Genomic DNA, 57,671 nt, shown 5'->3' on the forward strand with positions numbered 1-57,671 from the left:
TCCTCGCCGAGGTCAAAGGTGGGTTCGCCCTTCTCGGGGGTGACACAGGACGTGAGTGCGGTGCCCATCGTCCCGACGTTGTCGATAACCTTCTCGGCGATTCGCTGGACCTCCTCGAGGTCGTCACCGCGGTGGGCGGCCGCGCCGGCGGCCTTGTGGACGAGGATCGTCCCACAGACCCCGCGCCGGCCCGAGGTGTACAGCGAGTCCTCGACGGCGACGTCGTCGTTGACGACGACCTGCGCGACCTCGGAGACCCCTTCCATCTCGGCCATCTCCGCGGCCGTCTCGAAGTTCATCACGTCTCCCTCGTAGTTCTTCACGACGCAGAGGACGCCCTCGCCCGCGTCTGTGGCCTGGATCATCTCACTCAGCTCGTCGGCCGTCGGCGAGGTGAACACCTCGCCCGCGGCCGCGCCGTCGAGCATCCCCTCGCCGACGTAGCCCGCGTGTGTCGGCTCGTGGCCCGACCCCCCGCCGCTGACGATCGCGACCTCCCCATCTACCGGCGCGTCGGCCCGTACGATCACGTTCGTCCCGTCGAGCCGGCGTAACTCCTCGGGATAGGCCGCTGTCATCCCATCGAGCATCTCGTCGACGACGTCTCCCGGTTCGTTGATCAACTTCTTCATGGTTCATTATGATAGTCGTCACGTATCGGCAAATACGTTTTTCTTTACTGGCACTCCGTCCAGCGAAGGAACGCCTGTCAGCGGTCTGTTCTCGGGGGGACGTAGAGATTGACAGTTTCCAGAGACGAGCCGTCGTCAGCGCCGATTTCGTGGCGCTCGCCGGCTTCGATACAGAGGAGATCGCCAGTCTCCAGGCTGTACTCGTCGCCGTCGACGACGGCCCAGCCCGAACCCGAATGGACGAACAGCCACTGATCGCTGTCTGCGTGGAAATTGTCGGGCCCGCCGGTCGACTGTCCGGGATCGAGGGTCATCTGGGCTGCCTGTGCGTCGTCGGTCTCGCTCACGACTTCGAAGAAGCGGTCGAACGCCAGGTGTGTGCGTCGCACAGGTGACTCGTCGAGCGCGGAGACAAGATGTGTTCCGACTGGGGCTGCTCAAAGAGCCGTTTGAGGTTCCGATATCCCTTCTTAAGTGGGGTTTGTACGAGCGGATGCAATGCGAACGAGAGTAGCCCTCCTCGTGGGCGCGGTCCTGCTCGCCGGTCTGGCGATGGCAGGCGCGGCCACGGCGACGCAGCCAGACGCACAGCTCGGAGACGAACAGATAAACGGGACAGACGGAGACAACGGGACCGACGTCGGGATCTGTATGATCGGCGTCGACAGTCCCTGCAACGGCGAGCAATGGGACGGTGACAACGAGACGACCGACAGCGACGCGAAACGGATCGGCGACGACGAGAACCAGTCCGACGACAGCGCCGCTGGCATCTGCATGGTCGGTGCCGGCGGCCCCTGTAACAGCGACAATTCCTCGAGCGACAGCTCCAATCTGACGCCCGCCAACGACACCGACGACGAGCGCCGGATCGGCTCCGGACAGAAAGACGACAGTGACGAGGCCGGAATCTGTCTGGTCGGTGCCGGTGGTCCCTGCAACGACGGGAATGACTCGGACGCTGGCGGCCAGCTGACGCCGGTCACTGACGAGAACCGAACTGGTGAGAATCGCACTACTGAGCCGGACAAAGACGACGGCGGCGAGGCCGGAATCTGCCTGGTCGGTGCCGACAGCGCCTGCAACGGCGAGCAGTTCGACGGTGACACCGAAAACGACGACGGCCGTATCGGCCAGGGCAACGATAGCGACAGCGGCGAGGCCGGGATCTGCCTGGTCGGTGCCGACAGCGCCTGTAACGGCGACTCGGGGCCGAGCGCCTCAATCGAATCGATCACGACGCAGCGACGGTCCACGGTCGACTTCCTCACGGGTCTGTTCGGCGCGCTGTTCTGATCCCCGGTCACGCGCTCTCTTCCCCTTCCCTTTTCGCCGGCACTGCAGTCGATCAGTCGTCTCCACCGGTAGTCGTCGTATCGAGGCCGGTCCGGGGCGACTGCTCGAAGTCAACGTCGCCCGGTCCGAAGACCCTGGTCCAGACGACCAGCAGGCTCGGGAGCACCAGTACCGTGCTCAGGAAGGCGTACACCAGCGCGAGCGCGACCAGCAGGCCGAACTGCGCGAGCTGTGGCATCGTCGCGAGCCCCAGCGTCGCGAACGCCGCGACCGTGGTGACGAATCCACCGAACAGCGCGCCGCCGGTCCCGGCCATCGTGGCGAACAGCGCCGGCCAGACGCCGGACTGGCGGTCCAACTCCTGTTTGTAGCGCTCGCTGAAGTGGATGCTGTAGTCGACGCCGAGCCCGACCGTCAGCGAGGCGATCACACTGGTCAACAGGGTCAGCTCTTCGCCGAGCACCCAGAGCGTGCCGAAGAACCACGCGACGCCGAACGTCACCGGGAGCAGCGTCACGAATCCCAGACTCGCACTGCCCTCGGTGAGACGGTAGCCGACGATCAGGAGGACGTTGACGGCCACGAGCGTCACCAGCAGCGTGACGATGACGTTCTCGATCAGCGACCCGAGCGTCATCGAGAGGATGACGGCGTCGCCGGTCGGAACGGCCGTAATAGCTCCGTCGCCGGTTTCGAGGTCGGCCGCGAGCCCGCGGAGTGCGGCCGAGACGGCGTCGTCGCCAGCGGTCGGGACTGGATCGGCGATCACCAGCGCCGAGACGTACTCCCCATCGACTGTGCGTTCGAGGACGGTTCCTGCCAGTTCGGGCGCGGCGGCGAACAGCGCGTCGTACAGCGCGCCGACGTCACGGTCGGGGACGCCGTTGCCGTCGGTGTCGGCCGCGGCGAGGGCGGTGGCGAAGTCGGGATCGGCCCCGGCGACCCGTTGCATGGCCGACAGCGGCGAGACGAGCGTCGAACCCTCGGCCGTGGCGATGAACACGTCGCGGTCCGCGCCGGCGTCGGCCGCAGCCATCCGTTCGAGCGCGCGGTCGTCGGTGATCGACCCGCGCAGGAGCACGTATCCGGCGGTCGCGTCGCTCTGGCGGAAGTTCGTCTCGACGTAGGTCAGCTTCTCCTTGGCCGTGTAGTCGCCGGGTTTGAACGGCTCCGGGAGCGCGTCCATCCAGCCCGGCGGGTCGTCGGCCAGGAACTCCTGGTCGGCGCTGGCATCGAGCTGGACGGCCCCGTAGGCCGCACCAGCCGAGACCACGAGCGCGAGCGCGAGGACGACCACGGGCGCGCGCCGGGCGGCGGTCGCGCCGGTCCCGAGCACGCCGCTGAACCGGCCGCCGCCGGCCCCGAACGCCTGCCTGGGTCTGTCGCGGCCAAGCCGGGCGAGTAGCCCGTCGATCTCGATCTTCAGCGCGGGAACGAGCGTCGTGAACACGAGCAACGCGGCCGCGAGCCCGAGCGTGGTCGCGACACCGAACGCCCGGATCTCCGCGAGGTCGCTGGTGAGATTCGAGAGAAAGCCCAGCCCGGCGGTCAAGGTGACCCACAGCAGGGCGGCCCCGACCCCGACCAGCGAGCGCCGCATCGCGAGCCGGCTGGCCTCCCCGCGGCTGCGCTCCTCGCGGTGGCGCATGAAGGTGTGGATGGCGTAGTCGACGGAGATCCCGATCAGCAGCACGGGAACGCCGAGCGTGATGATGTCGTAGCCCGGAATCCCGAACCAGCCCATCAGGCCGAACAGCCAGACCAGCACCAGTACGGTTCCAAGCAGCGCCAGCGCGATGTCGGCCAGTTTGCGGTAGGCGACGACCAGCGCGACGACGATCAATCCCAGCGCCAGGGGAATGACCAGCGTCAGGCTGTCGGACATGGCGACGGCGTCCTCCTCGAGCAACGTCGTGAAGGTCGCGAGGAAGTACTCCGTGCTGGCCTGCTCGGCGGCGAGGTCGGCGATTGCTCGCTCACTGTCGAAGACTGCGGGCGAGAAGTCCTCGCCGAGTTCCGTCCCGCTGACGTCACGCGAGACGAGCGTCGCCCGCGCCTCGGCCGTCGCGTCGCCGGGCTCGAAGTCGACGGGGAGGAGCCGGAGCGTCGCTCCGGCGGCCGGCGCGTCGGGAGCGCCGGTCAGCACGCTCGCGACGACCGAGGCGACTTCGGCGTCGGTCATTCCCGCTAACTGCGCGATCTGTTCGTCCAGCGTGACGCCGGCGACCTGGGCGTGCAGCGTCGGCTCCGTCCTGCCCATGGCGGCAGTTGCGACGACGTTCTCGACGCCGACGATGGGCGTCCGGTCGGTCACCAGCGGGGCCGTCACGGTCGCGTCTGCGTACAGCGCCTGCTGGAAGTACAGCCCGTCCAGCAACGCGGCCTTGCTCAGCGCCGAGCCCGACTCGTGATCGCGGGCGAACAGCTGGATGGTCGAGACGCCCTCGTCGCTACTGTAGGCGTCCTGGACGTACTCGATCGCGGCCAGCTCTTCGGAGTCGTCGATAAACTCCGAAGCGTCCTGCGGTGGGGCCGCTGGAATAGCCGACGCGCCGCTGGCGACGACGACGGTCAGGACGAGCATCGCGACGATCACCAGCCGCGAGTGACCGGTGACCAGCTCCGAGAACCGTTCGAGGGGGTTCACGACCACCCTCCGATCGAGAACGTCGAGCGGGCGATACCGTCACCGGTGACCTCACCAGTCGTGACGTGTCGATCTGTCTCCCCACGGTACATGCGGAACGAGACGCTCGCGAAGTATTTATAGACGTATTGATACTATCTGGTCTGTGTCGGCGTCGCACGGGTCCCGGCGACCGGCGGGTCGTGTCACTACTGGTATTTCTTCCTTGCCGGCGTAGGGGGAGCATGAACGCACAGACCCGCTCAGACCGACAGCTCCCGAACACCGGTCCCTTCGATCGGCTGTACGATCGGGCTGCCGAGACGTTGCTCGGTCGCCAGGGGCTACTGGAGGGGGTGCTCGCGCGGTTGTGTACCGACCCCGTCGCCAACCTCCCGACGGTGACCGTCGAGACGATCGGGATGGCTCTACGGACGAGCGACCTGAAGGCCGACTTTCCCGGCTCGGACAGCGCCGACTCGCTCGCGGCGTTCGAGGTCCGGTCCTCGTCGTCAGTGCGGGACTCGACCCGTTGTTCCCGACCGAGGCGATCAGCGAACGGGTGGACGTCCGGCTTCCGAGGCTCGAACGCCACGTGAGTCTATCCGAGGAACGGCACTTCCTGTCGAGGGCCGGCCAGCAACGGGTCCGCGAGGAGGTGCGGCCCTTCCTCGCCGCACACATCAAATAGTGCCGCGGCTCAGCCCAGTTTCCCGCCGAGCACTTTCGCGGCCGTCAACACGGGGTCCCACGTCGGACTGAACGGTGGCGCGTAGGCCAGATCCAGGTACTCGACCTCTTCGACGGTCAGTCCGGCGTGCAGAGCGGTCGCGACGGTGTCGATCCGTTTGGCGACGCCTTCCTCGCCGACGATCGTCGCGCCGAGCAAGCGGCCGGTCTCGCGGTCGCCGACCATCGTGATCTCCAGGTCGGTCCCCCCTGGGTAGTAGTGCGCACGCGAGGGTGCGGTGATCGACACCGAGACGGGATCGAAGCCGGCCTCGCTGGCTTCGCCTTCGTCGGTGAGCCCGGTCCGGGCGGCCGCCAGATCGAACGCCTTCAGGACGGCCGTCCCTGCGACGTCGCCGACCCGGGTTCGATCGCCGGCGACGGTCTGGCCGATCGCCCGGCCCGCACGGTTTGCGGTCAGTGCCAGCGGGACGTGCGTCGGCTCGCCCGTCACGACGTGGTCCATCTCGGCGACGTCACCCGCGGCGTAGACGTCCGGGGCGCTGGTCCGGCCGTACTCGTCGGTCGCGACCGCGCCCGTCGCCCCCAGTTCGATCCCGGCGGCCTCGGCGAGTTCGACGTTCGGGACGACACCGGCCCCGACGAGGACGGCGTCGACGGGAACTGACTCTTCGGCGGTCTCGACGGCCTGGACCCGTTCGTCGCCGGCCAGCCGCTGTACCTGCGTGTCGAGGTGGAGGTCGACGCCCTGCTCGCGGAGTTCCTCGGCGACGGCCTCGCCGACGGCTCCGCCGAACGTCGGAAGCACCTGCGGGAGCATCTCGAACAGCGACACGTCGAGATCGTGGGCCCGGAAGGCCTCGGCCATCTCGATGCCGACGTACCCGCCGCCGATCACCGCGACGCGTTCGAGGTCCGGTTCGGACTCGACGAACGCTCTGATCTCCCGGCCGGCCGCCATGCTGTGCAGGGTGAACACGCCGCCGCGGTCGAGACCGTCGATCGGCGGTTCGAGCGCCCGCGCGCCGGTCGCGATCAGGAGGTGGTCGTAGGACTGCTCGTAGGTCTCGGTCTCGGTCTCGACGGTTACCTGTCGGGTCTCGGTGTCGATCGCCGTCGCCTCGTGGCCCGTCCGGAGGTCGATGTCCCGCTCCTGGACGAACGACTCCGGCGGCACTGCGACGAGATCCTCGAGATCGGACACCTCTCCCTTGACGTAGTAGGGGAGACCACATGCGCCGTAGGAGACCCACTCTCCCCGTTCGAGGACGACGACGTCCAGGTCGGGATCGTCGCGCTTTGCTTTGCTCGCCGCGCTCATCCCCGCCGCGTCACCGCCCACGATCAGGAACGTCTCCGTCATACCTCGTACTTGCGTAGCGAGACGGTAAAGAATTGCGAAAATTGTACAATTCTAATATAGCCACAAGATAACATAGAACGTCAATATAAGTTTGGAACAGTTTTTCGAGGATATTACGAAATCTATAATGCGTGCACAGCACACTACTATAGCATGGACAGTGTCACGGTCGTCGTGCCGGCGTACGAGGAGGCGGGCCGTATCGGCCGTGTAGTCAGCGAATTAGTCGATCAGTATCGCGTTCTGGTCGTCGACGACGGCTCGACAGACGAGACGGCGGCCGAGGCCCGCGCGGCCGGGGCGACGGTCGTCGAACAGCCGACGAACGAGGGATACATCCCGGCCCTGAAGCGTGGATTTCGAGCCGCCGAGACACCGATCGTCGTGACGTACGACGCCGACGGTGAGCACCGCCCCGGCGACGTTGCACGGCTCGCCGGGGCGATCGAGTCACACGACCTGGATCTGGTGCTCGGCGCGCGCTCGACGATCCCCCGGCCATCGGAACGGCTGCTCAATCGACTGACACAGACGGAGGTCGACGTCACTGACTCCGGGACGGGCTTTCGAGCGATCCGACGGGACCTCGCGGTCGACCTCGAACTGGACACGGTCTGTACCTGCGGGACGCTCGTGCTCGAAGCCGCTGGGAAGGGCGCCCGGATCGGAGAGGTTCCGATCGAAACTCGCGACATCGAGAAGCCTCGGGGAATCGCCTGGGGCCACGCTCGACAGCTGTGGCACGTGATGGGACACCTGTGGCGGGCTCGATGATACCGTCTACGCGATCGCGTCAGTCACAGGACTGACAGACTGCATGCCGGCGGTACACTGTCGGCTCTTCGAGTTCTCGATCGCACTTCTGGCAGTGCTGGTACGCGTTGACCTGCATACCTCGAAGATACGGCCTGGGACGTATACCTCTTGCAGAACGGGCGATTTCTGCCTGTTTTTAGGCCAACCAAAACCATGTCCCACTCTTCGCACGATCCTGAAACCATGGAAACCCTTTTTCGCTCTGCAGGCGAACTTTTAGGTCGGATCATGGATGCCGAAGACCTGCGTACACAACTCGAACAGAACGGCGAACTGATGACGGCGGTCTCGGAGTTCGACCAGCCGATCGAACTGCATCTGCACGACACCGAGATCACCGACGAGACTGTCACGCTGCAGTTGACCGACGGTGTGCTCACGTTCGACGTCGACGAGATCGTCGGCACCTGGCAACACACCCACTCACTTGCGGACCTCGGCCTGGAATAACTCCGATAAATCGGTCTCAGAGAAATCGACTGTCGGCACGAGTACGGCCGGTTCCGTCGTCACTGTCGGCGATCCAGCCACTCTCTGTGTTTTGGGGGATATCGAACTCGGGAACGAACGGTTTGACGTCGAGTAGGGGCGTCCCGTCGACGACGTCGATCCCGCTGACGGTGAGTTCGGTTCCGTCGATCGATTCGATCGCCACTACCGAGAGGCCGATGTTGTTCGGTCGTTTCGGGGCTCGCGTCGCGAACAGTCCTCGCTCGCTCTCGTCGAGAAACGGCGTGACCGTCGGCGAGTGATCGCCGTCACTGCCGTGGAAGTGATAGAGCAGAATACAGTGGGAGAACCCGTCGAGATCGGACAGTGCAAGTTCGAACTCGGCGTCGAATGCGACGACTCCGGTCGCGTCCCCGGCGACTGTCGGCTGGATCGGCATTCCCTCGGCGGTTTCGAAGTCGGTGTGTATCGTCCCGATCGGCGTGTACTCCACTGGCGTGTCGCTCATGAGCGACCTTGTTCGCCGGTGGGTATGAAGGGCCCGCTTCCACAGAGCATGCCGGGGCGTGTTGTGTGTCGCGACGGGGCGTCGAGCGAAAGTAGTATTGTATAGAAGGCCCAATATAGTAATGGATGCATGCCGCAATCGAACGAGTGACCGAGCACAGACACCGGACGGCGACGGCCGCGAGTCTCGTCGCTCTCGTGGCGTTCGTGGGCGTCGTGGCACTCGGCGTCGCCACCGGGCGAACGAAACTCACGGGGATCGTGGTGTTCGGCTTCGCGGCGATGCTGGGTGGTGTCGCGATCAGCCACTGGGGCGACTTTCACACCCCGCGACAGCAGGTGTGGGCGTACGGACTCGCCAGCGGAGCCATGCTCGCGAGCGCGGCCGCGCTACTGGCGCCGAAAGCGATCACCCAACACCCCGAATACGGCGGGTTCGCGATCGCACTCGGCTATCTGCTGGGGTACGCTGGCCACGAACTGGGCCACCTTCTGACCCACTACGACCTGCCGTTGAACGCCCCGGCGTCCGAGTTGACGCTGCACGCCCTCGCCGCGGGGTCGATCATGGGCGTCGTCTACGGCTCGTTGCCGTCGCTGACGCCCCTGTTCGGGTACGGCATCGTCGCCCACAAGTTCCCGGCCGGTTTCACCGGTAGCGAGACCGTCGAGCAGTCCGGACTCCCGACGATCGTGATGGTGATCCCGGCGGTCGCGGTCGCGCTCACGGCGATCCCCCTCTCGATACTGGCGCCCGACTTCTCGACCGTGGGCAAGGCGGCGTTCTTCGGGATCTCGACGGGCGTGTTCGCCCACGTCGCGATCGACATGCTTCCGGAGTGTACCCACGGGGATGCCGGATCCGGCCACGGTGCCGTCCGGTGTTCCCGCGACGCCGACCGCCTCCGTCAGTACGCCGTCCTCAGCACGGTCCTCGGCGCGGGCGCTATCTTCGCGCTCTGGCAACTGCTCGCTGTCGCGTGATCGCGCCGGCTTCCGCGATGACAGCCTGACTCGTAGTGGTCGCACTCGACTGTTTCACTGTCGACGTCTTCCTCGACCGTCCGGTTTCTCTCCCACCGGCAAATCCGAAATCTGAAAAGATTTGTTTGTATATCGGTAATCTAGATTTCTACTTAATCAAAATACTTTAGTAACTCCCCACAATATTACGAATTGCAATGGACGCCACAGACTTGCGAGCGGAACTCGAACAGAACGGCGAACTGATGGCGGCGGTCTCGGAGTTCGAGCAGCCGATCGAGCTGCACCTGCACGACACCGAGATCACCGACGAGACCGTGACGCTGCAGTTGACCGACGGTGTGCTCACGTTCGACGTCGACGAGATCGTCGGCACCTGGCAGCACACCCACTCGCTGGCCGATCTCGGTCTGGAGTAACGCCCGCGACCCGGCCGCCACGGTAGCGTTCACATATCGACGGCGCAGGCCGGAATCGCGGTGATTTCTGTCGATCTTCACGAACGTACAGCCGGCAGTATCAGCCCGCGAGCGCGTCGCAGTCCGCGGCGGTCGTCGCCTCACACCGGCCTCGACAGGGCTGATCGACCCGTTCCGACAGCGCGTGCACTTCCGCCTCCGAGAGCGTGAACCCGATTCGATACGCGCGGTCGTCGTCCAGCGTGACGCCCGCCGCCGTCTCGAAGAACTCCCGCACTGCACACCGCCGCCAGAGGATCTCGCGGGCGACGGCCTCACCGCGCTCGGTCAGGGCCGCCCCGCCGTAGCGCTCGTACTCGACCAGTCCGTCGTCGTCGAACGTTTCGATCATCTCGGTGACGCTGGCACCGCTGACGTTCAGGTACGTCGCGAGGTCGCCGTTACTGATCGGCTCGCAGTCGAGCAGTGACAGGTACAGCAGGCCACAGAGATATCGGCCCTCGCCCGGGCTGACCGGCACGTCTGCCGCTTTCGCGCCATCACTCTCGACCATCGTCTCACTCGCTCCCGACGCGCCAGTAGACGACGGTTCGGCCGGTCTTGCGCCGCCTGCAGTCGCCTTCACCGACGAGGGCGTTGAGCTTCTGGCGGGCCGATTCGGTCGTGATACCCAGCACGTCCGAGACGTCGGTCGTCGTCACGACCGGACCCTCGACCGCGTCGAACACCGATCGCACGTCGTCGAGACCGATGGTCTGGGCGTACTGCCCGTCGTCGTCGCGCGTCCGCTCGCGCCGACGGCCCCGGCGACGCCGCCCGTCGCAGTCCCTGCCCCGACACCCCTTCTCGCCGCCGGACCCTCCCTCGGCAGTGTGACCACGCCCACGTCCCTCGCCCCGCCGTTTGCCCGCGTCGCCCCGACGACCGCCCCCGTCGTCACATCCGCCATCGCCGTCCCGGGCTCGCTTGCCGCGGATTCCTTCGCCGCCGTGTCGACGCTCACTGGTCTGTCCGTGTTCGTGTGCCATCCCCTGTTCGTTCGTGACCGCCGTACGTAATCCTTTTGCTAGTACCAAATTGGTGTCGGGGCGTCGACGGTCGCGTCCGCCGAGACACACCGTGGCCGGTACGCTCGTAGTCCTCGCCGAAGGCGTCTCGAGCTCGCGGCGGGCGTCGTGGCCGGTGCAGTGGGTCGACGCACTCGTCGAGTCAGTCGACTCCCGCCGCGAGTTCGGCACCCCCCGGTCGACTGGAGGTGTGTCCCACCGACGACGGTGTGGACTGTGTCCGCTAGCGCGTCCGCAGCGTGGTCGATTTCCCCCTGGATCGACGGATGAAAACCGCTCGGGCTCAGAGACGGTGATAATGGATCTCCAGTTCCTCGGCGGCGCGGGCGAGGTCGGCCGCAGTGCCATCCTCGTCAACGACTCGCTGTTGCTGGACTACGGCCTGAAAAACGACACCCCCACGCAGTATCCCGTCGGCGACGTCTCTCCCGACGCGGTCGTGGTTTCACACGGCCACCTCGACCACGCCGGCGCGGTTCCCGCACTCCTCTCCGGCAGCGACCGCCCCGAGATTCACTGGACACCGCCGACCCGGGACCTCGCGCGAACGCTCGCCCGGGACACGCTCAAACTCCACGGCGGGACGATGCAGTGTCCGTTCACCCAGGAAGACCTGAATCGCGTGGGCGAGGTCTCGGTGACCCACGGCTACGGTGAGTCTTTCGAGGCGGCTGGACACGAGGTCGCGTTCTACGACGCCGGCCACATCCCCGGGAGTGCGCACGTTCTCGTTGATGATGGGGAAACGCGCCTGCTCTATACCGGTGACTTTCACACCGATAGCCAGCGACTCGTCGCCGGGACGACAGCCCGCCCCGACGCCGACGTCGTCCTCTGTGAGTCGACCTACAGCGACGTCGAACACGAACCGCGGGACGCCGTCGAGAGTGAGTTCGTCGAGAGCGTCCGGACGACCATCTGGGAGGGCGGCACGGTCGTGGTGCCAGCGTTCGCGATCGGCCGTACGCAGGAACTCATGCTCGTCTGCGCCGCCCACGACATCGACTGTTACGTCGACGGTCTCGGCCAGCAAATCACCCAGATCTTTCGCCAGTATCCCGAGTTCATCCGTGACAGTGACGCGCTCCAGCGTGCGAAGTCCAACGCCCGGTACGTGACTGGCCGCGATGGACAGCGAAAGCGGATCGCCGAACAGAATACGGTGATAATCACGACAGCCGGAATGCTGAGTGGTGGCCCCGTCCAGTCGTACATTCCTGAAATCGCGAATCGGCCGGTGAACAAGATCGCTTTTACTGGCTATCAGGTCGAGGGCACGCCCGGCCGGGAACTCTTAGACACTGGGAGTGCCGAGATCGACGGCCGTCGAATGCCCGTGAGTGCGCAAGTCGAATCCTATGACTTCTCGGCGCATGCTGATCGCGACGGGCTACTGGACTTTTTAGATGACTATCGAAACGCAGAGATTCTCGTCAATCACGGCGATCGGTGTGAAGAATTCGCCGTGGAACTTCAGGAGAAGGGGTACGACGCCACCGCTCCGGAACTGGGCGAGACGTGGCGTCGAAACCTTCGCGACTCGTGGACGTGTTGAGCGAACACGCCCCACCTGCCGTCAAGAGTACTTGTTGGTAACAGCATGATCTGCAGACCCACGTTGGTGGTTCAGAGGTGAACTGCAGTCTATTTCGAGAACCACCAGATAGAGTTGTAGAACGTGAAATATAGCAGCAGTGAACTGCTATGTGGACGGCGTGATATCCTCACTTGCAGGTTTGCAAGTTTCCCCACAGGGGAACTATCGAGGTTCGAGGACGGCGGCTCTGAACGTCATCATACAGGGTTTCTGTCTCGATTCGGAGTGTCCTATGGTGCTATCACGGGCACACCCATCCCGTGGCGAGTCATCGTTCTCAGACACGCGTGTGACTGATCAGCAATCGCCTGTCCGGCGATGCTGGTCCGGTTTCCAGGGACAACTCTCTCCCCACGGGTCAGCGCGGCGGGCGATGTTCGCCGCCGCGTTGATATCTGCCTGAAAGGTCGTAATGTGACACTCCTCGTTGCGACATTCGAACATCGCCTGTGAAGGTCTAGATCCGAGATGGAAACAGGAGTGACAGATCTGACTCGTATACTCTGGACGGACATACGTGACCGGCATACCCGCATCTACAGCCTTCTGTTCGATACGCCGCTGTAGACGTGCGAATGCCCAACCGTGGAGTCGCCTGTTCATGTACGCCCCATAGTCGATATCGTCTCTCATGTGCGTTAGCTCTTCCATCACAATCAACGGGTCTTCGAAGTGGCTCGCGTACTCGATAGCCTGCCGTGAGGATTTCTCGATGATGTCTTCGATCGCGTTTGCAAACGACGTATACTGCTCACGCAATCGTTTTCGTGGCGCGTTTCTCCGCTTCAGACGACGGATAGTCGTTTCGCGTTCTTTTCTAAGTCGTTTTGCACGAGATCCGTCCACGAGTAGCGGCTGCGTCGGAATACCGTTGCAAAGTACACATCCTGTCACGAGTGCAGACTCGCCGACATCGAATCCGAGGACCGTTGTCGGATCTGTTTCCGGTGACACTGCTGAGACGTACTTGATATCAACGTGTAGTTCCCACCTGTCCTGTCGCTGGAGTAATCGCAATTCACCAGCGCTCTTCGGATCCTCACACAGTGACTCCCAGTGCTCGTACTGTGTGGGGTTGATCTGCAACGGTATCCAGAATGCATTGCCTCGCCCGGCTTGTGGAACGCGCCAACAGAACTCGTGGGTTCGGTCGGACGAGCGGTCAAACGTCGCAGCACGGTTGACGAAGCGGACGGGATGATTCTCGTTGAGTTCCTGTGCTTTCGTTCCTCTGTAGAGTGTTGGGACGAAGCTTTTGAGCGCGTCTTTCGCTTGATAGGGCAACTCGTACGGAGTTACGATATCGTTGACAGCGCTCATCGTCGTCGCATTGTGCTCGAAAGCCTCGTGAAGCGCTTCGCGATACGTATCGCGAAGCGCTTCGATTTTTCGCTGCTTGTGAGCAGTCGGTTCGACGAATCTTGCAACTACTGTTCGTACGACTAAGTCTGTCATTGGTCTCGATCACTTACGATCTTTTTCTCATCTGGAGTCTATCTCCTGAGGACGGACATTCGATTCCAGTCGGCCACTTGTTTACAGCCGACGCCCGTCGTCGGCTGTCGATATAATCGCCTGTTTGATCCCTTTCAGCCACTGATTGATTCCACCCTCACAATCGACTTATTTATATACTCTTCTGGCGTGGCTCTCTCCAACTAAGGGGTGATTGCTGGGGGTCGGAGGCGTGTGGTCACGTATCCGAAGCGTATCCAGCGACTCGAATGTCAAAGACGAAACCGAAGAACACAGAGCAAGACGCGCCGCCTCATCTTACGGAGAGTGACAGAGAACCGATCGAGGTCCCAGAGAAACCAATACCAGACTCCATCGAAGACCGGCCGTACATCGAGATACGACCCACGGAGACGTCGACTGATCCAGGAGCGATATGCCAGGCGATGGAGTTACTCTGTACGTCGCTGCAAGAGGTGACGAAGACTGGCTGGGGGGCTAAACTCACGGGGAAGACGCAGATACCGCTCGTCGAGTGGCTGCTCGTCGCAGACGGTGACGGAGATTCGGGAATCCGCTATTTTATCGGTTCGACATATTCTGATTTCACCGAAGATCTCGAGACGATCCTCCGGACGGCGTTCCCGCAATCGTACGAGTTTCGCTTCGTTCAGTGGCATCCGCGTCGACTTCTGGCTGAAGTACCGCCAGGACGTGAGCAGTTGGATGAGCGTCCGGACGACCCAGAGCAGCGAGTCGGCCTGCATCACCCGGCAATCACCCCAGAGATGCCATACGTCGCTGGTGTCGAGTACAGGGGGCACACCTCTCGGGGGCCGGACTGGCAGACGCCGCTGACCGCATACGACGCGTTCACCGCACCGCGGTCGGCTCGTCTGGACCGATCGCATCGACAGGAATCCCGTCGCGTTCCGCTGGCGTCGCTCGTCGACGTGATGTGTGAGTCTTCGATTCCGGTCGTCTACCAGGTCGTCTGTCGGCCCTACAGCGACTGGTCGTCGCTCGCGGAGGCGTATCTCCGAGACCTTGAGACGGGTACAGCCTCGTTTACTAGCCGCCTTTGGGACTTCCTTTCGCCCCGTTCTAGAGAGGAGAAACAGGCCTACCAGCCACGACCGCGCGATCAACTGCGCATCGACGCTATCACCCAGCGCGATCCTCGACGGACGTTCTGCGTGTCCGCACGGACGATCGCACTCACGCGTGAAGTACCCGCGCAGGCAGATGCCGTGGCTCGGCGCATGTCGAACGCGCTGGGCCACGTCGGGGGTAAATTTCACGAGATTCGCGGCCACACCGCTACTGACGACGAGTTTTACGCGACGTCACAATCGCCGGGTGTGAAGCTCTTCGAAGACCTCTGTAGTCGGGCGAGCCACCACGTGACCTACCAGTCGCTGGGGAACTACCTTCTTGGGCGGACGCCCCAGAGCCAGGGAATCGTCACGTCACCGGGGGAACTCGCGAGTTTCTGCTGTCTGGATGGTGGGGCACTGACGCCTCGGGGCCAGCGTGCACTCGCCACGCGAACGGCCGAGCGGACGGCTATTACCCTCCCATCACCGGAGCAACTTCGGCGCTATGGTGGGGCGGGGATGGTACTGTGTCTGCCGCTGACCCACGACCGTCAGGTGCTCGGCCAGCCCATCGTCCTTCCGCCCGACGAGCAGGATCGCCACGTGCTCGTCATCGGCAACACTGGCGCGGGCAAGACGATCCTCATCCAGCAGGCGCTATTGAGTAACGTCCAGGCGACCGACGGCCCGGAAATTCTCATCGACTCGAAAGGAGGGGGCACGGCCAGAGAGTATCTACAGGCACACTACGCAGCACACGGGAATCTGGATGACGTCCTCTATTTCGACTGCACGCGCGTCTTGCCCGCGTCCGGCTTTTTCGACATCGGTCCGCTCCTCGAAGCGGGCGTCCCCCAGGAGGAAGCGAGGGCTCGAAAGGTCGTGGCTGCGCGCATAGTCAACAGAACATGACCTCGGGGGCTACAGTCTTGGAATACTCAGCCTCTGTCCCCAACGTTTACTGTTCCGAGTTTCGTAACTCTATACAGCAATGTCTTACGACACAGACCACGTTCGGAATGCAGGGCGACCCTCTGAGCGTATCAGAGGAATTGATGCGTTTACCGACTTGGTGGACAACGCCGCTCTAGCTGGTCTCTATACAAGTATCCGTAGCAAGGGAACCGCAACCGGCCCTGAACTTGTCGACGAGGCGGAGGTTTCGAAGAAGACTGTCTACGACTATCTCGGTAAACTCGTACGTGCAGGACTCATTACGGATGTTGGCGAGGACAGCGGCGCTTCCACGTACGCTGCTGAAGACTTCGAAATGACGCTAACAGTACGAGATGTAGCAGTGTCGATCACGCCCGAACTGGTCGAGGTACTGAGCCATCGGGACGAATATCCCGTCATCGACCGCGTTCTCGAAGAGCATGGACTCCTAACGTTCGCTCTCGCACACGACCTCGTGGTGGATCACCACGAGGGGGACATCACGATTCGCCAGATCAGCGAGCTCACAGGACTCTCTTCCGGTATGACCTACGATCTCGTCGACGCGATCTACACGATTCGGGGGTTCGGCGAAAGCGCATCTAGCCCAGAGACGTACACTCCGGGTGACGTCGACATGACTGAAAAATGAGTGCTGGGAAGCGGGGGCGTCTGTACACAGCCAATATCGTCGATACAGTCATCTTCCGAAGCTTAGGGAAGTACCCGAACCACCATCTCGACAGACTCAAAGACGCCGTCGAGGAATCCCAGACAGAGATTTGGGTGCCAGAGCTGGTCTATGACGAATTGGCAGACCACGGACCCAACGGTACGGTGACGAACCCCTATCTGGATCATGGGATCGAAGACGGATGGATTCGTCTCGTGTCGCCACCCTTCCCTGAAGAGGAGTCAGTCGGAGACGAGCACACTCCCAGATCCGCTTCGAAAGCGTGGCAAGAGGCGAATCACTTCCTCGACCAGCACAGCAAATACCCAACGACGAACAATCACAGAGACAGTGCGATGGTGGCTTCAGCAGTCCATCTTTTCGATCAGAACAAGCGGATTCGGATCATCACGCATACCGCAGACGAATTGCTAGCGAAGGCCTGTACAGTCATCCCACCCGAATTTGGCTACTACGAGGTCTCATCACGATATTACCATCCGCCACGGGATGCGAAGGAAACGTTCCCCACAGTCGACAGCCTCACGTGGGACGAGTGACTCGCCTCTTGGTAGCTCTCTCGGCACCCACTTCCAAAAGAACGAGCCGCTCTGCTACACTCCGTCCTTCTCAGGGAACGAGACCAGCGTATGCACCGAGATAGATCGTGACAGAGTACGATAGTGGGAATTTCTCTCGGAAGGATCCGGCGACAATGTTTTATAGAATCCGCGGAAAGTAAAATACATGTCCGATATCGCTGCTCGGCGCTCACATCCACTCGATGCAATGCTCGCCATCTCTGATGTCGTGACGAACCAGCGGTATGTCCGGATTTACGCCAGGGTACTCGCCCTTGATACGCCAACGGTTGAAGAGCTGTCCGAAGAACTCGACAGTTCGACCACTACCATCTACGAGGACGTGAAACACCTGGTCGAAAGTGGCATCCTCGCACGGGTCACCGACACGCAACCGCACCGCTACCAGGCCCAACAAGTCGATTTACGTGTGCAAGCGGGCGACGAGACCTATCGGATCACACCAGCGCTGTTCGTCGCACTCGCTCGAAGTGAGACGAACGAAAATCTCCAGTTGTATCTCGACCGGCACGGGACAAGCGGGCTCGCAACTGGGCTCGAATATGCCCGTGACTACGTTCAGGGGCGGATGAACGCTCGTCTCATGGCTCGCGAGCAAGAGATCCCTGTGCTTGAAGCCGAGACGATTCTCCAAGAACTGCGCGACGTGCTCATCGAGGTCGATCCTGAACTCGAAGAAAGCCCCAACATCGACGAACTCGACGCGGTAGTTGATGAGCGTCGGCAGGAGTGAGACGGCGTGCCGAATTCGCTGTTCCCCGATGTGGAGGCTCACGTTATCGATACGAACCTGTTCGTCGCTTTCGAGCGACACGACACTGTTGCATTGCTCGAACGAGCTGTCAGAGAACACGATATCGTGCTCCTTCTTCCATCTCGGGTATACGAGGAGTTGACGCCCGAGAACTACCCGTACGGGACACCCCCGGTTGAGGACGCGCTCGAGGCCGGATGGATAGACGTTCTCGACGAGGTTGACTACACGAATCCTGTGGTTTCAGCCACGATGGACATGGTCCGTCGGTACATCGCCGCCGCTGACGACCGCGCTGAACACGACATTGAGCAAGCTGATGCCGAGATAGGTGGATCCACAGCGATGTTGTTAGACCGTGGAGAAGCTGGCTCAGTAGCCGTCTACACACACGATTTGCCCGCCTTCCGAGGAGTTGAGCGAGCGATGACCGAGCACGGCTACGACGATCGTGTCCAACTTGTCAGGGCGTTCGACTTTGTCGACGCTGTCGAAGCCCGATATCAGTTCAGAGGATGACTGCACGTTTCGAATTTCAGGAAGTGTCCAGTGCAATCTCGACAACCCACCCTGCGGGGATACGTGACTGAGTGACACAAAGAAGTGACGTCAGATACCAACGGGTGAAGCCGGTGGGCTTTCGCACTGGTACCGGCTCCAAAAAACGAGAGCCGCCCGTTACTGCCTGTCTTGACCGGGGAAGGAGACCAGCGTCTTCCCCGTGAGCGCAACCGAACACCGGCCCTCGTACCAGTTCTTCGCGACCGCCCGTAGCCGCACTCGCTCGCCCTCACGAACCAGTGGCTGGCCTGATTTGCGCCACGACGTGAACTTGATCCGCCCAGTCTGATCTTCGAGCAACCCCACTTGCCTGATCGCCGCACAACTAGGTTCCCACAACACGCTCACCACACCCTCGATATCCACCTCGTATTCATCCACCTGTTCCACCCTCGAAATCGGGATTACCTGCCCCCCACATTCGGTGAGTTCGTCGTAGACTGCCACGACCGCATCCAGCATCTCCACGCCATCGACCACGCGCTCAGCCAACCGCCGACTGATCGCTCCCCGACTCCACCCACGGAGTTCGCCTGCCAACCGCGCCGCCTGCCTGTTCACCTCGCCCAACTGCACTCGCGACAACTGCACTCTGGGATCGTCGATGTCCGGGTCGGCCCACCGATCCACGCTCGCCGCTCGCTTTCCAATCTCGTGCCGTCGCTTCGCGTTCACGTCTTCGACCACGCTTCGCGTCCGGACTTCTCTGTCTGAGTCTTGCCGTCGATCCCACCGCACTCTCGTCCGTCGAACTTCCCACTCTCTGGCCACCATCCGTTCTTCGTCTTCGAGGCTCATCCCCCGAGAGACCGTTCCTGGTGCGATCCCGTCCACCTTCGCATCGATCTCCTGTGCGACTGAGGGCCGTAGCTCCGGTTCTTCGACTGCCTCGAATTCCTCGACAGACTGCTGTTCATCGTGCGAAACTTCATATCCGATTCGGGTTGTACTCGACATTGGAGTTCAGCTCCGAAGGCGTCACACGACGCCGACCACCCGCGTCACTACCGCGGGTTTTCCTGCGACATCGACAGATACGTCACAGCGCCGCTCGCGCCTTCGTGAGCGCCCCCTGGGGCGCGAGCGGCGCCACAGTCGAAACAACCAGCCACGCGCGCTGGAGTGGCCAGTGCGAGCGGCCAGCGGGAGTAGTCTGCTCGCGTTCCGAGCACCGCAGGCGCGCAGGAACCGACCGACTACCCCGCTGGCACTGACGAAGTGAGCGAGCAGCGGTGTGAGCGCCAGCGAACACCGCGTCTGGCCACGAGAGGCGAGCGGGGCGAGCCATCGAGATCCAGTAAAACACGGCGACTCGGAAACAGACACGTCCACGCTCCTGGTGGATTGAAAGGGCGAAGCGCGCTCGCGCTGAAAGGGAGTCGTTGCGCAGGCGCTATCTGAGCGAGCAGAGTGAGCGAAGATATCCTGCGCAACGGCCGCGAGCGTGGTGAGGGCTTTCCCTGCTTGTTGTCTCCTTCAGAAATTCCTAGCCAGCGTGGTGAGGGCTTTCCTGCGTTGTTGAATACAGCGGTTATGCTGACGCGATCTCCTAGCGAGCGTGGTGAGGGTTTTCTGGAGTTGCTGCTCTCTTCTATCACGACATGCGCTCCGAGTGCTTCTCTGGAATCAAACCGAAACGATAGTGCTCCCATACAGAGATTGAGCGCTACCGACTCACGCCATGCCCCTCGAACCCTACAGTGACTCGTTCACACTCACACAGCAACCTCCTGCCACAGTCAGCGACTCTTCCATACAGTGGCTTACCGACGACGACTATCCGAGAGCGTTCACGACCAACACAGGGAATCGCGTCGTGGTCTGTCTCCCGACGTTCTCCCTCCCAGTGATCGAACGCGGTGCCCCACAGTTCTCGACGCTCACGGCCCGAACCACGACTGATACGACAGCTGACCTCACTACACTCTTCGAGACAGCCCAGTTGCTCCTCGACCCAACGCTCGAACCGCAGACGTTCTTCTACGCCGTTCGCTTCGGGTCGAGACAGATCTACGGGAACACGCCCGGACGCTTTCTCGAAGACCTCGAAGACCTCGAACGCCGACTCGAACACAGTAGCGTCGACACGATTCACTCGAAGATCGCCGATGCGTCGATCGTGGGTGCGGGCTGCTGGCCGACTGATTACGGCTGGCTCGCGTTCGAAGTCACCAGATCTACCCAGGGGTCGTTCACCGTCGAACTCTCTCTGCTCACGACCGGAGCGCTCTTGGATCCGACACCAGTATTCGAGTTCTTCGAAACCTGCTCGCTCGATCCCCCTCGAACGCACACCAGCTGGCCACTTCGTCACCTCCGCTGTCGCGGCCACGCCGAGACACGAATACACCCGATCGAGCCGATCACCACCGAACTCGATTCTGATCCCGAGTATGGCACCACACTCTCTTATCACGGCGCGAATCCGTTGTTCGACTTCGATCTTGCATCAGTCGCTCCATCCTGCTCGGAGGCGGCCCGCTCAGAAATAGTGGCCCCGCTCAGCGCCGTCGCCACGCTCTGTTACGAAACCGATACGACAGGTACGGACAGCTATCGACTCGACCGACTGCTGGCCGTCGAACCTCCTGGGGCTCGAACGTTATTCGTGAGCGCGACGGTCCGTCCAGTCGATGCCCCTATAGCGTGAGGTGTGTGTCGAGACTTTTGGAAAAGAGCACGTAGACAGCGAGCGAGACAGGTATCTCACTCAGTCGAAGAGGTCTTCTCGAGTCGGCGTCTGTTCGTTCCTATCCATGCCCGAGACAGTACGACGGGCTTCATTTGATTGTCAAGCCTCTTCTTGTGATCACTAAGTAGAACTCGACCTCTTGACGGGTGCGTTGCCTGGTTGGTCACTCTGTGGCTGTGGATATGGGTACACGATAGCTGATGCAAACAGTCCCGTCAGGGTGATCGACGAGTATGGTACTGTCGAGGTTCACGAGGAAATCCAGATGCGCATATCCCTGAACGTCGAAGAGACACTTCAGGGTCGAGATGAGGTTCGTGGCGACGTCCGTACACGCGAACGACGGAGCGAACTCCTCGCAGAGCTCAGTGCCCAGGGGGCGTTCACACTCGGATCTATTCCGCTCCCGGTTGGCTCTCTTGAAGAACATGGACTGGATCTTCCGGAAGCACACGTACTCAAGATAAGCCTCGAAGCCACGCCGCCCGCACTTCGGACGATCGCCGAATACTACGCCACGGAAGTCAAGAGAGTCGTCGAAACATTCGGCGATGAAGACTCGTAGGGTATCTGTGAGTCGGGCTGCTCGATACAGAAGCCCCATTCACCATCGAATTCAGCTTTCCCGCACAACCATCCCGAGGGTCCGCAAGAACAGTGTTCTCCGGAGAATTGCGTGGGTGTGTGGAATGGCCAGTGTTGGAGGGGTGCTCTCGCGATAGGAGTCCCAGTGGCCGAGCAGTCTCCAGACGCCCGTTCGAGGCTGATTTCTCACTCTGTTTCGACGTGAAACCGGCCTCACCATCACTCTATAGATCGGTCGATTCTAAAACCGCTATACTGCGGACGTGTGTGTAAAATAGTGTTGCGCTCGACACGAAATGTGGGGGTTCGCTGAACTGGGGTTTCAAACGCGTTATTTGCCCATTCGGGGCTTCTCTATGGTGTCTATAGCCTCGCTCCCGGCTTCGCTCTCCCGATTGTCCCCGACCGAAGGGTCCGACACATCCCCTGTTTTGATTCAGTCAATTGCTCTTTGCGGATCATTCGATGGGTGTTGCCCCCTCTCGGAGTAGTTTGACCGGCATAATGTAACACCGAAACCCATAGACTGCGAAAGGATGTGCAAATTGAGTCGTTTCTACGTCGGAAGTCTGCTCGGGCACGCGCGTCACCGAGATTCTCCGGCAGTATCCCGCGTTCGTTCGGGACGCCGACGCCCTCCAGCGAGCGGTCTCGAACGCCCGTGAGGTCACCGGACGCGACGGCCAGCGACGCCGGATCGCCGACCAGAACACCGTCATCATCACCACTGCGGGGATGCTCACTAATGAAGATCTACTAGTACTCCAATTCTCCAAAACCAAGGGAGTGCGTGGCGATGATCCCTCGATATCAATATCATTTATAAGTGATTCTGAAGAGGTTTATAAGAGTATAGTCGGCCATGGATTCACAAGTTCGAATCTCGCTAACTCCTCTGTGTCTTGAAAGTTATATTGACGCGTGAAAGATGTAGCGCGCGCATTCATCGAAGAGGTGCCTTCGGTCTGATGCTGCGGCCCAGTCAGGAGGCGACAACAAGATCACCGATTATCTCGAATTAGCCGAGATCGTCAAAACCAACTCCGTCTTAGCCATGCAGTCTCCTCAACAGATAGTGCCCAAAAGCCTATTTTGTTACGAGAGAGTCTCACATGGTATGGGGCTATTCAGTCAAGATGACGATGATATCGTACTCGAAAATGCCGATCTAAATTGTGAACCACAGGGCCCATCAGTCACAAAATCGGACGTGGCAAAAATCGATCAACACCTCTCACCGGGGGAAAAGGTGCACTACCTATCAACTGGGAACCGTTTCTCTATCAATGGTGAGGAGAAGCAGACGATGAAGCTACGTTTGGCCCTGACTGATAGGCGGATACTGCTCAAGCGAAAGCAGAAGCTGATAGGCAACGAGCAACAGACGTTTAATTACGAAGACATATCTTCGGTGAACCTGCGGAAAGGGATGGTTTTCAAAAAGATAGCCATAGAGACTCAGTCGGCGACGTATGGGATTGGCGTGACAAACTCGCATGACTCAAATGAGTTGCAAGCGATGGTGAACTTCATCAGGGAGAAATCCAGATCGTCTCGGGGGGCACAGGATGGATCGGCCGGCGGAGAGACAGACCCGTTGGACAGGATCGATAAATTAAAAGAACTGAATGAAAAGGGTGCAATCTCCGACGAGGAGTTCGAACAAAAGAAAGATGATCTGTTAGACCAAGTTTAGAGCGAAAATACTAGTATCAGTATAATAACCAGCAATAGTATTGCCAATGCCACCGCCGCTTGATTCATCTCTACTGCCGTCTCATCGGATAGCGATCCGCCAACTATTTCGCTTGGGATTTTGCCATGATAATGGTCTGCGTCGTCAGGATGCCCGTGGATGTTTCTAGCGCACTCCTCGCAGATGATGAACCCATTCACATTTGGGTGCCGCTGATCTGTTTCGTCTAACTGGAACACTAGTTCAAACTCCCAGTTACCCTCGTGTTCTACATTCTTGCTGAGTTCACCTTCACCAAGGATCACAGCGTATGCTTTTGGATCGATCACGTCGTCAGGTACTGACTGGCCGAGAGCGACTTCTCTTTCACAAATCGAACAGTGCCCAGTATCGTACGAGATGGTTTCGGAAACTGCACTTTCCCGCTTCATTCTCCGTACAGTGACTTCGCACAGGATCGGCAAAGATACTGTTCAGTCAGATCGGCGCTTTGTCCCTCACTTGTGAACCACTTAATGACCGTCTTGGGACGCCAATGGCTCTTTGATAGGGTACTGCGGTCTGTCTTGTCTACAGACATTTGCTCACCCCCACCGATCACCAAGGGTATCCCTTCGGGTAAATCGTCTACATTTTCTCTTTCGTTGTCGATAAATACCTCATCGTTACAATGGGTGCATTCAGCAATATCGTACTCTATTGAACGCGATACTGCTGTTTGCCGGTCGTTCATACACAGATATATTTTTTCAGAATATATAAAGGGGCTGTACGATTTGGCTGTCAGTCATCTTTCCGTGTTGAAGTATGTCGCTAATTATGGGGTATTCACTGGCTCGCTACCGATGTTCAATGGGATATCAGTAGCTGGTAGGATACTAGAAGTCGGCGGCGAGTCGTTCCCGTCCTGGACACCCAGGGTCACCGACGACCTATGCTGCATTCACGCTCTGTATCTTGCACGATGTTTTTGTCAGGGATTGGTGCTATCCATCGAGGGGACGATGAGCTTGCAAGTTGGGCCTTGAAGCATCAATAAGTCGCACATGGACAGACGAGCGGGAGAATTCGTGCGTTTCCGAACCGTGTGTGGTCAACGCTATATGAACTGATGCGACCGTTTAGAACAGTACATCTTGAGTTTCTCCAGTAGCGAACGAGAGCTCCGAGTTGTCGTTTTCGACTCGTAACTTGACGATCGAGACGGTACCAGTGGGATGCTTTGTGATGAAACTGTCAGGACCTGTCTTTTATAAAGAAGATGTTTTTGGTGAAGACGAGATTTCAGCGCTGAAGCCGGTGAGGTTGTATTCTTTATAAAGAGAGTGTTTTTGTTGAAGACGAGGTTTCAGAGATGACATATAGGTATTCTCCATGGAGAAGGGAGTCGCGTACATCACTGAGAAAGGAACAATCACATACTGAAAAGTCGTCTATGAAATCAAGGTAGTTTCACAGCCTTGTATCGTCTCGGCTGGTGCATCCTCTGGCGAGATCACATGTTCAGATCGCCAAGATGGACGCCGATTACTCGCTGAGAACAGGAATAACCATTCCTAAGGAGGTGAGCCTTGACGGGTGACTCTCAAATGCGGACTCATCGCGAGAATTCGCGCCCTCTGATGACTGCATCTCCGTTTCGTTGGAGAGATTTAATACACGGGCAGTGGTCACAGTAGCCCGAACTTGAAGACGTTCTCCCGGTATACCTCTTCGATGTCTTCGTACTTCGGGTGCAGGTACGTATCGATGGCGTCGTTCTGATTGTCCTCATCTTGTAGCTCGTCCCCGCGCATGTATTTGACGAGCTCACGGGGGAGGTTCTGATCAATTCCCCAATACGTTGTTGAGTAGTGTCGCCCGTAGTGACTCGTGATCGGCTCATACTGCTCTGTTTCGGCGAATTCTGGGTGGAAGGCCGACTTCCACATCTGGTTGATCCGCTTCGGCCACAACTGGTCATTCCTCTCTTGTGACAGGAAGAGGTACGGTTCGTCAGCATCCGGACGGATCAGCAAGTATTGGACGAACAGCCGGCGCAGTTCATCGTCTATCGGCAGGATTCGTGAATTCGCCGATTTGTTCCGCGATCTCGAATTACCGTCCGGAATAACGACTGCGTTTTCATAGTCCTCAAGATGCGGGTGGGTGCCGAGTTCAGGATAGTGTTCCTGGATCTCGGAGTGCTGGATAGTGATGTCACGGAGCAGCATCTCGGTCACCGCACCGACACGCTCCAGCAGCTTGAACTGGGTTGTGATGATCGTTTGGTTCCGGATGTTTTTGATCGACTGCACCCGTTCCCGCAGGACGTCTTGGTCCAGTATCCGCACATCTTTGTCCGATTCTTCTTTTCGGTATTCCGGGAACCCGACCATCTCATTACCCTCTTTGATTGGGTGATAGTCTTCGGGATGGGGCCACGTGTCCGATTCCTGCCAGTATTCGTAGGCCTTGTCAAGTAATCGCAGATCCTCTTTGACCTGCTGGACCCCCTTTCCGCGTTCCTCCAGTTGGTGGATCGCAAAACGCCGGATATGGTCTTTTCGGGGACACGCCGGTGGTCGTCCTTCGGTGTCCATGAACTCCCGATACTGCTCGTACGCTCGCTCGTAGTCACGCACTCTTGCATCGGAGAGCCCTTTCCCGTAGATGTTCTCCTCTAGGTACATTTGCAACGGATCTATCCTGAGTGACTTGAACTTAGGCACGTACTCTGCTAACCGATCAGCAGTTGTGCCGAACGCATCCGCTACCTCTTCTTGCTTTTCTCGGATCGCTTCTGAATCGACCGCCTTGTCGTCTCTGTCAGTCATATTTTTTACCTCGATTGACTTTTTCTGTCCAAACCCGCGACGCGCATTCGCCTGTCACAGCGGCCATGACGACGGGGTTGTAGACATGCGGATGGGCTGGGTGATACAGCAACCAATCGTAGAATTGCTGTATTTTCACCCAGTAATTGAGATACACCGTTTCAGCATTCCGTTCCTCCAGCAGTGATTCACACCACGTTTCGACATCGGCTGGCGTGGCCAGCGCCGGGTGCCTTCCTCGACTATCGAGGTGTTGCTGCCAGGACTCTCCAGCGCGACGGACATCCTGTTCGTACCGGTCAGTGCGCTCTTCTGCGAGGAGCTCCGCCTCAACAAACTCCTGCCAGACGTCGCGGTCTCTGTATTCTCCCGCGTACTGGTGGAGTCGATAGCGCTCTGGCACCTCTTCGTACCGTTTGTAGACACCGAGACGGTCTACTGGTGCCTTCGACAATGCCCGCGGCATATTAGCCAGCCCCCTTTGCTTCGTCTGCCTGCTCTACTGGGTAGTACTGGCCGTCTGCAATGCGTACGGTGTCACCTTCCATCGTGTGCAGGTGCGTGTTGACGCGCCGTGGCGCTGAATCAACGACAAATTGCAGGATTTCCTCGAAGGAGGCGCCTGGATTCGAGGCCACGTACTGTTCGATCGCTCGGGACTCGTGATCATGGAGTTGGTCTTCGAGTTCTTCGATGCGGTCTCTGGCTCTGTCGAGTTCTTTCTTCAGGTCGTTCCGCTGGTGCCGGAGTTCTCGCCGTGATTCATCGGGCGTCACTTCGATCGAGACGGCTTTCAGTCCGGTTTCCACCATCGCCTGTATGAATTCGCTGACGCTCATATCGCGGTTGGCAGCTTCCTCGCACCACCGCTGGTACTGTTCCGACGTTGGATACGCGGTGGCATTTTCCGACTCAGTCATCGTGGTGCTCACTCCAGAGGTGGATCTGCTCACTCGTTACTCGATACTTGATTTCGCTGGCTTGCTCAGGATCGACACCTAGTTTGTTGAGTTCGTCTGGTCCGACGACGATGGCGATCGGCAGTGGCTGTCCGTCGGCTGTCTGTGAGACTGTTGCAGTCCGACACGGGGGCCGGCCGGTCCACGCGGGCTCGGTTACCGTTAGTCCATACTCGTCAGACCCAGTCGATGCCTCAAACTCTGCTGCTGGTCGCGCAAAGCTTGACCAGTCTCCTGAAGCGGAAGCCAACTCAGGGTCACTACTCATCGGCATCGAGTCCTTATCGCCACTAGGTTAAAAATGTAAGCCAATACTGTACCAATATACTAGTACAGAAATGTGCCACAGAGCTGGATTCATTCTGGTCGAAACTATAGCCCATAACCAGGTCAAACAATGCCGAATATGAGACGACTCCAACCCAACTGGTTGAACGCCAACGACGACAAGATCCTCGAGTTACTCGGTGAGACAGGCGTCGCACTCAACAAGCGCGGCATCGAAGTAAATCTCGACCTACAAGACCGACCAGTCTCCTACTCAACGATCAAACGACGGGTAGACAAACTCGAAGACTCCGATTTTCTTGAAGACGTTGGGACAACCGGCTCGTACTATCGCATCAGTGACCGCGGCAAACGATATTTGACCGGAAACCCATATGGGACATCTGAGATCACTGAAGGCGTAGACCCAGTTACCCTGTCTCCCCCTGATTATCAATTACTCCGAGAAATCAAAGAAGCAAAAGCCACAGTAGACGAGGAAGCAATTCTTGCTCGCATTACCGGTGATAGACAAGAAGCTTCTGAACGATTAGCAGATCTCAAACGCAAAGGCGTTATCACAGAAAACGATGGCCTCCAACTGGATTTCCTAGGACAATTTATCTTGGAACACTTCAAAGAAGGCAAAGAAGTCCTCTCCGACGCAAAGAACCAACCAGATACCCCTGCTTCTGCGGAAACATACTACGATGCAGTCCGATGATCACCACTGACACCAACCATCTTGCTACTCAGAAACGGATCTATCACCCAGAATACCCTCTGAGCGACTTGAGTTAGGTGGATGGACATCCGGATAGCCGCCGATGAAGCATGGTCGTTTCAGGATTACAAATACGCACCGTGATAAACACTGAATAGAATTCGTGCCGTTGCACATCGAATGGTATACTGCCAGCATTGCGGGGAACAGATCGCAAAGACGGATCGGTATTGCTCAGGGTGCGGGAGAAAACAGGAGCAAAGATCGAGTAAGGAGCCTCTTGAAGAGTTCTTCAGCAAAATCGACAGGCTTGTCGATAGACAGGTGGACTGGATTGCGACCAAGTATCCGGATATTGAACAAGAGATCTTGCTTGATGAACACACGTTCGCTATGCAGATGTACGTGATCGGCCTGCTCAAAGGCCAAATTGGGACGTTAATTCTGCTCAGCGCCGACGACTGGGACGACACTGACCGCGAAAACATCGACCTCGACCCGATCTATAGCTATCTCGTTGACACAGTTCAGGAACGGGAAGGCAACATCCGGGAGGCGCTCAATGCGACTGCGTGAGTTCGACAAAGAATCGACTTCCGGCTCGTCTCACTATGTGATCTGAGTCCTGTAATTAGTCGTGTATTCTACGAATCAGGTGATGTCAAATTCATGTCCCGGACGCTACGACGTCCAGGAGATCTGAAATAGTCGCTCGTGACCTGTTGGATAGGGATAACGACCATTCGGTCGCGCACCCACCATTGGATGGAGGCGCGCTACACATGCCGAATAGACACGAACTCAAACCAGAGCGTGCAACAGCGACCGAAGACACAGCCAGTTACCTCTCTCATCACGGAGGTGGGTGGAGTGCCTGAACGGTTTTCGAAGCTTGACGATGAAATTGTCGAGGAGTTACGCGATGTGGTTGGTCCTGATCTCAAGCCTCTCGAACCTACCGACGGTGTGCAGCGGTTTTTGAATCGAAAGCAGGACGACGTGACGTCGAACACGATCGCCGAGTATCAAAAGAAGCTGTCTCGCTTTGAGTCGTTCTGCGAGAGACGTGATATCGATGACCTTCGAGAGCTAGATCGGCGTAGTGTCGATGAGTATGTCTCGTGGCTGCGTCACGAGTCAAGTGACGAAGTTGAAGAATTGTCGCCGAAGACGATGCGTGACGAACTCTACCTCATTCGCCAACTGCTTGGGTACTTGGAACGGATCGACGCGGTTGAGCCTGGGTTGAGTGAGGTGGTGCAGATCCCGGATCTCTCCGATACCGAAGGTGTCAGAGATGTTGATGTCGATCCTGAGCGGGTGCAGACGATATTGGAGTATCTCGAGCGGTATCAGTACGCCTCGCTGGAGCATGTTGTCTGGCTCGTGAGTGCGCGCGTCGGTCGGCGACTCGGTGGGTACGTTGCGCTGGATCTGTGCGATGCGCATCTCGAGGGGCGTGACCCGTATCTAGAGTTCCGTCATCGGCCGCCGACTCGACTCAAAAACGGGGAGAACGGGGAAGAGCAAGTCGCGATCGCCACGGAGGTCGCCGATGTATTGCGCGACTACATCGACGATATTCGTCCTGAGGTCACGGATGACAATGGACGTGAGCCATTGCTCGCGACACGGTACGGACGAATATCGACGACGACGTTTCGGAAATATATATACAAATGGTCCAGGCCGTGCATGATCCACGGCGATTGTCCACACGACAAAGCGCTTGATGACTGCGAAGCTGCGCAGTCAGTCAATCAGGCAGCGAAATGCCCATCGTCACGCTCACCACACGCGCTTCGACACGGATACATCAGCGAGGCCCGTCGGCGAGGCGTCCCACTGGAGGTCCTCACCGACCGGGTCGATGTGACTCCGGAGGTGATTCAGGAGGTCTACGACGAGAGTACTCCTGAAGAGCGACGCGAAGTCCGACGTGACATCCTCGAGGAGTACACTTCGGACAAAGGACGAGGGTATCTTTGAAACGGATCTCACAGGTCCGACGTAGGACACCCCGGCCCAGAAAGATCTGTGAAAAGCAGAGATGGCGAGTAGTGGCGCACTGAATCCGTTCGGTGGTGAGCACCCCTCTCTATTCGGGACGGGCAAGAAATAGTGTGACAGTGAAGTGAGTGTCACGGTCAACTACGTCAGCAGTTCCTCAATACTAAGGATAGATAACAGATCCAGGACTAATCTCAAAATCGCAGTTGGCGGCGACGGTATACAGTGGTCGCTCGCGAATTACGACGTCGGCGAATCGTTCGGCGATACAGTGCTCTCCGAACCACAGGCTTGCGTGCCGCCGTGGCCAAATCCCGGCCCTGCCTGAGAGTCGTGTTTCTTCACGGAGGAGGGAGTCGTCTTTGACAGTGTAGTTGTAGCCGGATAGTCGCGCGGGGATTGTCGGTGGTCGTTTTCCTTCGAACGAGAGGATATGCTGTCCATCGGCAGTGACAGTCGCATATCGTGTGCGGCCATTGTCTCGAAGGTCGATATCGGCGACGAGTTTCGGGTATCCCCAGATGTCCTCGCCGAAGGCGCGTGCTGGATCGGTCGAAACCGGAAGGGTGTAGACGTAGCCGCTGACGCCGCGTCGCAGTGCTGAAAGATACGGCCACGTCCGTGTCCCGGTTTCGACCGCTGGGAGGATGACGCCCACCTCGTCGTACGGCTCGATCGTGTCGTCGCCGACGCGGTCGTAGCTGACCGCCAGCACTGTCAGCGCAGCCCGGGACCGTGTTGCCCGGATCGGTTCTAAGCCAGCAGGCAGCAACGCAGCAACGTCAGCCCGGTCAGCGGGGAACACAGCGCCTACGATCGAGGCAGAGAGTTGCGCCGGGAGTTGGAATGTGTGGCCGGTCGAGATCGTTTGCTGTATCATCGGTCCTGGCCTCGGAAGCGGTGCAGTGCGGCGAAGGCTTTGATCACTGTCCGCTGCCCGAGTGACCGAACTGGCTGAGGAAGCCATCGGGTCGAGAGGAGTAGCTTCGCTGGCCAGCCGACAGGGTGGCGGAGTGCGGGATTCTCGGTGGTGGCGACAGTGTGGATCTTGGCTGCGACCCGGTCCGGCGACACTGTCAGTGGGCCACGCCCCGCTATGAGTGTTCCCTCTGCCATCGCGTCATAAACGTCTGCAAACCGGTCGCTGTGATCCGTGTTGGCGAGGTGCTGTTGGGAGGTGTCTGCGAAGGCGGTGGTGACCCAGGCGGGTTCGATCACGGCGACATCGACGCTGAGATCGGTGACTTCCATGCGGAGTGTTTCCGCGAGGGCTTCGACGGCGTGTTTCGAGGCGGCGTACGCCCCCATGCCTGGGGTCGTGATCCGGGCGTGCGTGCTGGAAACGATGATGGCAGTCCCGTCGCGTTCGGCCAGCAGTGGCAGCATCTCTTGGATGGTGCGGTGGGCGCCGTGCACGTTGACATCGAACTGTGCTTGGAGCTGCTCACTCGGGATATCAGCGAGCGGGCCGAGCTGAGCCACACCTGCGTTGGCGACGACACAATCTAGCCCGCTGACTTCGTCAGCGATCCGTGAATGGAGTGACTCGATGTCGTCGGCATCAGTGACGTCCACTGTCTCCGTAAGACAGTTCTCGAGAGTTTCGAGAGCGTCGGCGTCGATGTCGGTGGCGTAGACGCGCCACCCCGCAGCGGCCAGAGTTTCAGCAGTGGCTCGCCCGATTCCCGACCCAGCGCCAGTCACGAGCGCCGTCCTCATCGCCACTATCTCGGCACCCACCCATGGAAATCATTTCGACTCCTGGCCAGAGTGGGAGTCCACGCGAAATCCCCACCCCTTCACGAGCGGATCTGCCAGGACGCTCGAAGTAGGGTCAGGTTGTTGAGCAAGACGTTGGTATCGACGACACAGATGGCTCGTCCTTCGGTCGTTACCTGCGCGACTCACCGTCGTCCGAGACCTCGTCAGGTGTCCACTCTGGCACAGCGCCGTCGTAGAACTCTTCGTCAGTGGGGAGATCACCCGTGAGCGTCGGCTCCGGTGGTCCGTGGTCGATTGATTCTTTGAGGAGTTTCATCCGTAAGGCCTCTTCTCGACCGAGGATCGACGCAACCGTCTCGAAGTCTACTTGATCGTCGTAGTACGCATCGCTGAGCCGCCGCCGGAACTCCTCGTCGGCGGCGATCTCCTCAAGTTTGGCTTCGAGCGCCTCAATGAGTAGGCGTGTCCGGGAGATGTCGAGGACGTCAACGACCCGGTCCGCTCGTTCGACGAGCGAGGCAGGGGCGGTGAAATCGACGCGTGTGTCCTCCTCCGCCATGGCTCTGTATTATTTCTCCAGGTAAATGGGTTCATTGGGGTCGCTCGAAGGGACAGGGAATCTGTTGTTTCGGTGCTGTTTGATGTCGAGGGAGCTCAACACAGCATGAGATAGAGCCAGTATGGCAGTTCGATAATACCTGGTTCTCGGTGTGCTATTGGGTCAAGTCGGTTGCCTGCGTCGCCGGTGACGAGGAATCCGACTGGTGCGCGGTACTGATCTTGGAATTCGTCAAGAGCGTCGTGTTTCGTGTCTTGATGACGGCCGCGGTAGGTGAGTGCGATCGGGACTGGCGTGTCATCAACTTCGAAGACATAATCTACTTCGCCACTTCGCCCGCGCCAGTACTGGACTGACGGTGTTTCTGGGTTTCCTTGGGCGGCGTTGACGCCGTAGGCGAGCCGCATCGTGTGGTCGAAGGCGGCGATCCTTGCAAGGTCGGCCTCGTAATCCAGGTCGTTCAGCGCTGTGCGGGGGCCCGTGTTCTCCAAGGCGGAGACGAGGCCTGTGTCGCGGAGATACAGTCGCGTCGCGCGTGGGCGCTGGTTGTCGTATTCGGTGACGCTCGTCAGGACGAACAGTTTCTCGAGGACGGCGAGGTAGCTGTCGCGGATGGTGCGGCGATCGACGTCGAACAGTTCGACGAGGCGCTGAAACCGGATCGGATCGCGGCCGCGGTTGCGCGCGGCCAGCGCGCAGAGACGTTCAAGGTCAGCAATCGTCCGCATCGACTCGAGACTCGGCGCGTCCTGGTAGAGGGTGGCGGTCAGGTTCCGGTATAACAGTTGGTAGGCGTCGGCATCGACGTCGCTCGCATCGACGGCGTCGCCATCGGCCACGTAGCTGAGGACGCCGCCCAAGGTGAGGTAGTGAGCGACTTGTGATTGGAGTTGTCGTGCGGCGTCCGCGACGCGTTGATGCTGGTCGCGAAGCGTTTCGACGAGTGCCGCTGTCTCGCCGGTTTCGAGGGCGTGCGGGAGGCTGCCATCGCCTTCACGAACAGGAGTTGGGGTGACGCGTGTGTCGCCGTCTTCGAGATCGGGATAGCGGGTGAAGATGTAGTCGCGGAATTTCTCGGGCAGGATCGGTTGGGTGTCGTAGCTACCGGATTCGAGCCCGACGCGGTGCAGTTCATCGCGGACTTGTTCGGTTGCGCCGGCCGAGACGACGATATTGCGGCCGTCTTCCTCAAGGGCGTCGCGAACGACGGAGCCCCAGCCTTCGACGCCGGGTTTGTCACTGTGTGCGACGCGGTGGACGTCGTCGAGAATGAGGTAGTGCGGTGCGGGGTCGTCGAGGCGGCCGAGGATGCGGCTTTCGTAGTAGCGAAGAGCTTGCTGGAATTGGTCGGCTGCGTGGAGTTGGTAGAGGGCGGTGGCGTCGAACGGGATGTAGCAGAAGCGTTCGGGGGCGGTGCCGGTTTGGAGTTCGTGGTGGATGAATTGTTTCAGGAGTGTGGTTTTGCCGACGCCGTGGCGACCGACGAGACCGACGACGTCGGCGTCGTCGAACTGGGTGGTGCCTTCGTTTGGGCGGACGAGATGGTAGTAGTCGCTTTTCTGGCGGGCAGGGAGTGTGTCGTGGAGGGCTGTGGCTCCGTCTTGCCACCATGGGTTGTGGTCGCCGAGTGATCGGACGAGGACCTCTTGGATGTCGTCGCTGGACATGGGTCACTCGGCTGGATCGTGGGTGCTGGCTGCGGAGCGGTTGTTGTGTTCCTGCGCGCCTGTTATCGACATCGTGTTGTTCTTTCTCTGCGCTCTACCCACAATAATGTTCTCCTTAGCGAAGGATTTAAACCAGCAAAGTTCATACTAGTGAACGCTCCGGCCAGAAAAGACACATCACGATGTGTTTGTTCCAGATGGGAGGACCATTCGGCTGTCGCCGAATGCAGCGGGGCCGGCGCGAACCAAAGGGGACGAGACAATGCCAGCAACACATACCGCCGACGGCGAGCGCACTGACTTCACGGGTGCCTTCATCACGCGCCGCACAATCACCCTCGACGGCACGAGCGTCCACCGCCTGACGTTCGACACCGACGACGACACCACGCAGACGCTGCTGATCCCAGCGTCGGCCGACTGCACCGTCTACGGCCTCCAGACCGGACACCGCTACGAAATCAGTGATACGCGTTACTGCGTGCCGACGACCGCCGCTGATCCGAGTGACGAACGTTGCCCGGACTGCGACGCCCAACTACGGCACGCCGTCGCCATCGACGCCGAACCCGAGTCACTCCGCCGCGCTACCCAGGAGTTCGGGATCGACGACCCGTTCTTCGTCGCAACCGACCAGACACGCATCGTCCGCGCGGATCGCGAGAAAGCCGACGACTGGCAGCCGATGGACCAGGGCGATCGCGCCCGGCACACGGCGCCGGACTACGTCTGTGACAACTGCGGAGAGGTCTTCGACGAACGCGAACTGCACCTCCCCGCCGAAGAGGATCGTGAGGTGATGATGGACGCGATGCACGCCGAAGCAGCGGCACCGGCGGAAACGATGGGGTTGGCGACTGGTGGCGCGAAGGACGCGACGAACTTCCGGGAGAACATCGAACAGGGATACACGCCCCAGCCTGGTGCGATCAGCACGGAGGGGTTGTTCTACGATTACTACTTCGAGACTGGCGGGCGTCGCGCGGAGACAGACGCTATGTTCGCGCCGCGATACGCTGCCGGCGTCTCGAAACATCCTGTCACCGGCGACACCGAGCACGTCCTCAGCGTCGGGTTAGACTCGACACTTTCTCCGGAGGACTTCGAGCGGCCACGCCTCGATCTGGTCGCGGTGCTTGACGTTTCGGGGTCGATGGACTCGCCGTTCGACGAGTACTACTACGACGAACACGGCCGCCGTCGCGAGGTCGAGACGACGAGCGACCGCAAGATCGACGCCGCCACCCGCGCGCTGTGCGCACTCACTGAGCAGTTGGACGACGAGGATCGGCTCGGCGTCGTCCTGTACAACAACCGCGCGCACATCGCCAAGCCGCTACGCGATGTCGGTTCGACGGACATGCACGCGATCCGCCAGCACATCCGCGAGGTGTCGGCCGGCGGCGGCACGAACATGGAAGACGGATTCGAGGCAGCGTGGGACCTGCTTCAGGACGCGCCGGCCGAACCCGAGACTGAGCGCCGCGTCGTGTTCATGACGGATATGATGCCGAACATGGGCGGCACCGGCCAGAGCCAGCTCCGTGAGCTGTTCGCCGACGCCGCGGCTGACGGCATCCACACGACGTTCCTCGGGATGGGGCTCGACGAAAACGCCGACCTCGCCGACGCCGTCTCGGACGTCCGCGGCGCGAACCACTACTTCGTCCACTCCGTCGAAGAGTTCGAGCAACGCCTCGGCGAAGAGTTCGCCTACATGGTGTCGCCGCTGGTCTACGACCTCCAGCTCGAACTCGACGCTAACGGCTGTGAGATCGCTGCGGTCCACGGCGCCCCCGGCAACGACGCGACTGACCAACTCATGCACGTGACGACGCTCTTCCCTTCACCGAAGGAAGACGGCGAAACCCGCGGCGGCATCATCCTCGTCGAACTGGACGTGACCGACGCAGACCGCGCCGTCGAACTCGTGGCGTCCTGGGTCGAACGCGACGGCAGCAATCACTCCGAGCGCGTCGCCGTCGAACTCCCACGGGAGGTACCGTCGTTCGATCACAGCGGCGTCCGGAAGGCCACCGCGCTCGCCCGGTACGCAGACACGCTCCGGGAGTGGGCCGAGGACGTCCATTCCCGTTCCGAAGGGACAGGCGTCGATGACTGGATCGACCCCAGCAGGCCGGACGATCAGGAACGCGAGTCAGTGCCGCTGACGGTCCCCGAGTCCTACGCGCGCCGGTTCAAGACGCTGCGAGCGTATCTCGTCGCCGAAGCCGACGATGTCGGTGACGATTCCCTGCTTCAGGAGGCTCGCTTGCTGGAGACGCTGTGTGCTGAGGCCGGTATCGAGATCCAGCCGACGGTCGATCCGGGAGGAAATGGGACCTGATGCTGATCTTCGCGTTCGATCGCGACTGGACCGTGGACGTCAACCCACACCCGCATCATGAGGCTGTTCCCCTGGAGTGGGTGCGGCATCTGGCCCACGAAACCGACCACGCCGTCTACGCAATCGGGAACCAGGAGCTGACTGAGGAGGCGGCGATCCCGGGCGTGGTGGATATCGTCGGTCGCCACCCCGACCACTGGGACGAGTGGCTCGGCAGCAAGCAGCCTGACGGCTACTACGAGCAGTTCCCCCTCCGACGTGAACGACTGTCGTTGATCGCTGATCTGCACCCGGACGCTGACGGATATATCGTCATCGACGACCTCGACTTGAGCGACGTCGAAGGCTGGCAGCACTACCACGCCTGGGATTTCGTGCCAGCTGTCCGGCAGGGTGACATCGACCCGGATCTTCCCTGGGCTGGCGAGCCCGTCGCAGATGGTGGGATGCCGACGATTGCAGGCATCATTCCCTCCGGCGCGGATCACCTGCGGCGGTTTCTCCGCGAACAGGACCGAACCCCAGCATTCGAGATTACCTCTCTCGATGACGGTGTCGAACGCACGTGGCTGTGCTGGGATGTTGAACCACTGCTGGGCTCCTACGGGCGGGCTGTCGCCCCACAGCTCAGGTGTACGCCGCTCGACCCAGCTGCGGAGTCGTTCAGTGTCGCCGCAGACTCCGTCGAGAAGCTCAGTGTCGTCCGACCCTCGCCAGACCAGTTCCTCGCGCCCGCAGAGACACAAGCTGAAGAGGCGATAGCACTGGCGCGACTCGCGGCTGTCAACCCGGACGCGGTCCCTGTCTCGGCGATACTCACGCTGCTGGACCAACCCGACGAGGATGCAGCGCGCGACCGAGACGCCCTGACGGCGTTACAGCGCGTCGCAGCGACCAGGCCGGACGAATGCCTCCCAGCCATCCCGATCCTGAAGTCGATCCTGACGAGTGACTCAGAACACGGAACAGCCGCCGCACTGGCGACGCTGGGCCACATCGGCGAGGAGGACGCCGCCGATATCGCGCCGCTGGCGGACAGTATCGCGCCGTATCTCGACGCCGAAGACGAGACAATCCGACGCGAAGCCGCGCACTGCATCGCTGCCATCGCCGCCGAGTACCCGGATGATGTCGCCGAGACACAAATGGAACTAGTCGAAATCGTCCGTGACGGAGGTGCCGCCCTGGGTCACGCCGTCGATGCGCTGGTCCAGATCAGTGAGGAGTTCCCGCTCGCGCTGGAGCCTGCCGTCCTGCCGCTCGGTGAGGTCCTTCGCGACTCATCAGTGGCTACCAGGGTTCGCATACAGGCGACGCTCGCGTTCCGGAATCTGGCGACTGAAAAACTGACGCTGGCAGTAGATGTAATGGATGATGTCGCGGCCGTGTTCGATGCCGACGACTACCGTCTCCGGAACAACGCGCTTGCGCTTACATTTGATTTCGCAGAGTACCAAGCCGACCTCGTCAAACCGTATGTTGACGACATTGCCGCGTTCCTCACCGAAGACGACGCCTACACGCGGACCAACGCCAGCGGGACACTCGCTCGCGTCGCCGGTGACTTCCCGGACGCAGTCGCCCATCTCACGCCGACGGTCATCGACTGTCTCTCCGACGACGATCATCGCGTCCGGGAAAACGCCTGCTGGGCGCTCGGCTATCTTCAGGCCTCCGAAGCAGAAGCGGCACTCAAGGACCGCCTGGACGACCCTGCCGACGACGTTCGAGACAAGGCTGCCTGGGCACTTTCGGAGATCCACCCACTATGATCACAGGTACCGCTACTCCCGCGACCGCTGTATCGAAACTGACCGAGACAGTTCCCAGACCGACGACTCAGGAGCAATACCAATGATACAACCCGCGAAGGCGGAAGGCTGTCTGCTGGGGCTCGCCTGTGGTGACGCGCTTGGCCGACCGGTAGAATTCAAATCCGCCGCCACGGTCGAACAACGTCACGGCACCGTAGACGCGATGCTCGGTTACGGGAGCCACGGCCAACCAGCGGGCACGATCACCGACGACACCGAGCTCGCCCTCTGTATCGCGCGCAGTCTCGTCGCCTGCGACGGGTTTGACGGCGCAGATGTCGCCGAACGATTCGTCGGCTGGTACGAAACCGACCCGTTCGACATCGGATTGATGACCACCGACGCACTCGCCCGTCTCCAGCGCGGAGACCCGTGGGACCAGGCCGGACAGGCCGTGTGGGAGTCCCGTCGCGAGGGAAGTAACGCCGGCAACGGCAGCGTGATGCGGTGTGCACCGTACGCGCTGGCGGTCGCTGACGACCTCCAGCAACTGGGACATGTGAGCGAACAGTCCTCGGCGATCACGCACGCCGACCCGCGATGCAAACGCGGCTGTGCCGTCTTGAATCTCACCATCGCAGCCCTCCTACGCGACGAGGACGACCCCCTGCAACAGGCGCTCGAGGCGACTTACCCCGAACAGTCGAATGCATCGGAAATCGACGATGCCGTCGAAGGACTGCCTGGCAGCGTATCAGCGAGCGAGGTCAACAACGGTGGCTACGTCGTTGATGCGCTCCAAGCCGGCCTCTACTACGCACTCAGCGCTGGCAATGCCGAAGACGCGATCGTCCGAGCCGTCAACGCTGGCGGCGACGCCGATACTGTCGGAGCGATCACGGGCGCGGTGGCCGGCGCGCGCTTTGGCGCAGCGTCGCTTCCCGATGCCTGGCTGGAGGAAATCGACGAGACAGCTGAACTGCGCACCCTCGCAGGACAGTTACTCGAAGTAGGGCAGTCCGGTGAGTCCTGACCATGAGCGAACAGCCTGCTCGAATCGGCCTCGTTTCCGACATCCACGGCAACGCCGTCGCATTCGAGGCGGTTCTCGAAGACATGCCGGCCGTGGACGCAGTGGTGTGTGCCGGCGATGTTGTCGGCTATGGGCCGTCACCGGGACGCTGTATCGATCTCATCCGTGAGCGGTCGATTCCGACCGTTGAGGGGAACCACGATCGTGCGGTCGTCCAGGACCAACCGTACGAATCCGGTGACCAGTACGCCAGCCTCACGCTCTCGGAAGACAAGCTCTCGTGGCTTGCGGGCCTCCCGCGTGAGCGATTGCTATTCGATGACCGGCTGAAAGTCGTCCACGACCACCCCGAGGAGAAGAACCGCTACACGATCCCTGCGGTATTCGATCCAGTCCTCCTCGATGATGAAGCTGTGCTTGTCTTGGGACACACCCACGTCCAGCACGCGGAAGAGTTCGGCGATGGAATCGTCGTCAACCCCGGCAGCGTCGGTCAACCACGAGACAAAGACCCAGACGCCGCCTACGCAGTCGTCGATCTCGACGAGATGACCGTCGATTTGCGCCGCGTGCCATACGACATCGACGAGGTCCAGCGACGGATCGGGGACACGAGCATCGATACGTACAACGCCAAGCGACTAACGGATGGCCGGTAACCCGGCCGCGGCACAACGAACACTCACCAATGTACGAACTCACGTACGAATTCGATGGCAGCGGGGGGAACATCCAGCATCAAACCAGACAGCGAGTCGAAACAGACGCCACCACGGCCGACATCGACGTTGAGATCGTCTCGACAGGCCTGTCGCTCGGTGACGACACGATCGACGGTCTCGCGATCGTCGCCGTTCCAGAGGCTGTCGATCCTGACACAGCGTTCGACTCGGCGACCAAGGTGCGTCGGACTGACGAGCTGATCGACCCAGCCATGGCCCAGGAACTTGTAGAGCGAACTGCACTCACAGATGCAGCCATCGCCACCCGGTTCGAGCTGTCAAAAGCACCCCTCGTCGTGGGGGCAGCCACGCATGGTCCTGGTCAGATCGATGCCGTGTTCCGCACCGATGCCGGCGACGTAATTACCAACGACGACCTCGCCTCCCGGTATCAGCATGCTTCTCAGGACGAGCATTTCCATCCGCTCGGCGTCCTCGTCGAAGGCGATCTGTATCGTCCCGTCACTACGAGACTGCCCGATGGTGATCGCAGTGCCGTTGGCGAGCCGATCCGACTGGCGACGCATCGTGGATCCTCCTCGACGCCGTGGCAGTTCGGAATCGCCCGTTATGACGGACAGTTGCTCCTGACGCAGGCTCGAGCTGGGCCATCAAAATTCGACCCGGTGCTCAAGCGGTTCCCGATCAAGACGCAGCCACTCGGTACTGAGCCGCTTGTGTTCAGTCACACTGTCAGTCGGCGTGTCTGGTCGGAAGACCCGGCGAATATACACATCGAATCCCAGCGCAGCGAAGGGCTGCGGACGCAGTTGCTCTACAGTGATGCAGATGGCTGGCATCTCATCCAGCCTGCGGGGCTTGACGATACTTCCGATGGCGATGGTGAGTCGTTCGAACCAACCCAGCTCGACGGTGTGTCGGTTCGGTCAGCGCTGCTGCGAGCAGAGACGGACGGTGAAACAAAAGCCACAGTCGAACACGAATACCGAATCACCCCTGAGGCTCTGGATGGATGCACCCGCCTGTACGCGCTGTCCTACCACGAGGCCAACGAGGAGTCCTTCGACACCCTCCAGTGGGACATTGCCGAGGCGACTGCCTACGAAATCGTCGAAAAGGAGTCCTGACATGAGGACTGAACCGCAACGACTCGGTGTTCGTCCTGAGCGCTGGCGTACTTTTATACTGATTGGGTCTCTGTCATGAGTGGTATGGAAACCGTCTGGATTACGAGCGGGAGTACGCGGGTCGAAGCGATGATTAACCCCCTAGCAGCGGCCTGCATCGGAGACGGAATCGACGACCCGTTTATCCCTGATACCGTGTACTTCCTCGACAATCCAGGACTCGGTGATACACTCTCCGAAGCCAAGACTCTCGCCCGCGAGATCTTGGAAGGGCACGGCGTCGAGTCGCCGACGATTCACACGAGTACGCTTGAGGCTGAAACTGATTTCGAAGCGATCGCCGCGTACTTCCAGGCAGCCGTCGAAGACGCCCGCGCCGCAGATGCCGACGTTGCGATCGACGTCACGCCCGGCCGCAAATTCATGTCCGTATTTGCTTTTGAGGCCGGAACCACCTACGATGTCGATCACCTCTTCTACTTCTATCTGCACTCGAACGCCTACTTCGACCAGATCTACCAGACAATCCCACGCACCGCTGGCGAACTCTACGACTTCACGGAGGTGATCTGAATGCAACTTCCTCGCGATCACATCGTCGTGTTGCTGAACGCGCTCTACGACATGGATGAGCGCACGATCACGGTGCAGCATCCTGCTGCCGAAATCGGCGAACTGCTGCGGATCAACCTCGGTGACCCACAAGCGAGCACCGTCACCGTCAAGACGGGAGCCATGACTTACGATTCGATCATCAACGACATTCAACGCGAATACGGTGACGAAGTCTACAACGAACTCCCGAATGAGGCGGCCTACGTGAAAGCTCTGGTCGCCAGCGGGCTCGCCGATATCCGGAATCGGGATGAAATCGACACAACGATCAAGCGCTACGGCTACCAGGATCTCCACGAAGGTCATCCGCCGCGATACGCCGGGTTCGACACCAACCTCCTTCCTTGGCGAATGCACGACGTCCTCGGAATTGACCCTGAATTGTACGGCGAGGACGGTGCGCCGAAACCCGTTAACGGCTACACCCTCGCCGAAGGCGTTGATGAGGAACTTAAACACAGCCATCGGTACGGCCACACAGCCATGCCTGCCGCTGAGCTAGCCGATGTCTTCGGCACTGAATTCGAGCGGCTGGACGGCCAGCCGAACCAGGATAGCCGCGAGATGCGGCTCGGCCTCCGCGAGTACCGCCGCCTCAGAGAAACACGGCCCCACGACGTTGTCGCCAGCGACACCGGCGACGCCGGCATCATCGCCGGCTGCAAAGAATTCTACGCTGACGAACCGACCGGTGTCATCCTGTTCTCGAATGACTACGGTTTCGTCGATCGCGCCCGCGAACAGAAAGTCCCCGCCGTTCACGTCGAATTCGACCTCGACGTCCCCAAAACCATCACCGCCACCTGGGACGAAATCGCACTCCTCCTCTACGAGCTTGCCGTGCTGTTCGGCGTCATCGTGCTCCCGAAAGCAACCCTGTATGGTGCCTGGGACGGCAAAGACGAACAGGACTGGCAAGCCGAAACAATCGACGTCCAATGCCGGAGTGACGACCTGGAAGACATCCTTCGCAGAGACCGAGCGATCGCCGAGACATACACGCACTTGTGATCACTGATGCAATACCCAGCACGACCCAGTACTGTGACCGGCCGTAGGTGGAACAGAGCGAAGCGAACCCGAGCTACTCGCGGGTTCGTGGCGTCCGGAGATAGAATTATCACCCAACCGGAGGATGTGTGACCGTGCCAATTCAGCGAGCAAAACCGGTTGACGCTCTGTACGAGGAAATCAGCGACTACGAGTTAGTTCTCGTGCCAGATGCGCCGCTCGCGAGCGCGCTCAACCGTCATCTCGATCGTCCACATCTCGGTGATTTCGCGACAACGCCGCGGCGGGCCGCCGCCGGGCGCCGCGAGCAGGTCGAAGAACGAACGGTCTTTCTCGAACTGCTGCACGAAACTGACCTGACGTGGAAGCAAGCGGCGTACCTCGGCGAGGAAATCATTCACGCTTGGGAATACACCGGCCGGCCGGACGGGATTCTCGACTATGATCGGTTCGACACCCCTGCTGTCAGGAACGCTGTCGAACACGTCGCAGGACTGGAGACGACATCACGCCGGCTCACTGACTACACCGTTGATGAATCAACGGAGCTAGCCGTTGTCGGGTATCCGCAGTTCACTGCGCTTGAGCGCTCGATCCTTCCGGACTCGTTCGACCGTATTGACCGCTTTGCCGACGGGACGTTTGACCACCCGCCGTTCAGGGTGTTCGACTCGGCGACAGACATTGTCGCGGCGCTCCGAGACACGATTACAGCGGAGACGGCCGACCAGGTAGCGGTTGTTCTCGATGCCAGCAGCGAATTCTCGACGCTCGTCGAGTCAGCGTTTGACAGCGCCGACATCCCGTTTTACGGCGGCCCCGGATTCTTAGACAATCCCGATCACCGCGCCTTCTTGCGACTCCTCCGAGCCGCGTACCGGGGACGGGATGTCCGTGTTTCGGTGATCCGGCCGATTCTCGATCATCTCGGTCTTGACGTTGATCCAGACCACGATCAGAAACGCCTCCATACGCTCGACGATCCGGCTCTCACGCCGATCCGTGATTGGTGTACAGCAGTTGCACACGGTGAGCACACGTTCAACTCGGCACTGACTGAGTACGAAGCGCTGCTGGACACGGAGTTCGAAGCGTTCCGAGCCGAACTGGAGACGCTCGATTTAGCCGAGCAAACCATCACCGAGGACCGCGTTAATGACCTCGAGTTTTACCTCCAGTCATACGAGGTCCCGATCACCCGCGAGAACGAAGGGGTGTTGCTGGCGGATGCGAATGCCGCGACACACGTCGATCGGCCGCTGGTTTTCTACCTCGGGTTAGACGATGACTGGACTCGGACACCGTTGCGCCGGCCGTGGGTCGATGCCGACATCGAGTTCGATCGTCATCTCCGGAAGTTTCAGTTACTCCTCCAAAATGGGGCGCAACAGGAGTATCTCGTGCGGGACACCGTCGGCGGCGATTTGGTAACTCCGTGCTTCTATTTCGCGGAGCTGTTCGAGGAGTCGTTCTCACGGTTCGATGACGCCGACAGCGAGCGCTACACCGTGGCTCGCGACACAGCGACGGAGTCGTTCACTGATGACGCAGTGTCCGTTGAGCCAGACACGCTGAGTGCGCTCAGCCAATCTAGTCTCAGCACCTATGTCAACTCCCCGCGGGACTACTTTTTCGACCAGCTCGTGGACTCGCCCGACCGGGATTACTTCCGGCGCGGCAATCTCTTCCATGACTTCGCAGAGTTCTACGTCCATCACCCAGATATCCTGTCCTCGTCGTCAACTGAGGAAATCCTCGACGTGATGCTCGAAGAGATGTCACCGTTCATCCGAGACGTCGATGAGGACGTCTACCGGACACGGTTCCGCGGCGGCCTTGAAAACCTCATCGCGTTTCTCGATGAGCACGCACCGGACGCTGGCACGCTGTCGCTCGACGCGACACCCTCGGGCAACAACACGTTCTCTGCGTACTTTGACCGCCCGATCGGGTCAGACGTCACCGAACGCTGGTTCAAAAACGAAGACATCGGCATCAAGGGCTTGATCGATCTCGTGCAGTCCTCGACCCGGCTGGTCGATTACAAGTCCGGCTCGAAGAAATCCGCCTCGAAAATCGTCACCAACTCGTCGCTGTCGGAGATCTCAGACACACCGAACTTCCAGGCGCTGCTCTATCTCACCCATCAACGATCAGTCACCCCGGACGAACAACTTGAGTTCGTGTTCGTCCACTTCCTCGAGAACATCGACGACGTCGTCCGCGGCACCGCTGACCCCGATGAAACCCTCACCAAGGTCACGTACTACCCAACCACCTACGAAGAGTTCGTTCAGCGCGAGGCGATGTTCGAACAGCTCCGCGAGGACGGCTCGAACAAGTGCCAAAAGACCCTGTCACAGGTCGAGTACGCAGATTACCGCGCTGTCTTCGAGGCGGAACCAATCCCGAAGACACGCGACAACGACGAATTGATCGAGTCCGACTTCGGGGACACGTTCATCGAGCGGATGCAAGCCGTCGTCGGCGAGTACAAATACGTCAAGACAGGGTGCAAGCAAGCGATGCGCGATCTTGTCGGCGTTCGGAAGGAGAACTACTTCGCGGACGATCTCGACGCGTTTGAGGCGTTCATCGACGACCGCCTGACCGAGTTGAACGAGCGGCGCGCCGGCGCTGAGCGCTTCCCGATTGCAGACCTCGTAGACGAACCGAATTACAGGCGCGTCAATCACCGCGACCTGCTGCTGGAGGACACCCAATGAGCGACCCCGACACCGAGTCAGAACCCACGCCGAACAACAAGCAGCGAGACCTCATCAACAGTGTAGACGGGACCTATCTCGTTGACGCAGGCGCCGGCACCGGCAAAACCTTCGCCGTCACCCGCCGGTACGCGAATATCCTTGAGACGACCGACGCTACCCCAGAAGATATCCTGCTGATCACGTTCACGCGGAACGCAGCCACGGAGATGAAAGACCGGATCGTCAGTCACTGCGACTACAGCACAGCTGAACTCGCAGACGCACCGATCCAAACCTTCCACAGCCTCTGTAACGATATCCTGCAAGACTACGGCTTCGACGCACCGACACTGCTCGGCATCGACGATCGCATCCCGAGCAGCACCCGCATCATCGAAGACAGTATCGTCGAAGAAGCACTGTTCCGAGAATTCTTCGAGCAATTCAGCGACACCCACCCCGAGTACACTGACTACGTCCGGATCATCTCTGATCCGACTGAACTCCTTGATCTCATCAATCAACTCGCGTCGAAAGGCGTGTTCCCAACCAGCGACGGCTGGTATCGGAACGGCGCCACCGATCTTGACGGGGACTTCGAGGCGTTCAAATCACAGTTCGACACCGTCAACGAACCCAGAAACGACGGCAACAAGCAGTCGCGTCTACGGTCGAAACTCAACGGCTACGGGGACAACAAGATCTACCTCCCGGACGCACCGCCCAAACACGAAATCCGGGGTGACGGCAAACAGGTCCCTGCGGACCTCGCACGCCGGGTGTTCGACGCGGACCGTGAGCAACTCCGCGCGTTCGTCCACGACGTCTACTTCGAGTACTTGGAGTTCGCACTCGCCCGCAACTACCTGAACTTCGGATTCCTGCAACTGTTCGCGTTCGTCCTGCTCTGCGAGGACCACGAACTCCGGAAAGAGCTGGAGTATGACTACGTCATGGTAGACGAGTTCCAGGACTCAAGCGAGATCCAATTCAAGCTGACACTGCTGCTGGCCGGCACAAACAATCTCTGCGTCGTCGGCGACTGGAAACAGAGTATCTACTCCTTCCAGTACGCCGCGGTCGAGAACATCACGGACTTCCGCAATCGCTTCCAGCAGTTCGCAGACGAACTGAACGACGACACCACACGAGTCTCCTACGACACCGCCCCCGTCGAAACTATCGAGCTGAAGAAGAACTACCGCTCCACACAGACAATCCTTGATTTCTCCGAGCACGCGCTCCTCACGCCAGCCGCAAACCACGACACGGTCGATACTGCTGCGGTCCGCGACGATATCGTCTCCCTTGATTCGACAGCCACCCACGACAACACTCAGATCGAAGCCATCCAGCACGAGGACGAACACGAAACGATTCTACACACAATCACCGACATCGTCGGTAACGACGCCTACCAAGTCACGGACGACGACGGCAACCTCCGCCTCCCGGAGTACCGCGATATCGCCGTATTAACACGGACACGTGACTTCGGGCGCGAACTCCAATCAGTCGCTGACGAACACGGGCTTCCGATGGCCTACGACGGCGGGATCGAACTGTTCCGTACCGATCCCGCGAAACTCCTGCTGGCCTGGCTCCGCATCTTGGACGCCGACAGCGACCGCGGCTGGGCGCCGGTCCTGGAACGCGCCGGGTACACCTTGGATGAAGTAGATCATATGCTGGACACCGAGACGTATCCAGAGGACATGCTCGCGTTCCGTGATACACTGGCCGCGATGGAGACACTCGCCGGCGTGATGCGGACGGTGTTCGAGCGGTACGGCTACACCGGCCCGCGGGCTGACGTTCTGCTGCACACGGTTGAGTCGATCCGGGACACGACGACACTCACGCATGGCGATCTCATCCAGTTCATCGAGCGCGGGATCGAGCACGGCAGCACCCATGAAGTGAACACGAGCGCCGGCGAAAACTCCGTGACCGTGCAGACGATCCACGCCACGAAAGGCCTGGAACACCCGATCGTGATCCTCGCAAACATGAACAGCGGCCGCTTCCCGCCGAGCAGTACCGGCAGCCAGACGATCATGTACGATGACACTGTCGGGCTCCGCCAACGCAAGCGATTCGCGACCGCGCACGGCCAACCCTACATCTACGACGACTGGAAAACCGACGTGCTGCGTCGCTGCCTCAATCGAGACTACGATGAAGAGCGCCGCCTCCTGTATGTCGCAATCACGCGCGCCGAAAGCCACGTCCTATTCACCGCCGGCGACGACCCCAACACCTTCCTCGAAGAACTCCCGCTCGACATCACCGACGGCGACGCCACCATTCCGGAGATCACCATTGACACCGATGAGCGTCCGGTGTTTTCGGTGTCGCTACCCGAGGAATCGGGGCCAACGAAGTACTCGCCGCACTCGTTGATGGACACGGCTGTCTACGAAGACGTGACAGAGGGCCGCGGCACAGAATTCGGGACGCGTGTCCACGATTTCGCCGAAGAGTACGCACTCGGCGCCGACATCGACCCACAGAACGACGACGAACACAATGTCAAGCAACTCCTCGACGACCTCTCCGGTACCTTCCGGGTGGAGGAAGACGTCTACCTCCCACTCAACACCGACGACGGCCGCGTCACACTTTCCGGCGTCATCGACCTGCTACACATCACACCCGACACCATCGATATCATCGACTACAAAACCGACCGCGGTCGCCACGCCGAAAGCGAATACCGCAAACAACTCAGCGTCTACTACCACGCACTCACCGCTCTCTACCCAGACCGCTCTATCGACCCGCAACTGTTCTACACAGCCACCGGCGAAACCATCCACATCGACCCCCTTGACCAGACCACTCTTGCAGACTTGACCATCCAACACTGAATCCTCTTTCAGATCTCATTCGTCGAAGACGTCTTGTCACCAAACAGCCAGCCCAGTAGCCACTGAGTTGTAGAGAAATATGGGGGACGGGCCCTCCAGTAACTATTTCATTATTCAGGTTAAACAACACTTCCTACCGATGTCTTCGCAAACCCAGCCGACGGTATCCGTTCAGGAAGACCGAGTGGTGATCGAAAACGCCGAAATCGAAGACTCTGAAGTCGTTGACCACTTCACAGACATCGATCCAGACGAACGCGGAGAAGCGCTAAAACGGGCACTCCGCGTTGGAGTGGTGACGCTTGAGCTGGCCGAAACATCAGGTGAAGAAGAATACGTCGAACGACGATTCGAAGAACTCCGACGGGATCTCGAAACAGAGATTGACCGGATCGAGGATCAAGTCGAAGAGAAATTCGGCGACAACGGCCACGTCCCCCAGACGTTAGAAACTCATTTCGGGGATGACGGAAAACTCCGCGAACACATCGAAGACGCATTCGGCGAAGACGGTGTCTTCGTCGAACGGTTAGACAAAGAACTCGGTGAAGACGGTGAACGGATTCGGAAAGCACTCGACCCAGACAACGAAGGCAGCCCGACATACCGGCTTGAACAGCGACTCAAAGACGAAATCGAGTCGATCAAAGAGCAAGTCATCGAAGAGGAGAAAGAATCCGAGATGCGGAGTCAGACCTATTTCAAAGGCGGCGACTTCGAGGACTCCTTGCACCAGATTCTCGAAGAGATCGTCCGACAGACGCCGAACAACGTCGAATTCACCGGTGATACACCCGGTGAGATCGGACGGGATGTCGGCGACTTCGTCATCACACTTGCAGATACCGGACAGAACATCGTCGTTGAGGCAAAAACCGAGAGCTACTCACTCCAGGACATCAAAGACGAGATGGAGGAAGCCATGCAAAACCGCGATGCGGCATACGGTCTCTTTGTCACCGACACACTCGCGAATCTTCCCCGGACGAAAACAGGCTGGTTCCACGAATTCCCTGAGCAAAACACCGTCGTCGTCGCAATGAGCGAAACCGACGACCAAGACCTTGAACCAGGATACCTCCGCATCGCGTTCAACTGGGCACGCATGCGATCGGTACAGGCCTACGCCGAGTTCGACAGCGACTTTGACCCAGAGGAGCTACGCTCTGAGCTCTCCGAAATCGAAGAAGACATCAGCCAATTTAAAACTATTCGCGGCCAGTGCACCGAAATCCGGAAATCACGCGAACGCATCGAAGAAACACTCGACAACATCGAGCAAAGCATCAAAAACCGACTCGCCGAAATCGAAGCTCAACTCACAAAAGCTGACAATCAATAACAGCGGCCTTGTTGAAATCCTCAATTGATGATAGGTTTCAGCGGTCCTGATGAATACACCGCGCATATGCAGCAGGTATTCAGTACATTCGATGTAGAGCTCTTTATTGGTGGAATTCGTCTCTCTAATGATCCAGATAGAGGTTTCTAAACCCCAACTCCATTGGAGTTATTTGATCACGGATGGCAGTACGCATATGAGCGCGAGGGATTCTGAATCCATCACCAATATCTACTTAGGGGTGATCGTCTTCTTCGCCGCGTCTCTGGTCCTTGCCGATTACGGTAATAGATTTTTCGTATATGTTGTCCAGATAGACGTACATCACCGATTTATTGCCGGGATCATTGAACCGGTTCTGACGAAATTCCTCCCAGCTTCCGTCGTTGTAAGCCTACTTGAATGGTATGAGGTACCCGATGATTACCTTCGCGCCCACCCGTACAGGATGGCGTTACTCGGCGGGTTTTCTGTCGCACTGTTCGAGCGAATCCTGTTTGTAGTGATTCGAGGGGGCACGATTTCACTGGGATTCACTCTTGCAGCGGCATTGCACGTACTGAATGCACTTCTAATCGCTGGATTAGTGTTCTCAACGCCGACTGAAGAACAGGATTGGATGTTTCTGGCAAAGTTGGTCGCGATAACGGTGCTCGCCATGATTATACACGTGTGGTGGAACGGATGGGGCGTACTTTGGGTAGCTGAGACGTTCTGACCTTGCTGAACTCATCCTCTACATCGGTCACGTCGATACTGACAGAAATCAGGTAGCTGGTGAAGAAGCTGCTGCATAGAACGCGCGAGTCTTGCACGGTACCAGCTCCAAGATCTGGTTGGAACGCGACGGTCAGCGGCGCTCGAATTTCCCGAGTTCTAGATCCACATGCTGATGTACTCCGTGGGGATCAATAAATTCCATTTTCCTGGTGTTGATGAACCGACTCACTTCGCCGTGCTTAGGTCCCCAGTGAGCGACATCAATTCCAATCTCTGATTCAAGCACCACTCCCCCGACGAAGTTCACTGTCCCTCCGATGAGCAACGCGATCCACCAATCCGTTGGTGCTGCAAGGATAACGGCTGCGACTGGGAGCGACGCGTAAATCGTGAACGCCGGTACACGGTACAGCCTCCCGGTCTCAGCATTCACAAGATATGCGAGCATCCCGTAGGCTCCAAGAATCAATCCGAGGTCACCGTACCAAACAAGGAATCTTGGTGCTGACTCTAAGCTCAGAAACGACATGTTCAACGCCAGAACGTTTGTAAATGTCGTCACCCTGGATACGTAGTATTTCTCGACCACAATACCAACGAACAGCAAGGCGAATATTGAGAGATTAGCCCCGAACGCCTTGGCGAGCGCGTCAATCAGCATATCTGTCAGTTTTCCTCACGTATGCATTATTGTTGGGTCAGTCGCTGGGCTGAGATTAGCTCCCCATCCCGGTTTTGAATGTGCTGCATCTATACTCTCTATGCAGTTCGCGACTCTTATCAACGGCTGAGGGTTTCAACAGAGCCTTAATGGCTTCAATATCTTGTGGACCGCCAATCAGATCGCCCCACTCGTTGCGAGCACTCCGATCACAAAGAGAACTGCCGTGATGATACTCCCCACTAACAGTGGCTTGTTCTCCATCGCTTTCCTGTGGATCGGCATAGCTTCGTACTGTTCACGGAAGGTGTCGCGGTTGTCCTCGTCATAGAAGTATTTCGTCTTCAGCGCGAATCGCTCCGTGACGGCACACCCAGTGCAGACCGGTTCACCTTCAAGGCGTTCGGCCTTGATGTGATCGGTGCAACTGATGCTGCCGCAGTTCGCACAGTACGTGTAGGTCTCATCGCCACCGCTTGTGTCACAGTGCACGCAGCGGTGGATACCGTCTTCAGTGGTGACGCGTGACGGGCCGGCCGCGAAATACTCGTAAGGGTAGGTGTACTGCTGGAGATCAGTTGTCTGCCAGACTTCAGGCAGATACACGGGTTCGATCGATTGCACCGAGATGTCTGAAAGGTTCGGTTCGCAGGTCTTGGTGTAGGTGACGTTGTTGTCGCCGGTGTACTGGACTGTCGTCGTGTGATGCTCCTGGAGACGATCGACCGCCCAGTCTTTGTACTCTGTCTGGGTCTGCCCGAAGCGTTTCTCCTCGAGTTCATCGAATACATCGCCGAACCGATCGGTGTCCAGTTCGACCGCTGCGTGCCTGTTCTCCGAGACGAGCCGCGCCACAGTGTCGTCAGCGACCGACGGCTGGCCCCGGTCTGCATGCACGACGAACCGGGTGCGCTCGTTAATCCGATGGATCACGCCGACACTCGTCTCGAACACCGCGTCCGTGTCAGCCGTGATTTCGACGACCGGCCGAAACACCGCCCGGCTGTACGGCTCGGGCAACTCAGCAGCCTCAATATTTTCGACGTCACGGAAGGCCGCTTCGACCGGAGCGTTGACCGACGCCGCCGGGTCGTACGGGCGTAGCGTCATGTCGCACAGAATCTCGATTCGGCCGTTATACAGATCGAGCCCGATCTCGTCGGCGATCTCACGGAGATCCTCGCCATCGATCAACTCAACCGGATACGGGTCGTCGTTCTTCCGCAATCGGTCGGCGTATTCTTCGGCAGGCCCCGTGAACCGCCCCGTCGTCGCCACCATTCCGCGTTTCGGCCCGTCGAACTCGAATGTCGCGACCGCCGAATGCAGCTTCTGCACGACCGGGCGGCCGACCGTGTCGGTGTGTTTGCACTCAACGACCACGCCACGCCGCGTCCCGTCCACAACCTCCTCCATCAGAATGTCCCGCCCCTCGTCGGCCGTTCGCTCGGCCTGCCGGACGTTCTCGTACCCGAGATTCCGAAAGACGTCCTCCATCACGTCCTCGAACTCGAACCCCGAGAGATCGTCCAGAACAGCCATCTTCTATCCCAACACCATCATCTCCGCCACCAAATCAATTTCCCAGCACGCACCCGTTGGCTTCGGAGAAGGTGCTGGCAGCCAATACACGGCTACACTCCAACACTGACGCACGCCGAATACACAACCCGGCACCATTCAATAATCGGCTGGCAATTAAGATTCGCGACAGCGAAGACGACGTGCACGCACTCTCAGCGGTAGTGACGGCCGGACAAATTATACAGATGCGGCCGGTACCCCAACCAGTGAGTCTTTATACCGCCCGCACGACGGTCACCGCGATCGCGGTCGCCTTCCTCATCGTGCTTGCCGGCTGTTCCACCGGTGTCGGCCCAGACACCACACCCGCGCCGACAACTGACGACGACCTGTCCCAGACCACGACTGGCACTACGGACGCCAACGGCACACTGGAGGTTCATTTCATCAACGTCGGTCAATCGGTGAGTACGCTTGTTGTCGGGCCAACTGGCGAAACGATGCTTATCGATAGTGGGCACTACCGTGATGACGGCGAGTACGTCCTCCAATATTTGCAGCGACACAATATCGACCGCATCGACTACCTCATCACCTCCCACAACGACGCGGATCACATCGGGGGCAATGCAGCGATCATCGAGTACTTCGAGACGGAAGCCGACGGGATCGGCGCTGTCTACGACCCAGGGATCGCTGCCAGCACACAAACCTACGCGGAGTATCTCGACGCGATCGAGGAGCACGATGTGACGCTGTATGAGACGCGTGAAGGCGACTCGATCCCGCTCGACGGCGTCGATGTCGCAGTGCTCGGCCCACCGGAGCCGTATCTCGAAAACGAGGCGCGCAACGAGAACAGCATCGTCCTCAAACTCACGCACGGCGAAACGAGTTTCCTGCTCACCGGCGACGCCGAAGACGACCAAGAAGCCTACCTCGTCGATACCTACGGCTCTCAACTCCAAGCAACTGTGCTGAAAGCCGGCCACCACGGCTCATCGAGTTCCTCCAGCGAGTCATTCCTCGACACCGTCCAGCCCCAAGCCATCATCGTCTCCAGCGCCTACGATTCACAGTACGGCCACCCAACTGAAGAGGTACTGGAACGGTTTGCTGATCGGTCGTTACCAACGTTCTGGACGGCCACGCATGGCGATATCGTGCTTGTCAGCGATGGGCAGGGCGTTTCCGTTCGGACACAGCAAGACGCGCCGACCGACCCGCAAGCACTGCGCGACGGTGCCCCTGTCGAACCGGGGACGAGCGGCGACCTGGTTGAACGGCTGCGGCTTGGCGGCGAGCCAGTCACTGACCCGACAGCAACCACCGTTACCGACGGCGGAACGACCAGCGGCGAGTTGAGTGTCGCAACGATTCACGCTGACGCGGATGGTGACGACCGGGAGAATCTCAACGACGAGTACATTGTCTTTGAAAACACTGGCGACGAGTCAATAGATCTCTCGGGCTGGACAGTCACGGACGACGCTGGGCACACCTATACATTTCCTGCATTCACTCTAGATCCAAGCGCAACAGTGACGCTTCGAACGGGAAGCGGCACTGACACAGCAACCGATTTGTACTGGGGTGCTAGTTCCCCAATCTGGAACAACGCCGGCGATACAGTCATCGTAACTAACAGTACCGGTGAACAAGTCCTCAGTGAAACCTACCCATGACCGATATCACAACGCTTCCAGACGGTGAGTACACCGCCGTCGTCGATACCGTCGAAGACGGACTCGCAACCGTGTTTTTCGAACAACACGGCGACGAAGTCGGCGATGCGGTCCTCGAGGCATCAATCTTGCCTGAAGACGCCCGTCACGCCGACGCAGTCCTGACCGTCAAGATCACAAACGGAAATCTTCTGGACGCAGAATACGACCCCGATCAATCCAAAGAGCGAGCTGACAAAGCACAAAGCCGCTTCGACCGGCTCTCCAAGCGACCACCATCAGACAAAGACACCTAAACAGCTTTTGCAAGAAAGTACCCGCTGACTTTTCTTCCATAGATCGATTATATCACTCACCACTGCTACGAAGTCCGTGCCGAATATAGAGGGTGTACGCAGCAGTATGTCTCCTGAAGGGTGAACACTGTTCAATCATCCCACTTGTATGCGGTAATTTCATCATCTGAAGCTGATTGTTGTTCTGCATGAAGCTAGTCAACATTGAGATTGAACGCTTTCGGTCGATAAAAAACCAGACAGCAGAGGGCTCAATTGAATTTCAGGGCCTTGACTGTTTAGTTGGGGAGAACAACGCTGGCAAGACAAACATTCTATCCGCGGTACGGTTCCTGCTCAGAGAAGAAAAGAAGCCGAATGACGAGGAGTTATTTTGGCAAAAACGGGATGAAGAAGTCGTCAAAGTGAGAGGTTTTTTCGAAATCAGTTCCGAGGATTTGGACCGAATCAAAGACGTCGAAAAACGAGACAGTGTCCGAGATGCCCTTATTTCTGAGTATGAGTCCTATAACAGGGTTCTGGGTATTTGTCGCCAGTTCGATGGTGAGGGAGATTCCAGTCCGTCATTCAAGCTTTTGCAGCGAGTACCAGAAGACGAAGATCTCCGGAAGAGTTCAATTGAGGAGGTACGGAACAAGCTCTGGAAGAAGCAGAAAACAGACACGAACTATTCAAAAGCCGATTATCGGAAAGAGATGGCGGACCGATATGAGCGATTGGCAGATATCATCCCCAGAGATAAGCAGCGTAACAAGGGTATCTGGACCAGCAAGTATCAAGAATTCGTCAACCAAAACGAAGAAGAGCTTGCCATGACGATTGCCCCCACTGACTTTCCCCAAGGCACGGTAACTGTCGTTCGCGAGGATCTTCTCCCCGATGTCATCACGATCCCGGCGGTCAAAGAGATGGATTCAACCACAAAGCGCGGTGGTGAAGTGGGGGAACTGGTCGATGCAATCTCTGAGGGCGTCAAAGAAGAACTCGACAAGAAACTGAAAGCACAGCTGGAGGGCTTCGACTTTCAGGACCATGACGGCATCACGAAAATCGAGAACCACATTACAGACCACCTCAGTGAAACATTCGATGACCGCGAAGTCTCCTTTGACTTCCCCAGCTTTTCAATGAACTATATATTCTCCGGCGCAGACATCAAAATCGACGAAACACACCTCGACGGGTCACTCTCCAAAGAAAACGTCGGCGAAGGTGTCAAACGAACACTCATTTTCAGTCTCCTGCGAACACTTGCCGACCTCCAACAAGGACGCCTCAGCGTCACTACAGACGAAGAGGACGACAAACGGAAAGCGCCACCACTCCTCATTCTCTTCGAGGAAGCTGAACTCTATCTTTACCCACAACTCCAGAAACAACTGCTCTCTGCTCTCTCTAAGATCACCGACAGCCAAAATCAGGTCATCTTCTCAACTCACTCCCCCGTTCTCATCGATCACACAATACTTGACACGATCAACATCGTTCGAAAAAACGACGCTGAAGCAACGACCGTCACTCAGTTCCACTCAGTACTGGTGCGAGAGGTTGACGAATCCGACCGGCCGCTTGTCACTGACCTCAATAGCGTCTCTGAATACATTTTCTCAGACCAAATCGTGCTCGTCGAGGGCGCCTGCGACCGCATTATCCTACAGAAGTTAGCGCCACACCTCGATAGTGAGTGGGACTTCAGAACGTCCGGCATTCCAATAATGGAGGTTGGAGGAAAATCCGAAGTAACGCGCTTCCATAACTTCTTATCAGAACTCGGCATCACCACGTACTCCATATTGGATATTGACGCCGTCCAAGACCAAATCGAGAACATCAGTGATGAACCAGCCTCCATCGAATTAGCAGAGGAACTGCAAGAAGCGGCCGAAGACGAATTCGACAGCTCGGAATACAACCACAACAATCTCCCGACTGAAATCACACACGAATCGTGGGATAACGCATTTGACCGGCTTGAGGACCTCGAAGAGAAAATTCGAAATGGAAACCCGGTAAATGAGAGCCATGCAGATATGGTGACGAAAGTCCTCGCCGCCTGCGAAACAAAGAACATTACTGATATCCTCCCGGCGTCAGCCGTTGAAGAACAACGGGTAGCGCTTGTTGAGGCCTTGCTTAAGGAAAACGTGCTGCTCCTGAGCGGTGAGATTGAGGACTATTACCCGAGGGATCAAGACATGGGCAAACGAGAAGCAGCTCTCGCCTTCGATCCCAAGACGGACTACGAAAATGTGGAACCACGTTCATTCTTTCAATCGCTCCCTAACCACGAACGACCAGATGTAGACGTATTCCTACAACGAGTCTTCGAGAACTGATCTGATTGCGTGGGCTTATCTCACCAGACGCTTGGCTACCCTGTAGCAATCGGTCTGATACGGTCAATTTGTTTTTCTCCACATGATGGATGGGCATCCCGTGTTCAGCACGAACGTTGAAGTCTGTCATCGAGTGAGGGAATCATCACTGGGACCCTCGAATATCGACTGTGTCGCTGATTTCTGTTAGCCGCTCCACTCCTTGTTGATCTGCGCGACAATACACACCGAGTCCAATCCCTGTTTGTCACTAATCCGTTCGATCAACTCGGCAGCACGGTCCGCTCGCTCCGGTTCAAAGTGTCTTAACTCTAGCCGCCACTGCGACAACGCTTCAGCGATCAATAACCAATCTTGCGGGTGGAACTCCTCTGTCCGATCCATCGCCAGCAACTGCTGCCGACATCGCATATAAATCTCAGGCCGCGCAGCATCATGACTGCACAGAGATACTCCCCATAAGCAACGAATGCCCTGCAATTATTTCCGGGAGAATAACACGAATGCCCGTTCCAGAAAGTATTTACAGAAGAGCGTCGCGAACCCTAATTGTCGGTCCCCGCTTACGGAGGCCGACACTCCTGCCCGAAGCCCATCCCCCGACCAACTTTCCCCTCTGATTGCCACCGGTCGGGGGCTTTCGTTCCCCACCTGAACAGCACCGTCGCGCAGCACCGGCATATCCCATCCCGGTATTCGCAGCAAACCCACTGAACCGTCCACGCAATCTGTGACCC

At 59.0% G+C, this 57,671-nt stretch carries 53 protein-coding genes and 1 pseudogene (1 of these 54 cut by a window edge); 33 read left to right on the forward strand and 21 right to left on the reverse strand.

Features of this window, described 5'->3' with window-relative positions; all coding sequences use genetic code 11:
* Both dhaK and DV733_RS09020 read right to left on the reverse strand, forming a co-directional pair.
* Positions 1-632, reverse strand: the 5' portion of a protein-coding gene (dhaK, locus tag DV733_RS09015; RefSeq protein WP_049995008.1) for a dihydroxyacetone kinase subunit DhaK. 367 nt of this gene lie to the left of the window's left edge; only the first 632 of its 999 coding nucleotides appear in the window; the start codon lies at positions 630-632; its stop codon lies beyond the left edge, outside the window.
* A gap of 77 nt (positions 633-709) precedes the next feature.
* Positions 710-1,021: a cupin domain-containing protein gene (locus tag DV733_RS09020; RefSeq protein WP_049995007.1), complete on the reverse strand. Its 312-nt coding sequence runs from the start codon at positions 1,019-1,021 to the stop codon at positions 710-712.
* Between the two features lie 109 nt (positions 1,022-1,130).
* On the opposite strand from DV733_RS09020, the gene DV733_RS09025 reads away from it, so the two are divergent.
* Positions 1,131-1,928 (forward strand): hypothetical protein, encoded by a 798-nt coding sequence (locus tag DV733_RS09025; protein WP_049995006.1) that lies wholly within the window; start codon positions 1,131-1,133, stop codon positions 1,926-1,928.
* Between the two features lie 52 nt (positions 1,929-1,980).
* Here DV733_RS09025 and DV733_RS09030 read toward each other — a convergent pair whose 3' ends face one another.
* Positions 1,981-4,575 carry an efflux RND transporter permease subunit gene (locus DV733_RS09030; protein WP_136342316.1) on the reverse strand — a complete coding sequence of 865 codons (2,595 nt, stop codon included), beginning with the start codon at positions 4,573-4,575 and terminating at the stop codon, positions 1,981-1,983.
* A 224-nt stretch (positions 4,576-4,799) separates the two neighbouring features.
* Here DV733_RS09030 and DV733_RS09035 point away from each other — a divergent pair, with 224 nt between their 5' ends.
* On the forward strand, positions 4,800-5,153 hold the full coding sequence (locus tag DV733_RS09035) for a hypothetical protein (protein ID WP_049995004.1): 354 nt from the start codon (positions 4,800-4,802) through the stop codon (positions 5,151-5,153).
* Between the two features lie 101 nt (positions 5,154-5,254).
* Here the strand turns inward: DV733_RS09035 and DV733_RS09040 are convergent, their stop codons facing one another.
* Positions 5,255-6,607 carry an FAD-dependent oxidoreductase gene (locus DV733_RS09040; RefSeq protein WP_049995003.1) on the reverse strand — a complete coding sequence of 451 codons (1,353 nt, stop codon included), beginning with the start codon at positions 6,605-6,607 and terminating at the stop codon, positions 5,255-5,257.
* A 153-nt stretch (positions 6,608-6,760) separates the two neighbouring features.
* On the opposite strand from DV733_RS09040, the gene DV733_RS09045 reads away from it, so the two are divergent.
* Together DV733_RS09045 and DV733_RS09050 are read left to right on the forward strand one after the other, a co-directional pair.
* Positions 6,761-7,381, forward strand: a complete 621-nt coding sequence (locus tag DV733_RS09045; RefSeq protein ID WP_049995002.1) for a glycosyltransferase family 2 protein — start codon at positions 6,761-6,763, stop codon at positions 7,379-7,381.
* Between the two features lie 270 nt (positions 7,382-7,651).
* Entirely contained in the window at positions 7,652-7,873 is a 222-nt protein-coding gene (locus DV733_RS09050; RefSeq protein ID WP_049995001.1) for a hypothetical protein, read from the forward strand.
* A gap of 16 nt (positions 7,874-7,889) precedes the next feature.
* On the opposite strand, the gene tsaA is transcribed toward DV733_RS09050, so the two are convergent.
* Entirely contained in the window at positions 7,890-8,381 is a 492-nt protein-coding gene (tsaA, locus tag DV733_RS09055) for a tRNA (N6-threonylcarbamoyladenosine(37)-N6)-methyltransferase TrmO (RefSeq protein WP_049995000.1), read from the reverse strand.
* A 146-nt stretch (positions 8,382-8,527) separates the two neighbouring features.
* On the opposite strand from tsaA, the gene DV733_RS09060 reads away from it, so the two are divergent.
* A complete protein-coding gene (locus DV733_RS09060; protein ID WP_154019538.1) occupies positions 8,528-9,364 on the forward strand; it encodes a ZIP family metal transporter in 837 nt (278 codons plus the stop codon).
* Positions 9,365-9,561: 197 nt separating this feature from the next.
* Positions 9,562-9,783, forward strand: coding sequence for a hypothetical protein (locus DV733_RS09065; protein WP_049994998.1), 222 nt, complete (start codon positions 9,562-9,564; stop codon positions 9,781-9,783).
* Between the two features lie 100 nt (positions 9,784-9,883).
* Here the strand turns inward: DV733_RS09065 and DV733_RS09070 are convergent, their stop codons facing one another.
* Complete coding sequence (locus DV733_RS09070) at positions 9,884-10,336, reverse strand: metal-dependent transcriptional regulator (RefSeq protein ID WP_049994997.1); 453 nt, start codon at positions 10,334-10,336, stop codon at positions 9,884-9,886.
* A gap of 4 nt (positions 10,337-10,340) precedes the next feature.
* Positions 10,341-10,811, reverse strand: coding sequence for a hypothetical protein (locus tag DV733_RS17530; protein WP_202594306.1), 471 nt, complete (start codon positions 10,809-10,811; stop codon positions 10,341-10,343).
* A 337-nt stretch (positions 10,812-11,148) separates the two neighbouring features.
* On the opposite strand from DV733_RS17530, the gene DV733_RS09080 reads away from it, so the two are divergent.
* Complete coding sequence (locus tag DV733_RS09080) at positions 11,149-12,405, forward strand: MBL fold metallo-hydrolase (RefSeq protein WP_049994996.1); 1,257 nt, start codon at positions 11,149-11,151, stop codon at positions 12,403-12,405.
* A 339-nt stretch (positions 12,406-12,744) separates the two neighbouring features.
* Here DV733_RS09080 and DV733_RS09085 read toward each other — a convergent pair whose 3' ends face one another.
* Positions 12,745-13,902 (reverse strand): transposase, encoded by a 1,158-nt coding sequence (locus DV733_RS09085; RefSeq protein WP_237560529.1) that lies wholly within the window; start codon positions 13,900-13,902, stop codon positions 12,745-12,747.
* A 446-nt stretch (positions 13,903-14,348) separates the two neighbouring features.
* On the opposite strand from DV733_RS09085, the gene DV733_RS09090 reads away from it, so the two are divergent.
* The 5 genes from DV733_RS09090 (at position 14,349) to DV733_RS09110 (ending at position 18,483) form a co-directional block, all read left to right on the forward strand.
* The gene (locus DV733_RS09090; protein ID WP_049994995.1) at positions 14,349-15,911 is read left to right on the forward strand and encodes an FtsK/SpoIIIE domain-containing protein; all 1,563 of its coding nucleotides are present in this window, start codon (positions 14,349-14,351) and stop codon (positions 15,909-15,911) included.
* Between the two features lie 79 nt (positions 15,912-15,990).
* Positions 15,991-16,587: a helix-turn-helix domain-containing protein gene (locus DV733_RS09095; RefSeq protein ID WP_049994994.1), complete on the forward strand. Its 597-nt coding sequence runs from the start codon at positions 15,991-15,993 to the stop codon at positions 16,585-16,587.
* Positions 16,584-17,168: a hypothetical protein gene (locus tag DV733_RS09100; RefSeq protein ID WP_237560528.1), complete on the forward strand. Its 585-nt coding sequence runs from the start codon at positions 16,584-16,586 to the stop codon at positions 17,166-17,168. Before DV733_RS09095 ends, DV733_RS09100 begins: the two co-directional genes overlap by 4 nt.
* A gap of 187 nt (positions 17,169-17,355) precedes the next feature.
* On the forward strand, positions 17,356-17,943 hold the full coding sequence (locus DV733_RS09105) for a DUF7437 domain-containing protein (RefSeq protein ID WP_049994993.1): 588 nt from the start codon (positions 17,356-17,358) through the stop codon (positions 17,941-17,943).
* A gap of 6 nt (positions 17,944-17,949) precedes the next feature.
* Entirely contained in the window at positions 17,950-18,483 is a 534-nt protein-coding gene (locus tag DV733_RS09110) for a hypothetical protein (protein WP_049994992.1), read from the forward strand.
* 159 nt (positions 18,484-18,642) lie between these two features.
* Here the strand turns inward: DV733_RS09110 and DV733_RS09115 are convergent, their stop codons facing one another.
* Positions 18,643-19,482: a DNA-binding protein gene (locus DV733_RS09115; RefSeq protein ID WP_049994991.1), complete on the reverse strand. Its 840-nt coding sequence runs from the start codon at positions 19,480-19,482 to the stop codon at positions 18,643-18,645.
* Between the two features lie 724 nt (positions 19,483-20,206).
* On the opposite strand from DV733_RS09115, the gene DV733_RS09120 reads away from it, so the two are divergent.
* The 4 genes and pseudogenes from DV733_RS09120 to DV733_RS17535 all read left to right on the forward strand — a co-directional run bounded on the left by DV733_RS09120 (position 20,207) and on the right by DV733_RS17535 (position 23,498).
* Positions 20,207-21,175 (forward strand): hypothetical protein, encoded by a 969-nt coding sequence (locus DV733_RS09120; protein WP_049994990.1) that lies wholly within the window; start codon positions 20,207-20,209, stop codon positions 21,173-21,175.
* Between the two features lie 262 nt (positions 21,176-21,437).
* Entirely contained in the window at positions 21,438-21,782 is a 345-nt protein-coding gene (locus tag DV733_RS09125; RefSeq protein WP_049994989.1) for a hypothetical protein, read from the forward strand.
* Positions 21,783-22,378: 596 nt separating this feature from the next.
* Positions 22,379-22,546: pseudogene (locus DV733_RS17680) on the forward strand (MBL fold metallo-hydrolase); the annotation flags it as partial.
* A gap of 373 nt (positions 22,547-22,919) precedes the next feature.
* Positions 22,920-23,498, forward strand: coding sequence for a PH domain-containing protein (locus DV733_RS17535; RefSeq protein WP_049994988.1), 579 nt, complete (start codon positions 22,920-22,922; stop codon positions 23,496-23,498).
* Here DV733_RS17535 and DV733_RS09140 read toward each other — a convergent pair.
* From DV733_RS09140 to DV733_RS09160, 5 genes are all read right to left on the reverse strand, one after another.
* On the reverse strand, positions 23,495-23,929 hold the full coding sequence (locus DV733_RS09140) for a hypothetical protein (protein ID WP_049994987.1): 435 nt from the start codon (positions 23,927-23,929) through the stop codon (positions 23,495-23,497). The two genes, DV733_RS17535 and DV733_RS09140, sit on opposite strands and share 4 nt — an antisense overlap.
* Positions 23,926-24,231 (reverse strand): hypothetical protein, encoded by a 306-nt coding sequence (locus DV733_RS09145; protein ID WP_136342317.1) that lies wholly within the window; start codon positions 24,229-24,231, stop codon positions 23,926-23,928. Before DV733_RS09145 ends, DV733_RS09140 begins: the two co-directional genes overlap by 4 nt.
* A gap of 937 nt (positions 24,232-25,168) precedes the next feature.
* Positions 25,169-26,314, reverse strand: a complete 1,146-nt coding sequence (locus tag DV733_RS09150) for a site-specific integrase (protein WP_049994986.1) — start codon at positions 26,312-26,314, stop codon at positions 25,169-25,171.
* Positions 26,307-26,780, reverse strand: a complete 474-nt coding sequence (locus DV733_RS09155; RefSeq protein WP_049994985.1) for a hypothetical protein — start codon at positions 26,778-26,780, stop codon at positions 26,307-26,309. The genes DV733_RS09150 and DV733_RS09155 overlap by 8 nt, the downstream gene beginning before the upstream one ends.
* Position 26,781: 1 nt before the next feature.
* Positions 26,782-27,153, reverse strand: a complete 372-nt coding sequence (locus DV733_RS09160; RefSeq protein WP_237560527.1) for a hypothetical protein — start codon at positions 27,151-27,153, stop codon at positions 26,782-26,784.
* A gap of 526 nt (positions 27,154-27,679) precedes the next feature.
* Between DV733_RS09160 and DV733_RS17455 the strand changes: the two genes are divergently transcribed.
* The 3 genes from DV733_RS17455 (at position 27,680) to DV733_RS09175 (ending at position 30,253) form a co-directional block, all read left to right on the forward strand.
* Entirely contained in the window at positions 27,680-28,264 is a 585-nt protein-coding gene (locus DV733_RS17455; protein ID WP_174876515.1) for a hypothetical protein, read from the forward strand.
* A gap of 180 nt (positions 28,265-28,444) precedes the next feature.
* The gene (locus DV733_RS09170) at positions 28,445-28,840 is read left to right on the forward strand and encodes a zinc ribbon domain-containing protein (protein ID WP_049994983.1); all 396 of its coding nucleotides are present in this window, start codon (positions 28,445-28,447) and stop codon (positions 28,838-28,840) included.
* A 294-nt stretch (positions 28,841-29,134) separates the two neighbouring features.
* A complete protein-coding gene (locus DV733_RS09175; protein WP_202594305.1) occupies positions 29,135-30,253 on the forward strand; it encodes a tyrosine-type recombinase/integrase in 1,119 nt (372 codons plus the stop codon).
* A 184-nt stretch (positions 30,254-30,437) separates the two neighbouring features.
* On the opposite strand, the gene DV733_RS09180 is transcribed toward DV733_RS09175, so the two are convergent.
* From DV733_RS09180 to DV733_RS09195, 4 genes are all read right to left on the reverse strand, one after another.
* Positions 30,438-31,241: an acetoacetate decarboxylase family protein gene (locus tag DV733_RS09180; protein WP_338085605.1), complete on the reverse strand. Its 804-nt coding sequence runs from the start codon at positions 31,239-31,241 to the stop codon at positions 30,438-30,440.
* Positions 31,151-31,993 carry an SDR family NAD(P)-dependent oxidoreductase gene (locus DV733_RS09185; RefSeq protein ID WP_049994980.1) on the reverse strand — a complete coding sequence of 281 codons (843 nt, stop codon included), beginning with the start codon at positions 31,991-31,993 and terminating at the stop codon, positions 31,151-31,153. Before DV733_RS09185 ends, DV733_RS09180 begins: the two co-directional genes overlap by 91 nt.
* Before the next feature lie 172 nt (positions 31,994-32,165).
* A complete protein-coding gene (locus DV733_RS09190; protein WP_049994979.1) occupies positions 32,166-32,555 on the reverse strand; it encodes a hypothetical protein in 390 nt (129 codons plus the stop codon).
* A 95-nt stretch (positions 32,556-32,650) separates the two neighbouring features.
* On the reverse strand, positions 32,651-34,222 hold the full coding sequence (locus DV733_RS09195; protein ID WP_049994978.1) for an ATP-binding protein: 1,572 nt from the start codon (positions 34,220-34,222) through the stop codon (positions 32,651-32,653).
* 262 nt (positions 34,223-34,484) lie between these two features.
* Between DV733_RS09195 and DV733_RS09200 the strand changes: the two genes are divergently transcribed.
* The 11 genes from DV733_RS09200 (at position 34,485) to DV733_RS09250 (ending at position 50,430) form a co-directional block, all read left to right on the forward strand.
* A complete protein-coding gene (locus tag DV733_RS09200) occupies positions 34,485-36,569 on the forward strand; it encodes a vWA domain-containing protein (RefSeq protein WP_049994977.1) in 2,085 nt (694 codons plus the stop codon).
* Positions 36,569-38,341 (forward strand): HEAT repeat domain-containing protein, encoded by a 1,773-nt coding sequence (locus DV733_RS09205; RefSeq protein WP_049994976.1) that lies wholly within the window; start codon positions 36,569-36,571, stop codon positions 38,339-38,341. The genes DV733_RS09200 and DV733_RS09205 overlap by 1 nt, the downstream gene beginning before the upstream one ends.
* An 82-nt stretch (positions 38,342-38,423) precedes the next feature.
* Complete coding sequence (locus DV733_RS09210; RefSeq protein WP_049994975.1) at positions 38,424-39,356, forward strand: ADP-ribosylglycohydrolase family protein; 933 nt, start codon at positions 38,424-38,426, stop codon at positions 39,354-39,356.
* A gap of 2 nt (positions 39,357-39,358) precedes the next feature.
* Positions 39,359-40,015 (forward strand): metallophosphoesterase family protein, encoded by a 657-nt coding sequence (locus DV733_RS09215; RefSeq protein ID WP_049994974.1) that lies wholly within the window; start codon positions 39,359-39,361, stop codon positions 40,013-40,015.
* Between the two features lie 29 nt (positions 40,016-40,044).
* Complete coding sequence (locus DV733_RS09220; RefSeq protein ID WP_049994973.1) at positions 40,045-41,166, forward strand: hypothetical protein; 1,122 nt, start codon at positions 40,045-40,047, stop codon at positions 41,164-41,166.
* 84 nt (positions 41,167-41,250) lie between these two features.
* A complete protein-coding gene (locus DV733_RS09225) occupies positions 41,251-41,739 on the forward strand; it encodes a hypothetical protein (RefSeq protein ID WP_049994972.1) in 489 nt (162 codons plus the stop codon).
* Complete coding sequence (locus DV733_RS09230) at positions 41,740-42,792, forward strand: hypothetical protein (protein ID WP_049994971.1); 1,053 nt, start codon at positions 41,740-41,742, stop codon at positions 42,790-42,792.
* 128 nt (positions 42,793-42,920) lie between these two features.
* The gene (locus DV733_RS09235; protein ID WP_237560526.1) at positions 42,921-45,518 is read left to right on the forward strand and encodes a PD-(D/E)XK nuclease family protein; all 2,598 of its coding nucleotides are present in this window, start codon (positions 42,921-42,923) and stop codon (positions 45,516-45,518) included.
* The gene (locus tag DV733_RS09240) at positions 45,515-48,370 is read left to right on the forward strand and encodes a UvrD-helicase domain-containing protein (RefSeq protein WP_049994969.1); all 2,856 of its coding nucleotides are present in this window, start codon (positions 45,515-45,517) and stop codon (positions 48,368-48,370) included. The genes DV733_RS09235 and DV733_RS09240 overlap by 4 nt, the downstream gene beginning before the upstream one ends.
* Before the next feature lie 79 nt (positions 48,371-48,449).
* Complete coding sequence (locus tag DV733_RS09245; protein ID WP_136342318.1) at positions 48,450-49,712, forward strand: hypothetical protein; 1,263 nt, start codon at positions 48,450-48,452, stop codon at positions 49,710-49,712.
* A 196-nt stretch (positions 49,713-49,908) separates the two neighbouring features.
* Positions 49,909-50,430, forward strand: coding sequence for a hypothetical protein (locus DV733_RS09250; protein ID WP_049994967.1), 522 nt, complete (start codon positions 49,909-49,911; stop codon positions 50,428-50,430).
* A 132-nt stretch (positions 50,431-50,562) separates the two neighbouring features.
* Here DV733_RS09250 and DV733_RS09255 read toward each other — a convergent pair whose 3' ends face one another.
* Positions 50,563-51,093, reverse strand: coding sequence for a hypothetical protein (locus DV733_RS09255; RefSeq protein ID WP_049994966.1), 531 nt, complete (start codon positions 51,091-51,093; stop codon positions 50,563-50,565).
* A gap of 177 nt (positions 51,094-51,270) precedes the next feature.
* Positions 51,271-52,635 (reverse strand): restriction endonuclease, encoded by a 1,365-nt coding sequence (locus DV733_RS09260; protein WP_049994965.1) that lies wholly within the window; start codon positions 52,633-52,635, stop codon positions 51,271-51,273.
* A gap of 248 nt (positions 52,636-52,883) precedes the next feature.
* Here DV733_RS09260 and DV733_RS09265 point away from each other — a divergent pair, with 248 nt between their 5' ends.
* The 3 genes from DV733_RS09265 to DV733_RS09275 all read left to right on the forward strand — a co-directional run bounded on the left by DV733_RS09265 (position 52,884) and on the right by DV733_RS09275 (position 56,934).
* Positions 52,884-54,302, forward strand: a complete 1,419-nt coding sequence (locus tag DV733_RS09265; RefSeq protein WP_237560525.1) for a lamin tail domain-containing protein — start codon at positions 52,884-52,886, stop codon at positions 54,300-54,302.
* The gene (locus DV733_RS09270; RefSeq protein WP_049994964.1) at positions 54,299-54,598 is read left to right on the forward strand and encodes a DUF3006 family protein; all 300 of its coding nucleotides are present in this window, start codon (positions 54,299-54,301) and stop codon (positions 54,596-54,598) included. The genes DV733_RS09265 and DV733_RS09270 overlap by 4 nt, the downstream gene beginning before the upstream one ends.
* Positions 54,599-54,786: 188 nt before the next feature.
* Positions 54,787-56,934 (forward strand): AAA family ATPase, encoded by a 2,148-nt coding sequence (locus DV733_RS09275; protein ID WP_049994963.1) that lies wholly within the window; start codon positions 54,787-54,789, stop codon positions 56,932-56,934.
* A 186-nt stretch (positions 56,935-57,120) separates the two neighbouring features.
* Here the strand turns inward: DV733_RS09275 and DV733_RS09280 are convergent, their stop codons facing one another.
* The gene (locus DV733_RS09280) at positions 57,121-57,318 is read right to left on the reverse strand and encodes a hypothetical protein (RefSeq protein WP_049994962.1); all 198 of its coding nucleotides are present in this window, start codon (positions 57,316-57,318) and stop codon (positions 57,121-57,123) included.
* Positions 57,319-57,671 lie beyond the last annotated feature (353 nt).

Origin of the sequence: Halapricum salinum (assembly GCF_004799665.1) — an archaeon.
GTDB lineage: Archaea > Halobacteriota > Halobacteria > Halobacteriales > Haloarculaceae > Halapricum > Halapricum salinum.

Bases quoted from the DNA above. Each gene is read 5' to 3' on its own strand.
- DV733_RS09150 (WP_049994986.1), bottom strand. From the start codon at position 26,314: ATGACTGACAGAGACGACAAGGCGGTCGATTCAGAAGCGATCCGAGAA.
- DV733_RS09140 (WP_049994987.1), bottom strand. From the start codon at position 23,929: ATGAAGCGGGAAAGTGCAGTTTCCGAAACCATCTCGTACGATACTGGG.
- DV733_RS09090 (WP_049994995.1), top strand. From the start codon at position 14,349: ATGGAGTTACTCTGTACGTCGCTGCAAGAGGTGACGAAGACTGGCTGG.
- DV733_RS09240 (WP_049994969.1), top strand. From the start codon at position 45,515: ATGAGCGACCCCGACACCGAGTCAGAACCCACGCCGAACAACAAGCAG.
- DV733_RS09095 (WP_049994994.1), top strand. From the start codon at position 15,991: ATGTCTTACGACACAGACCACGTTCGGAATGCAGGGCGACCCTCTGAG.
- DV733_RS09065 (WP_049994998.1), top strand. From the start codon at position 9,562: ATGGACGCCACAGACTTGCGAGCGGAACTCGAACAGAACGGCGAACTG.
- DV733_RS09245 (WP_136342318.1), top strand. From the start codon at position 48,450: ATGGGGGACGGGCCCTCCAGTAACTATTTCATTATTCAGGTTAAACAA.
- DV733_RS09170 (WP_049994983.1), top strand. From the start codon at position 28,445: ATGGTATACTGCCAGCATTGCGGGGAACAGATCGCAAAGACGGATCGG.
- DV733_RS09215 (WP_049994974.1), top strand. From the start codon at position 39,359: ATGAGCGAACAGCCTGCTCGAATCGGCCTCGTTTCCGACATCCACGGC.
- tsaA (WP_049995000.1), bottom strand. From the start codon at position 8,381: ATGAGCGACACGCCAGTGGAGTACACGCCGATCGGGACGATACACACC.
- DV733_RS09025 (WP_049995006.1), top strand. From the start codon at position 1,131: ATGCGAACGAGAGTAGCCCTCCTCGTGGGCGCGGTCCTGCTCGCCGGT.
- DV733_RS09085 (WP_237560529.1), bottom strand. From the start codon at position 13,902: ATGACAGACTTAGTCGTACGAACAGTAGTTGCAAGATTCGTCGAACCG.
- DV733_RS09190 (WP_049994979.1), bottom strand. From the start codon at position 32,555: ATGGCGGAGGAGGACACACGCGTCGATTTCACCGCCCCTGCCTCGCTC.
- DV733_RS09035 (WP_049995004.1), top strand. From the start codon at position 4,800: ATGAACGCACAGACCCGCTCAGACCGACAGCTCCCGAACACCGGTCCC.
- DV733_RS17535 (WP_049994988.1), top strand. From the start codon at position 22,920: ATGGGGCTATTCAGTCAAGATGACGATGATATCGTACTCGAAAATGCC.
- DV733_RS09255 (WP_049994966.1), bottom strand. From the start codon at position 51,093: ATGCTGATTGACGCGCTCGCCAAGGCGTTCGGGGCTAATCTCTCAATA.
- DV733_RS09200 (WP_049994977.1), top strand. From the start codon at position 34,485: ATGCCAGCAACACATACCGCCGACGGCGAGCGCACTGACTTCACGGGT.
- DV733_RS09160 (WP_237560527.1), bottom strand. From the start codon at position 27,153: ATGAGCGTCAGCGAATTCATACAGGCGATGGTGGAAACCGGACTGAAA.
- DV733_RS09205 (WP_049994976.1), top strand. From the start codon at position 36,569: ATGCTGATCTTCGCGTTCGATCGCGACTGGACCGTGGACGTCAACCCA.
- DV733_RS09270 (WP_049994964.1), top strand. From the start codon at position 54,299: ATGACCGATATCACAACGCTTCCAGACGGTGAGTACACCGCCGTCGTC.
- DV733_RS09115 (WP_049994991.1), bottom strand. From the start codon at position 19,482: ATGTCGAGTACAACCCGAATCGGATATGAAGTTTCGCACGATGAACAG.
- DV733_RS09225 (WP_049994972.1), top strand. From the start codon at position 41,251: ATGGAAACCGTCTGGATTACGAGCGGGAGTACGCGGGTCGAAGCGATG.
- DV733_RS09070 (WP_049994997.1), bottom strand. From the start codon at position 10,336: ATGGTCGAGAGTGATGGCGCGAAAGCGGCAGACGTGCCGGTCAGCCCG.
- DV733_RS09230 (WP_049994971.1), top strand. From the start codon at position 41,740: ATGCAACTTCCTCGCGATCACATCGTCGTGTTGCTGAACGCGCTCTAC.
- DV733_RS09220 (WP_049994973.1), top strand. From the start codon at position 40,045: ATGTACGAACTCACGTACGAATTCGATGGCAGCGGGGGGAACATCCAG.
- DV733_RS09250 (WP_049994967.1), top strand. From the start codon at position 49,909: ATGAGCGCGAGGGATTCTGAATCCATCACCAATATCTACTTAGGGGTG.
- DV733_RS09185 (WP_049994980.1), bottom strand. From the start codon at position 31,993: ATGAGGACGGCGCTCGTGACTGGCGCTGGGTCGGGAATCGGGCGAGCC.
- DV733_RS09100 (WP_237560528.1), top strand. From the start codon at position 16,584: ATGAGTGCTGGGAAGCGGGGGCGTCTGTACACAGCCAATATCGTCGAT.
- DV733_RS09280 (WP_049994962.1), bottom strand. From the start codon at position 57,318: ATGGATCGGACAGAGGAGTTCCACCCGCAAGATTGGTTATTGATCGCT.
- DV733_RS09210 (WP_049994975.1), top strand. From the start codon at position 38,424: ATGATACAACCCGCGAAGGCGGAAGGCTGTCTGCTGGGGCTCGCCTGT.
- DV733_RS09045 (WP_049995002.1), top strand. From the start codon at position 6,761: ATGGACAGTGTCACGGTCGTCGTGCCGGCGTACGAGGAGGCGGGCCGT.
- DV733_RS09105 (WP_049994993.1), top strand. From the start codon at position 17,356: ATGTCCGATATCGCTGCTCGGCGCTCACATCCACTCGATGCAATGCTC.
- DV733_RS17455 (WP_174876515.1), top strand. From the start codon at position 27,680: ATGAGACGACTCCAACCCAACTGGTTGAACGCCAACGACGACAAGATC.
- DV733_RS09155 (WP_049994985.1), bottom strand. From the start codon at position 26,780: ATGCCGCGGGCATTGTCGAAGGCACCAGTAGACCGTCTCGGTGTCTAC.
- DV733_RS09145 (WP_136342317.1), bottom strand. From the start codon at position 24,231: ATGAACGACCGGCAAACAGCAGTATCGCGTTCAATAGAGTACGATATT.
- DV733_RS09050 (WP_049995001.1), top strand. From the start codon at position 7,652: ATGGATGCCGAAGACCTGCGTACACAACTCGAACAGAACGGCGAACTG.
- DV733_RS09080 (WP_049994996.1), top strand. From the start codon at position 11,149: ATGGATCTCCAGTTCCTCGGCGGCGCGGGCGAGGTCGGCCGCAGTGCC.
- DV733_RS09120 (WP_049994990.1), top strand. From the start codon at position 20,207: ATGCCCCTCGAACCCTACAGTGACTCGTTCACACTCACACAGCAACCT.
- DV733_RS09195 (WP_049994978.1), bottom strand. From the start codon at position 34,222: ATGTCCAGCGACGACATCCAAGAGGTCCTCGTCCGATCACTCGGCGAC.
- DV733_RS17530 (WP_202594306.1), bottom strand. From the start codon at position 10,811: ATGGCACACGAACACGGACAGACCAGTGAGCGTCGACACGGCGGCGAA.
- DV733_RS09260 (WP_049994965.1), bottom strand. From the start codon at position 52,635: ATGGCTGTTCTGGACGATCTCTCGGGGTTCGAGTTCGAGGACGTGATG.
- DV733_RS09275 (WP_049994963.1), top strand. From the start codon at position 54,787: ATGAAGCTAGTCAACATTGAGATTGAACGCTTTCGGTCGATAAAAAAC.
- DV733_RS09180 (WP_338085605.1), bottom strand. From the start codon at position 31,241: ATGGCTTCCTCAGCCAGTTCGGTCACTCGGGCAGCGGACAGTGATCAA.
- DV733_RS09040 (WP_049995003.1), bottom strand. From the start codon at position 6,607: ATGACGGAGACGTTCCTGATCGTGGGCGGTGACGCGGCGGGGATGAGC.